The 56431-nt window shown below is 32.6% G+C and carries 69 protein-coding genes, 2 tRNA genes and 1 pseudogene (1 of these 72 cut by a window edge); 36 read left to right on the top strand and 36 right to left on the bottom strand.

From position 1 onward, the window contains the following. Nucleotides 1-771, bottom strand: the 5' portion of a protein-coding gene (locus tag BD31_RS03605; protein WP_008298639.1) for a metal ABC transporter substrate-binding protein. Its footprint begins 135 nt before the window's first position; 771 of the gene's 906 nt are visible here — the first part of the coding sequence; it begins with the start codon at nucleotides 769-771; its stop codon lies off the left edge, out of view. Nucleotides 772-861: 90 nt separating this feature from the next. Between BD31_RS03605 and BD31_RS03600 the strand changes: the two genes are divergently transcribed. After that, nucleotides 862-1245: a CopG family ribbon-helix-helix protein gene (locus tag BD31_RS03600; protein WP_008298576.1), complete on the top strand. Its 384-nt coding sequence runs from the start codon at nucleotides 862-864 to the stop codon at nucleotides 1243-1245. Here the strand turns inward: BD31_RS03600 and BD31_RS03595 are convergent. The 3 genes from BD31_RS03595 to pyrB are packed head-to-tail and all read right to left on the bottom strand — an operon-like array spanning nucleotide 1242 to nucleotide 4311. After that, nucleotides 1242-2597 (bottom strand): PEFG-CTERM sorting domain-containing protein, encoded by a 1356-nt coding sequence (locus BD31_RS03595; protein WP_008298707.1) that lies wholly within the window; start codon nucleotides 2595-2597, stop codon nucleotides 1242-1244. The genes BD31_RS03600 and BD31_RS03595 overlap by 4 nt on opposite strands. 22 nt (nucleotides 2598-2619) lie before the next feature. Next, nucleotides 2620-3330, bottom strand: coding sequence for an LON peptidase substrate-binding domain-containing protein (locus BD31_RS03590; protein WP_048097408.1), 711 nt, complete (start codon nucleotides 3328-3330; stop codon nucleotides 2620-2622). Between the two features lie 51 nt (nucleotides 3331-3381). After that, nucleotides 3382-4311, bottom strand: coding sequence for an aspartate carbamoyltransferase (gene pyrB, locus BD31_RS03585; RefSeq protein ID WP_008298682.1), 930 nt, complete (start codon nucleotides 4309-4311; stop codon nucleotides 3382-3384). A 41-nt stretch (nucleotides 4312-4352) separates the two neighbouring features. Between pyrB and pyrI the strand changes: the two genes are divergently transcribed. Continuing rightward, the gene (pyrI, locus tag BD31_RS03580) at nucleotides 4353-4814 is read left to right on the top strand and encodes an aspartate carbamoyltransferase regulatory subunit (RefSeq protein WP_008298645.1); all 462 of its coding nucleotides are present in this window, start codon (nucleotides 4353-4355) and stop codon (nucleotides 4812-4814) included. Between the two features lie 35 nt (nucleotides 4815-4849). Here pyrI and BD31_RS03575 read toward each other — a convergent pair whose 3' ends face one another. The 6 genes from BD31_RS03575 to BD31_RS03555 all read right to left on the bottom strand — a co-directional run bounded on the left by BD31_RS03575 (nucleotide 4850) and on the right by BD31_RS03555 (nucleotide 9757). Beyond that, complete coding sequence (locus BD31_RS03575; protein ID WP_008298545.1) at nucleotides 4850-5140, bottom strand: ATP synthase subunit C; 291 nt, start codon at nucleotides 5138-5140, stop codon at nucleotides 4850-4852. Between the two features lie 67 nt (nucleotides 5141-5207). Beyond that, nucleotides 5208-5339: a hypothetical protein gene (locus BD31_RS11005; protein WP_008298615.1), complete on the bottom strand. Its 132-nt coding sequence runs from the start codon at nucleotides 5337-5339 to the stop codon at nucleotides 5208-5210. Next, complete coding sequence (locus BD31_RS03570; RefSeq protein WP_008298540.1) at nucleotides 5339-5971, bottom strand: V-type ATP synthase subunit D; 633 nt, start codon at nucleotides 5969-5971, stop codon at nucleotides 5339-5341. The genes BD31_RS11005 and BD31_RS03570 overlap by 1 nt, the downstream gene beginning before the upstream one ends. Before the next feature lie 4 nt (nucleotides 5972-5975). After that, entirely contained in the window at nucleotides 5976-7361 is a 1386-nt protein-coding gene (locus BD31_RS03565) for a V-type ATP synthase subunit B (RefSeq protein ID WP_008298623.1), read from the bottom strand. Next, complete coding sequence (locus BD31_RS03560; RefSeq protein WP_008298571.1) at nucleotides 7358-9136, bottom strand: V-type ATP synthase subunit A; 1779 nt, start codon at nucleotides 9134-9136, stop codon at nucleotides 7358-7360. The genes BD31_RS03565 and BD31_RS03560 overlap by 4 nt, the downstream gene beginning before the upstream one ends. A gap of 3 nt (nucleotides 9137-9139) precedes the next feature. Further along, nucleotides 9140-9757, bottom strand: a complete 618-nt coding sequence (locus tag BD31_RS03555) for a V-type ATP synthase subunit E (protein ID WP_008298592.1) — start codon at nucleotides 9755-9757, stop codon at nucleotides 9140-9142. A 69-nt stretch (nucleotides 9758-9826) separates the two neighbouring features. Here BD31_RS03555 and BD31_RS03550 point away from each other — a divergent pair, with 69 nt between their 5' ends. After that, on the top strand, nucleotides 9827-11926 hold the full coding sequence (locus BD31_RS03550; protein ID WP_008298559.1) for a V-type ATP synthase subunit I: 2100 nt from the start codon (nucleotides 9827-9829) through the stop codon (nucleotides 11924-11926). 9 nt (nucleotides 11927-11935) lie between these two features. On the opposite strand, the gene BD31_RS03545 is transcribed toward BD31_RS03550, so the two are convergent. Together BD31_RS03545 and BD31_RS03540 are read right to left on the bottom strand one after the other, a co-directional pair. After that, nucleotides 11936-12712: a sulfurtransferase gene (locus BD31_RS03545; RefSeq protein ID WP_008298550.1), complete on the bottom strand. Its 777-nt coding sequence runs from the start codon at nucleotides 12710-12712 to the stop codon at nucleotides 11936-11938. A gap of 70 nt (nucleotides 12713-12782) precedes the next feature. After that, nucleotides 12783-14345 carry an ammonium transporter gene (locus BD31_RS03540; RefSeq protein ID WP_048097407.1) on the bottom strand — a complete coding sequence of 521 codons (1563 nt, stop codon included), beginning with the start codon at nucleotides 14343-14345 and terminating at the stop codon, nucleotides 12783-12785. Nucleotides 14346-14472: 127 nt separating this feature from the next. On the opposite strand from BD31_RS03540, the gene BD31_RS03535 reads away from it, so the two are divergent. The 4 genes from BD31_RS03535 (at nucleotide 14473) to BD31_RS03520 (ending at nucleotide 17169) form a co-directional block, all read left to right on the top strand. Next, nucleotides 14473-15141 carry a hypothetical protein gene (locus BD31_RS03535; protein WP_008298597.1) on the top strand — a complete coding sequence of 223 codons (669 nt, stop codon included), beginning with the start codon at nucleotides 14473-14475 and terminating at the stop codon, nucleotides 15139-15141. 62 nt (nucleotides 15142-15203) lie between these two features. Next, nucleotides 15204-16241 carry a V0D/AC39 family V-type ATPase subunit gene (locus tag BD31_RS03530; RefSeq protein ID WP_008298698.1) on the top strand — a complete coding sequence of 346 codons (1038 nt, stop codon included), beginning with the start codon at nucleotides 15204-15206 and terminating at the stop codon, nucleotides 16239-16241. Nucleotides 16242-16251: 10 nt separating this feature from the next. Continuing rightward, nucleotides 16252-16488, top strand: a complete 237-nt coding sequence (locus BD31_RS03525; protein ID WP_008298553.1) for a hypothetical protein — start codon at nucleotides 16252-16254, stop codon at nucleotides 16486-16488. Between the two features lie 33 nt (nucleotides 16489-16521). Beyond that, nucleotides 16522-17169 carry a Dna2/Cas4 domain-containing protein gene (locus tag BD31_RS03520; RefSeq protein ID WP_008298719.1) on the top strand — a complete coding sequence of 216 codons (648 nt, stop codon included), beginning with the start codon at nucleotides 16522-16524 and terminating at the stop codon, nucleotides 17167-17169. Nucleotides 17170-17421: 252 nt separating this feature from the next. Here the strand turns inward: BD31_RS03520 and BD31_RS03515 are convergent, their stop codons facing one another. After that, nucleotides 17422-17976: a hypothetical protein gene (locus BD31_RS03515; RefSeq protein WP_008298611.1), complete on the bottom strand. Its 555-nt coding sequence runs from the start codon at nucleotides 17974-17976 to the stop codon at nucleotides 17422-17424. 69 nt (nucleotides 17977-18045) lie between these two features. Here BD31_RS03515 and BD31_RS03510 point away from each other — a divergent pair, with 69 nt between their 5' ends. Then, nucleotides 18046-18396, top strand: a complete 351-nt coding sequence (locus BD31_RS03510; RefSeq protein WP_048097415.1) for a hypothetical protein — start codon at nucleotides 18046-18048, stop codon at nucleotides 18394-18396. Nucleotides 18397-18402: 6 nt separating this feature from the next. Here the strand turns inward: BD31_RS03510 and pyrH are convergent, their stop codons facing one another. Genes pyrH through tmk form a run of 3 tightly spaced genes read right to left on the bottom strand, consistent with a single transcriptional unit; the run spans nucleotide 18403 to nucleotide 20896 of the window. Beyond that, entirely contained in the window at nucleotides 18403-19086 is a 684-nt protein-coding gene (pyrH, locus tag BD31_RS03505) for a UMP kinase (protein ID WP_008298625.1), read from the bottom strand. Beyond that, nucleotides 19083-20318, bottom strand: a complete 1236-nt coding sequence (locus BD31_RS03500) for an HD domain-containing protein (RefSeq protein WP_008298641.1) — start codon at nucleotides 20316-20318, stop codon at nucleotides 19083-19085. Before BD31_RS03500 ends, pyrH begins: the two co-directional genes overlap by 4 nt. Beyond that, nucleotides 20315-20896, bottom strand: a complete 582-nt coding sequence (gene tmk / locus BD31_RS03495; protein ID WP_008298650.1) for a dTMP kinase — start codon at nucleotides 20894-20896, stop codon at nucleotides 20315-20317. The genes BD31_RS03500 and tmk overlap by 4 nt, the downstream gene beginning before the upstream one ends. 225 nt (nucleotides 20897-21121) lie before the next feature. Here tmk and BD31_RS03490 point away from each other — a divergent pair, with 225 nt between their 5' ends. The 5 genes from BD31_RS03490 (at nucleotide 21122) to hsp14 (ending at nucleotide 25051) form a co-directional block, all read left to right on the top strand. Next, nucleotides 21122-22714 (top strand): hypothetical protein, encoded by a 1593-nt coding sequence (locus BD31_RS03490; RefSeq protein WP_008298622.1) that lies wholly within the window; start codon nucleotides 21122-21124, stop codon nucleotides 22712-22714. 195 nt (nucleotides 22715-22909) lie between these two features. Beyond that, the gene (locus tag BD31_RS03485; protein WP_008298555.1) at nucleotides 22910-23584 is read left to right on the top strand and encodes a hypothetical protein; all 675 of its coding nucleotides are present in this window, start codon (nucleotides 22910-22912) and stop codon (nucleotides 23582-23584) included. 7 nt (nucleotides 23585-23591) lie between these two features. After that, the gene (locus BD31_RS03480; protein ID WP_008298708.1) at nucleotides 23592-24287 is read left to right on the top strand and encodes a hypothetical protein; all 696 of its coding nucleotides are present in this window, start codon (nucleotides 23592-23594) and stop codon (nucleotides 24285-24287) included. Further along, nucleotides 24284-24409, top strand: a complete 126-nt coding sequence (locus tag BD31_RS11000) for a hypothetical protein (protein ID WP_008298691.1) — start codon at nucleotides 24284-24286, stop codon at nucleotides 24407-24409. Before BD31_RS03480 ends, BD31_RS11000 begins: the two co-directional genes overlap by 4 nt. A 252-nt stretch (nucleotides 24410-24661) precedes the next feature. Further along, the gene (gene hsp14, locus BD31_RS03475; RefSeq protein WP_008298667.1) at nucleotides 24662-25051 is read left to right on the top strand and encodes an archaeal heat shock protein Hsp14; all 390 of its coding nucleotides are present in this window, start codon (nucleotides 24662-24664) and stop codon (nucleotides 25049-25051) included. Here the strand turns inward: hsp14 and BD31_RS03470 are convergent. From BD31_RS03470 to BD31_RS03440, 7 genes and pseudogenes are all read right to left on the bottom strand, one after another. Then, nucleotides 25052-26604: pseudogene (locus BD31_RS03470) on the bottom strand (ABC1 kinase family protein). Nucleotides 26605-26607: 3 nt separating this feature from the next. Beyond that, nucleotides 26608-26991 (bottom strand): hypothetical protein, encoded by a 384-nt coding sequence (locus BD31_RS03465; RefSeq protein WP_008298665.1) that lies wholly within the window; start codon nucleotides 26989-26991, stop codon nucleotides 26608-26610. 240 nt (nucleotides 26992-27231) lie between these two features. Next, entirely contained in the window at nucleotides 27232-27414 is a 183-nt protein-coding gene (locus tag BD31_RS03460) for a hypothetical protein (protein ID WP_008298725.1), read from the bottom strand. 190 nt (nucleotides 27415-27604) lie between these two features. Continuing rightward, nucleotides 27605-27937, bottom strand: coding sequence for a hypothetical protein (locus tag BD31_RS03455; protein WP_008298542.1), 333 nt, complete (start codon nucleotides 27935-27937; stop codon nucleotides 27605-27607). A gap of 41 nt (nucleotides 27938-27978) precedes the next feature. Further along, entirely contained in the window at nucleotides 27979-29283 is a 1305-nt protein-coding gene (locus BD31_RS03450; RefSeq protein ID WP_008298560.1) for a COG1361 S-layer family protein, read from the bottom strand. Then, nucleotides 29283-29951 (bottom strand): ABC transporter ATP-binding protein, encoded by a 669-nt coding sequence (locus tag BD31_RS03445; RefSeq protein WP_256359032.1) that lies wholly within the window; start codon nucleotides 29949-29951, stop codon nucleotides 29283-29285. The genes BD31_RS03450 and BD31_RS03445 overlap by 1 nt, the downstream gene beginning before the upstream one ends. 28 nt (nucleotides 29952-29979) lie before the next feature. Next, the gene (locus tag BD31_RS03440; protein WP_048097414.1) at nucleotides 29980-31137 is read right to left on the bottom strand and encodes an ABC transporter permease; all 1158 of its coding nucleotides are present in this window, start codon (nucleotides 31135-31137) and stop codon (nucleotides 29980-29982) included. A 145-nt stretch (nucleotides 31138-31282) separates the two neighbouring features. On the opposite strand from BD31_RS03440, the gene BD31_RS03435 reads away from it, so the two are divergent. Beyond that, nucleotides 31283-32185, top strand: a complete 903-nt coding sequence (locus tag BD31_RS03435) for an AsnC family transcriptional regulator (RefSeq protein ID WP_008298643.1) — start codon at nucleotides 31283-31285, stop codon at nucleotides 32183-32185. A gap of 25 nt (nucleotides 32186-32210) precedes the next feature. Continuing rightward, on the top strand, nucleotides 32211-32726 hold the full coding sequence (locus BD31_RS03430; protein WP_008298660.1) for an NUDIX hydrolase: 516 nt from the start codon (nucleotides 32211-32213) through the stop codon (nucleotides 32724-32726). Here BD31_RS03430 and BD31_RS03425 read toward each other — a convergent pair whose 3' ends face one another. Beyond that, nucleotides 32727-33707, bottom strand: a complete 981-nt coding sequence (locus tag BD31_RS03425; protein ID WP_008298565.1) for a phosphate signaling complex PhoU family protein — start codon at nucleotides 33705-33707, stop codon at nucleotides 32727-32729. Between the two features lie 65 nt (nucleotides 33708-33772). On the opposite strand from BD31_RS03425, the gene BD31_RS03420 reads away from it, so the two are divergent. From BD31_RS03420 to BD31_RS03395, 7 genes are all read left to right on the top strand, one after another. Beyond that, nucleotides 33773-34684 (top strand): pantoate kinase, encoded by a 912-nt coding sequence (locus BD31_RS03420; protein WP_008298600.1) that lies wholly within the window; start codon nucleotides 33773-33775, stop codon nucleotides 34682-34684. Between the two features lie 10 nt (nucleotides 34685-34694). Next, on the top strand, nucleotides 34695-35351 hold the full coding sequence (locus BD31_RS03415; RefSeq protein ID WP_008298714.1) for a 4-phosphopantoate--beta-alanine ligase: 657 nt from the start codon (nucleotides 34695-34697) through the stop codon (nucleotides 35349-35351). Between the two features lie 98 nt (nucleotides 35352-35449). After that, nucleotides 35450-36289, top strand: coding sequence for a 3-methyl-2-oxobutanoate hydroxymethyltransferase (gene panB, locus BD31_RS03410; protein WP_008298588.1), 840 nt, complete (start codon nucleotides 35450-35452; stop codon nucleotides 36287-36289). Between the two features lie 54 nt (nucleotides 36290-36343). Further along, on the top strand, nucleotides 36344-37531 hold the full coding sequence (coaBC, locus tag BD31_RS03405; protein WP_008298602.1) for a bifunctional phosphopantothenoylcysteine decarboxylase/phosphopantothenate--cysteine ligase CoaBC: 1188 nt from the start codon (nucleotides 36344-36346) through the stop codon (nucleotides 37529-37531). Beyond that, a complete protein-coding gene (locus tag BD31_RS10265) occupies nucleotides 37528-37695 on the top strand; it encodes a hypothetical protein (RefSeq protein WP_008298594.1) in 168 nt (55 codons plus the stop codon). Before coaBC ends, BD31_RS10265 begins: the two co-directional genes overlap by 4 nt. Nucleotides 37696-37722: 27 nt before the next feature. After that, complete coding sequence (locus tag BD31_RS03400) at nucleotides 37723-38559, top strand: class I SAM-dependent methyltransferase (protein ID WP_008298701.1); 837 nt, start codon at nucleotides 37723-37725, stop codon at nucleotides 38557-38559. A 19-nt stretch (nucleotides 38560-38578) separates the two neighbouring features. Continuing rightward, nucleotides 38579-39058 (top strand): hypothetical protein, encoded by a 480-nt coding sequence (locus BD31_RS03395; RefSeq protein WP_008298652.1) that lies wholly within the window; start codon nucleotides 38579-38581, stop codon nucleotides 39056-39058. 2 nt (nucleotides 39059-39060) lie between these two features. Here BD31_RS03395 and BD31_RS03390 read toward each other — a convergent pair whose 3' ends face one another. Next, nucleotides 39061-40125, bottom strand: a complete 1065-nt coding sequence (locus BD31_RS03390) for a M24 family metallopeptidase (protein WP_008298675.1) — start codon at nucleotides 40123-40125, stop codon at nucleotides 39061-39063. Between the two features lie 71 nt (nucleotides 40126-40196). On the opposite strand from BD31_RS03390, the gene BD31_RS03385 reads away from it, so the two are divergent. Both BD31_RS03385 and sepF read left to right on the top strand, forming a co-directional pair. Beyond that, entirely contained in the window at nucleotides 40197-41210 is a 1014-nt protein-coding gene (locus tag BD31_RS03385) for a DUF814 domain-containing protein (protein WP_008298661.1), read from the top strand. A gap of 73 nt (nucleotides 41211-41283) precedes the next feature. Further along, complete coding sequence (sepF, locus tag BD31_RS03380; protein ID WP_008298573.1) at nucleotides 41284-41562, top strand: cell division protein SepF; 279 nt, start codon at nucleotides 41284-41286, stop codon at nucleotides 41560-41562. On the opposite strand, the gene BD31_RS03375 is transcribed toward sepF, so the two are convergent. Together BD31_RS03375 and psmB are read right to left on the bottom strand one after the other, a co-directional pair. After that, complete coding sequence (locus tag BD31_RS03375; protein ID WP_008298637.1) at nucleotides 41554-43494, bottom strand: beta-CASP ribonuclease aCPSF1; 1941 nt, start codon at nucleotides 43492-43494, stop codon at nucleotides 41554-41556. The two genes, sepF and BD31_RS03375, sit on opposite strands and share 9 nt — an antisense overlap. Before the next feature lie 7 nt (nucleotides 43495-43501). Continuing rightward, nucleotides 43502-44134, bottom strand: coding sequence for an archaeal proteasome endopeptidase complex subunit beta (gene psmB, locus BD31_RS03370; RefSeq protein WP_008298567.1), 633 nt, complete (start codon nucleotides 44132-44134; stop codon nucleotides 43502-43504). 75 nt (nucleotides 44135-44209) lie between these two features. Between psmB and BD31_RS03365 the strand changes: the two genes are divergently transcribed. Next, nucleotides 44210-45274 (top strand): sn-glycerol-1-phosphate dehydrogenase, encoded by a 1065-nt coding sequence (locus tag BD31_RS03365; RefSeq protein ID WP_008298618.1) that lies wholly within the window; start codon nucleotides 44210-44212, stop codon nucleotides 45272-45274. Between the two features lies 1 nt (nucleotide 45275). Here the strand turns inward: BD31_RS03365 and BD31_RS03360 are convergent, their stop codons facing one another. Genes BD31_RS03360 through BD31_RS03350 form a run of 3 tightly spaced genes read right to left on the bottom strand, consistent with a single transcriptional unit; the run spans nucleotide 45276 to nucleotide 47746 of the window. Next, complete coding sequence (locus BD31_RS03360) at nucleotides 45276-46022, bottom strand: peptidylprolyl isomerase (protein WP_008298582.1); 747 nt, start codon at nucleotides 46020-46022, stop codon at nucleotides 45276-45278. Nucleotides 46023-46064: 42 nt separating this feature from the next. After that, nucleotides 46065-47210 (bottom strand): pyridoxal-phosphate-dependent aminotransferase family protein, encoded by a 1146-nt coding sequence (locus BD31_RS03355; RefSeq protein WP_008298563.1) that lies wholly within the window; start codon nucleotides 47208-47210, stop codon nucleotides 46065-46067. A 41-nt stretch (nucleotides 47211-47251) separates the two neighbouring features. Beyond that, nucleotides 47252-47746 (bottom strand): nicotinamide-nucleotide adenylyltransferase, encoded by a 495-nt coding sequence (locus BD31_RS03350; RefSeq protein ID WP_008298686.1) that lies wholly within the window; start codon nucleotides 47744-47746, stop codon nucleotides 47252-47254. A 62-nt stretch (nucleotides 47747-47808) separates the two neighbouring features. Here BD31_RS03350 and rtcA point away from each other — a divergent pair, with 62 nt between their 5' ends. Beyond that, nucleotides 47809-48834 carry an RNA 3'-terminal phosphate cyclase gene (gene rtcA, locus BD31_RS03345; protein ID WP_008298654.1) on the top strand — a complete coding sequence of 342 codons (1026 nt, stop codon included), beginning with the start codon at nucleotides 47809-47811 and terminating at the stop codon, nucleotides 48832-48834. On the opposite strand, the gene BD31_RS03340 is transcribed toward rtcA, so the two are convergent. After that, complete coding sequence (locus BD31_RS03340) at nucleotides 48811-49308, bottom strand: CopD family protein (RefSeq protein ID WP_008298658.1); 498 nt, start codon at nucleotides 49306-49308, stop codon at nucleotides 48811-48813. The genes rtcA and BD31_RS03340 overlap by 24 nt on opposite strands. Before the next feature lie 81 nt (nucleotides 49309-49389). Between BD31_RS03340 and BD31_RS03335 the strand changes: the two genes are divergently transcribed. Continuing rightward, nucleotides 49390-49884: a hypothetical protein gene (locus tag BD31_RS03335; protein WP_238536053.1), complete on the top strand. Its 495-nt coding sequence runs from the start codon at nucleotides 49390-49392 to the stop codon at nucleotides 49882-49884. Between the two features lie 8 nt (nucleotides 49885-49892). Here BD31_RS03335 and BD31_RS03330 read toward each other — a convergent pair. Further along, nucleotides 49893-49966: transfer RNA gene (locus tag BD31_RS03330), tRNA-Val, on the bottom strand. A gap of 77 nt (nucleotides 49967-50043) precedes the next feature. Between BD31_RS03330 and bluB the strand changes: the two genes are divergently transcribed. The 3 genes from bluB to BD31_RS03320 all read left to right on the top strand — a co-directional run bounded on the left by bluB (nucleotide 50044) and on the right by BD31_RS03320 (nucleotide 51449). Beyond that, entirely contained in the window at nucleotides 50044-50754 is a 711-nt protein-coding gene (gene bluB, locus BD31_RS03325; protein WP_008298607.1) for a 5,6-dimethylbenzimidazole synthase, read from the top strand. A gap of 24 nt (nucleotides 50755-50778) precedes the next feature. After that, nucleotides 50779-50871, top strand: a tRNA-Arg gene (locus BD31_RS10030). A gap of 53 nt (nucleotides 50872-50924) precedes the next feature. After that, entirely contained in the window at nucleotides 50925-51449 is a 525-nt protein-coding gene (locus tag BD31_RS03320; protein WP_008298577.1) for an NADPH-dependent FMN reductase, read from the top strand. A gap of 624 nt (nucleotides 51450-52073) precedes the next feature. Here BD31_RS03320 and BD31_RS03315 read toward each other — a convergent pair. Further along, entirely contained in the window at nucleotides 52074-52553 is a 480-nt protein-coding gene (locus BD31_RS03315; protein ID WP_008298671.1) for a hypothetical protein, read from the bottom strand. Nucleotides 52554-52635: 82 nt separating this feature from the next. Continuing rightward, nucleotides 52636-52863, bottom strand: a complete 228-nt coding sequence (locus tag BD31_RS03310) for a hypothetical protein (RefSeq protein ID WP_008298605.1) — start codon at nucleotides 52861-52863, stop codon at nucleotides 52636-52638. A 243-nt stretch (nucleotides 52864-53106) separates the two neighbouring features. Here BD31_RS03310 and BD31_RS03305 point away from each other — a divergent pair, with 243 nt between their 5' ends. From BD31_RS03305 to BD31_RS10705, 3 genes are all read left to right on the top strand, one after another. Then, nucleotides 53107-53583 (top strand): peptidylprolyl isomerase, encoded by a 477-nt coding sequence (locus tag BD31_RS03305; RefSeq protein ID WP_008298657.1) that lies wholly within the window; start codon nucleotides 53107-53109, stop codon nucleotides 53581-53583. Continuing rightward, the gene (locus BD31_RS10710; RefSeq protein ID WP_008298613.1) at nucleotides 53584-54111 is read left to right on the top strand and encodes a hypothetical protein; all 528 of its coding nucleotides are present in this window, start codon (nucleotides 53584-53586) and stop codon (nucleotides 54109-54111) included. It begins immediately after the preceding gene. Between the two features lie 140 nt (nucleotides 54112-54251). Beyond that, nucleotides 54252-54476 (top strand): hypothetical protein, encoded by a 225-nt coding sequence (locus tag BD31_RS10705; RefSeq protein ID WP_238536052.1) that lies wholly within the window; start codon nucleotides 54252-54254, stop codon nucleotides 54474-54476. Here BD31_RS10705 and BD31_RS10700 read toward each other — a convergent pair. Continuing rightward, complete coding sequence (locus BD31_RS10700) at nucleotides 54463-54618, bottom strand: hypothetical protein (RefSeq protein ID WP_008298557.1); 156 nt, start codon at nucleotides 54616-54618, stop codon at nucleotides 54463-54465. The two genes, BD31_RS10705 and BD31_RS10700, sit on opposite strands and share 14 nt — an antisense overlap. A 47-nt stretch (nucleotides 54619-54665) precedes the next feature. Between BD31_RS10700 and BD31_RS03295 the strand changes: the two genes are divergently transcribed. Then, on the top strand, nucleotides 54666-54857 hold the full coding sequence (locus BD31_RS03295; protein ID WP_048097406.1) for a hypothetical protein: 192 nt from the start codon (nucleotides 54666-54668) through the stop codon (nucleotides 54855-54857). Here BD31_RS03295 and BD31_RS03290 read toward each other — a convergent pair. After that, nucleotides 54850-55335, bottom strand: a complete 486-nt coding sequence (locus BD31_RS03290) for a hypothetical protein (RefSeq protein WP_008298629.1) — start codon at nucleotides 55333-55335, stop codon at nucleotides 54850-54852. The genes BD31_RS03295 and BD31_RS03290 overlap by 8 nt on opposite strands. Before the next feature lie 131 nt (nucleotides 55336-55466). Here BD31_RS03290 and BD31_RS03285 point away from each other — a divergent pair, with 131 nt between their 5' ends. After that, nucleotides 55467-55919 carry an ATP-binding protein gene (locus BD31_RS03285; RefSeq protein ID WP_008298669.1) on the top strand — a complete coding sequence of 151 codons (453 nt, stop codon included), beginning with the start codon at nucleotides 55467-55469 and terminating at the stop codon, nucleotides 55917-55919. Nucleotides 55920-55930: 11 nt separating this feature from the next. Further along, nucleotides 55931-56431: carbohydrate kinase family protein (locus BD31_RS03280; RefSeq protein WP_008298696.1), on the top strand; the 501-nt coding region annotated here is incomplete at its 3' end.

The following is a 56431-nucleotide window of genomic DNA, read 5'->3' as shown; positions in this document are numbered from 1 at the left end:
TGTATCAATATTTTCTTCACTGAAAATTACTTTAAGATCTAACTCTCTAGATGTTGAAATAATATTCTCAAGAGTTTTTGCAGTCACTTCTCCGTGTGAATCATTTGATGAGATAATTGTGTGTTGATTAAGATTATACTCATCTGCAAAATAAGAAAATGCATTATGAAAAGATACAAAATCATGATTACAACCAGATAATTCATCTCGAATTTTTGAATCAAGCGAATTTAATTTTTCTAGATATTTTGCTGCGTTAGATTGATAATATTGTTCATTTTTAGGATCTGATTGAGAAAACGCATCTGCAATGTTTTGTACTTGAATTTTTGCATAAACCGGGTTTAACCAAATATGTGGATCTGTAGATTTTTGAAAATGTTCATCATTAGAATTCATAGTTGGAATTCCAAGACTTGTATCAATTATTTTACCAGAGTAATTAGTTTCTTGTAAATTATTAACCCAATTTTCAAAACCAATTCCATTAATGATTATGAGATCAGACTTTTGCATTCTTTGTACATCTTTAATTGTTGGTTCCCAATCATGTGGTTCAACTCCAACTGGCAAAAGTAAAACAACATCGACTTTTTCTTGTCCAATATTTTTTGAGAATTCATACAGAGGATTAAATGAAGAAATGACTTGTAGTTTTGAGTTATCAATTGTTGTAAATCGTTGATCAGAATTAGTTCCATAAACTACAATCGAGCTTAACGGAATCACAGTAATTATAGCAATTATTGCAAGCTTTATCTGAAGATTCACGCTGCAATTCATGTCAGATTATTAATAAATTTATAAAATCTTAATAAGATTAGTTGCTAAACTTATAAGATAATTAATAACATTAGGCATATGCCAATAGTTTCTATTTCATTAAATGATGAAATTCTCTCAGAATTAGACAGGCTACAATCCTCAATGGGATTTTCTGGCAGGTCGGAGGCTATCAGGGCAGGAATAAGGGCATTTGTTTCTGAAGAAAAACAAAAGGCGGATTTATCTGGAAATATTCATGCAATTCTTTTGGTAGTACATAATGATGAGTTTGATCATGTTGTTTCTGGAATAACTCATAATTTCGAAGATTTGATTACGACACATTTGCACAGTAAAATTGAGAAAGAAAAATGTATGGAATTATTTCTAATTGATGGAGATGCTGAGAAGGTTTCTACAATGACAAAAGATTTTCAAACAAACAAAAACATGGATACTGTCAAACTAGTTACACTCTAGATATTTAACGAATTTTTTCTTGTTACAAAAATTATACTTGTTATTGAAATTACTAGTATCAGTAATGTAATAGCTCCAAATTCGGGTGCAACGACTAGTGCAAATTCAGTTTCTTGACCTGTATTTCGAATATTTTCAAATTTAATAATTGTAGGACCAGTTTGATCTTCTGCAAAAGTAAATTTCTCAAATTCTCCACCTACTTGTGCAGTTCCAGACACACGATGAATCTCTTTGCCATTTTGAATAATTACAATTGTATAATCAGAATTTCTTAGAGGCTCATTTGTTTTTCCATCTCTAATTGTAAAAATAAAATTTGTTGGAATTCCAGGTTCAACATTCAAAGGATCCCATGAAAGATTCACTTTAAAGTCCTCACTTTTGGTATATGCTTCTAGTGGAAAAGATGTATCCTCACTAGCTGATATTATAAATTTAATATTTTCAGGAAGTGGTTCATCAGATTTTTTCATTTGATTTTTTATAAATCGTAAATGATCTTGTAACAAGACAAGATGGATGATTCTTTCATCATCTTCTGTATAATCATCAACTGATACTGAGGATTTGAATAGTTCAACGCCATTTGCATATCCAGAATAACTAGGCGACAAAAATTCAATGAAATTTTTTGGGAAATGAGTTTCAATATGCACTACAGATACATGAGACATTTGTTTTTCACTCCAGTCAAAGGGCATTTCAAATGTAACTTGTTTAGCCTCAGAATCATATTTGAAATTAGAAATTGTGTCAAAATATGATTTTGAACGGAATTTCACATCATTGTTTTCAGAATCTTTTTGGATGAAAGAAACTGTCTCAATTATGCTCAAATCAGCATTATAGATGCCAGAATTTTCTATGATGTTTGTAGGTTCATCTATAGTTCTAATTTCAATCTCAAAATTGTACAAGCCACCTGAATTAAACAAAGGTCCAGTAATTTCAATTGGATTAGATTCAGTTCCATGCCAAGCTCCAAGTAGAGAGTCCTGCTCACCATTAATTGTAATGTCACTATCTTGGGTTGGCCTTATTGTAATTGGTAAAACACCATTTTCTGCAAAAAAGTAATTCCTGAAGATCATTTTATCATCATGAAACAAACCAATTAGAAATGTAACATTTTTTGCATTTTCTTTTGTTTTCTTTTCAGTTGCAGTTATTGTGATTTGTTCTTGATCATTTTCAAAAACCATTGGCATTTCTACTGAAACAGATAATTCTTTTCCTTGTACATCTATTGACGAAATTGTATCAATTCCTAGTCCATGACCAAAAACATTACTTGCTGGAAACAACAAGCATGATACCATAATTAAAATTCCAAATTCTGTAAATCTCATCAGTGTTTCTTTTCCATAAGGCCTATTTTACTGTCAGCAATTCCTCAACTTTTTTGATTAATTCATCCATTGTTCTTGCCTCAAGTATTGGTTGAAGTTCATTTGGATCCTTTGCACCAAGGGCAGATAATGAATAAACGTAATCTATGGTAGGTGTTTCTGTATTAAGATAGTATTGTTCTAAAACATGATCTAATGCATGTGGTTCAACAATTTGAGGTAATGCTTGTGAGATAATTTTCTTTTTCCATAGCTGAACCAATTTTTCCCATTTTTCATATGAAATGTTCTCATCTATTTCTGGAAGCATTTCAACTTCAGCTTGAATGTACATTTTCTCTCCAGTACCAATTTTCTCATGCATTTCGGATATTTCTTGATGTCCTTCTACTGAAAGAGGATCATAATTTGTAGGTTGAGGAATTGACGATGGGATTATTCTTTTAATTTTAAACGAGTTTCTTCCTATTGTTTCAATGTGAAGTTGTAATCCATCTAGACTAACATCCTCACATTTAGAAATTTTAGCGATAGTTCCTACCATTTTAGGCGAATTCCACCCATTAACAGAATTTGTTTCATCAATCAAACATACTCCAAATTGTCCATCTCCAAGCATACAATCATCAACTAGCTGTTTGTAACGAGGCTCAAATATTCGAAGAGGGAGCTCCTGTCTAGGAAACAATACCAAATCTAATGGAAAGATGGGAATAATTTTTGTTTCCGACATATAGTCATAGTTAATTCTCTCTAGATATATGGAATACGGATTTTTTAAAAATTAGAAATCATTCTCGTTTAGTGTCAAGCCTAACAAGGCAGCACGAGTATGTTTTCCATATTCAGCCTGTTCAAAATACTTTGCATTTTTTGTTTGATCAACTTCAGCTGAAATCTCATCAATTCTTGGAAGTGGATGTAAAATTATTGAATCATCTTTCATTTGTTTCAACAAATCTAATCCTACAACATAACTTCCTTTGACTTTGAGATATTCTTCTTCATCAGGAAATCTCTCTTTTTGTATTCTTGTAACATAAAGAACATCAAGTTCATCAATGTGATCTTCTATGTTTGTAGATTCAGTAAATTCCAATCGCTTTTTGATTTCATAAGTTGAATCTGATCTAATTCTAAGTGATTCTGGAGAAATTAAATGAACATCAACATCATAGTTTCCAAGTCCATACAGCAAAGAATAAACAGTTCGTCCATACTTTAAGTCACCTACAATACCAATCTTTAGACCATCAATCTTTTTCTTTTCTTTTTTAATTGTAAATAGATCCTGAATTGCCTGCGTAGGGTGTTCTTCTGTACCACTACCTGCATTGATTACAGGTTTTTCAGAAATTTCAGATGCAAATCTACTTGAACCATCTAAAGGATGACGTAAAACTAGAACATCAGAATAAATTGACATTATTCGTACAGTGTCAGCAAGACTTTCGCCTTTTTGAGTTGATGATGATGAGATATCAGAAATTCCTAATGAATTTCCACCAATTGATGCCATGGCAGATTCAAAACTTAGTCTAGTTCGCGTACTTGGTTCATAAAACAAATAACCTAACGTCTTGCCTTTACAAATTTCACGTCTTTCGGTTGGATTTAATTGAATAATTCTATCTGTTGAGGCAAAGATTTTTTCGAGTTTTTCTTTGTTAAAATCCTTAATTGAAATAACGTCTTTTTGATAGAACTCGTTCATTCTTTCAATAATATATACAGGTGACTATACAAAGTATTCTGATGGAACAGTCCGACCTGATGGTTCGACGAATTAAGGAAGGAACTGTAATTGACCATATTGATGAAGGTAAGGGTCTTCAGGTACTTAATGCACTAAGAATAGATGGCAAAGATGGTAGTCTAATTACTATTGCCTTGAATGTTCCCAGCGGGAAATTTAAGAAAAAAGACATTATCAAGGTAGAAAACAAGTTTCTAAAAGATGACGATACAAACAAGCTTGCAGTCATTGCTCCCAAAGCAACAATCAACATGATAAAAGAATACAAACTTGTGGAAAAGCGGAGGGTTTCATTACCAAATGAGATAGATAGAATATTTCGATGTTCTAATCCAGATTGCATCACAAACAGTACAGAATACATTGAATCAGTTATGGATGTGATCGATAAGGAAGGCAGAGTACTCAAGTGCAGATATTGTGCCAGAGTTTTAGATGTAAACAAGCTAAAATACAATTAAAAAAATCTAAAAATTTGAAAAAGATGATGTAAGGACTATTGTCCTAAGATGATAAACATCATAACTATACCGTAGATTGCGATTGATTCGACCATACCTACGAAGATGAACACCTTAGACTGTAAAGCTGGGTTCTCACTAATGACTGCAAGACCTGCTGCACCTACTTGACCAAGACCTATTCCTGCTCCTCCGGCTGCAATACCAAATGCTAAACCAGCACCGAGAAGTTTCATAGAGTCACCACTAGATGCAGAATCTTCTTGTGCAAATGCAATTCCAGTTGAACCTAGAATTGAAATTGCTGATGCTGCCAAAAGTAACATGACGATAGTTTTCATTTACGTTCAGACTCCATTGGGTCCATATTTAAATCATGATGAGATATGAGACTCAAATTCGATCTAGTGTTTTCTTTTTGAATGATTTCAGATCGTCTTTAATGGAATTTAGAAAATTATCATAATTTCCATCTAGTTCTTTCTTAGAGTTTTCAAGTAATTTTTTAATTTCTTCTTTTGCCATTATCCTCTATTTTCCATCTTTGCCTTGACTTTTTTTAACTTTGCGAATTCTTCTCTTTCTCTCTCTTCAAGTGTAGAAAGAATGAATCGAATATTATCTTTGTACTGAGGAATAATGACATTTTCAAGTGCGTTTAACAATTTTTGTGTCTTTTCTAATGCTTTTGCAAGACTAAAAATAGAATTTTCATATTCTGCTGCTTTACAAATTTTTGGCATTAATTCTTTGATTTGTTTTGCAGCTCTATCAATTGAAGAGTTTGTATCTGCAAATCCATATGGCATGGATTTTGTGTCCTTTTCTGTAACTGTGAGTGCGGGAATTTTCACATCAACAACCCTTCTAACATGAACTTCTACTTCCATAACTGGTGGAGTGGATTCTGCAACAGAATCAACAGTATTGGTTCCTAGCGCCAAATATGCTTCGTTAACTGATTTGTAAATGTCTTGTAAAGGATCCCAAATTCCACCTCTAGCTTTTGATGCTTCTTGAATCATCTCTTCAATATTTTTTAAGAGTACCTTACGTTTATCATCTAAAATTTGCTGAACCATTACGGCTATTTGACTGGATTTTTTATATTTGAAAAGTTCGATTTTTGTTGCTGCAACGTTTTGTCCAAATGACATTTAGTTACTCTTCCTTGTAATATTGTTCAACGTACTTGTCTTTGATTTTAGTAATCTCATTCTTTGGTAATTTTGAGACAATCTTCCACATAAGAGTAAGTGTTTCTTCAATAGTTCTGTTCTCATCAGTTGCTTGTGTAAGGAATTCTTTTTCAAATGTATCACCTACTTCCAAGTATTTGAGGTCAATTTCAGTTAATCCTGCTTTACCTACAATACCTGCTAGTGCTCTTACTTCTTGTGCTCTAGAATAAGCATCATAAACCTGATTAGAAACTTCACTATGATCTGCTCTAGTACTTCCTTCACCAATTCCATCTTTCATCAGTCTACTAAGACTCATCAAAATATTGATTGGCGGATAAACCCCTTGTCTGAATAAATCTCTACCAACTACAATTTGTCCCTCTGTAATGTAACCAGTAAGGTCAGGTATTGGGTGAGTAATATCATCAGATGGCATTGATAAAATTGGAACTTGTGTAACACTTCCTTTTCTTCCATTGAGTTTTCCTGCTCTTTCATAAAGTGTTGAAAGGTCAGTGTAAAGATAACCAGGATATCCTTTTCTTCCAGGAACTTCTTCTCTTGCTGCACTAATCTCTCTTAGTGCTTCAGCATAGTTTGTCATATCAGTAATTACAACTAGAACGTGCATTCCTAAATCAAATGCCAAATATTCTGCTACAGTTAAAGCTACACGAGGAGTAATGATTCTTTCAATTGCAGGATCATCTGCAGTATTTAGAAATAGAACACTTCTTTTTAGTGCGCCAGACTCTTCAAGACTTCGTCTGAAATATTCTGCTTCACTGTATTGCACACCAATTGCGGCAAAGACTACAGCAAAGTCATCAGATGTTCCAACAACACTTGCTTGTCTTGCAATTTGGGCTGCTAATAGATTGTGAGACATACCAGAACCAGAAAAGATTGGAAGTTTTTGTCCTCTAACTAGAGTCATCAACCCATCAATTACAGATACACCAGTTTGAATGAAATCTTTTGGATATTCACGTTGTTCTGGATTCATTGGTTCTCCATTAATGTCTACAAATTTATCAGCAATTGGATCTGGGAGTCCATCTTTTGGTTTTCCTAATCCATCAAATACTCTACCAAGTACTTCTTTTGATACTGGCATTTCCATTACTTTACCTACAAATTTTGCTTTAGTTCCAGAGATTGATAATCCAGTTGTTCCCTCAAAGACTTGAACAATTGCTTTGCCGTTTCCTACTTCGAGAACTTTACCTAATCTTCTTTCGCCTTCAGTAGTTTCAATTTCAACGAGTTCATCAAATGCTGCGTTTTCAACATCATCTACAACAACTAGAGGGCCTTTAATTTCTGCAATCTTACTATATTGAACTCCGCCTTCTGTTGTCAATTTGATACTTTCACTCCTGAAATTGATTTGAATTGTTCTTGCATATCTTTATCTAATTGATCAAGTTTTGGCATCTCATCATCTTTGACATCCATTCTTGCTTTAAGCAAACTGCTCACTACACCTAGTTCACGGATATCAGATAATGATGCACCTTCTTTGAGTGCTTGTTGTCCCTTATTGTAAAAGTCAACACATAATTTCATTAATTTGAATTGTTTTTCTGGACTACAATAAGTATCAACATCATCAAAGGAGTTTTGTTGTAACAAAGCAATTTTTACCATTCTTGCAACTTCAAGAATTAATTTTTCTTCATCAGGTAATGCTTCAGGACCTAAGAGTCTGACAATTTCTTTTAGTGTATCTTCTCTTTGTAAAATACCATAAGTTTCACTTCTAATTTTAAACCAATCCTCACTAATGTTTTCACTCCACCATTTTGCAATATCTGCAAGATAACCAGAATAGCTGTTCATCCAGTTAATTGATGGGTAATGTCTAGAGTATGCAAGTTTTGCATCCAAAGCCCAGAAAGTTTTGATAAATCTCATTGTGTGAGTTGTAACTGGTTCGGTAAAGTCACCACCTGATGGAGATACAGCACCAATCAAAGTAACTGAACCGTCACGGTCTGGGCTACCGGTTGCTTTAACACGACCTGCTCTTTCATAAAATTCTGCTAATCTAGATGCAAGATATGATGGATAACCTTCTTCTGCAGGCATTTCTTCTAATCTACCACTCATTTCTCTAAGTGATTCAGCCCATCTACTTGTAGAATCTGCTACAAGGACAACGTCTTTACCCATATCTCTGTAATATTCTGCAATTGTAACACCAGTGTAGATACTTGCTTCTCTTGCTGCTACTGGCATGTTACTAGTATTTGCTACAAGAACAGTTCTATCCATTAATGGTTTTCCACTACGTGGATCTTTAAGATGTGGGAATTCAACTAATACTTCAGTCATTTCATTTCCTCTTTCACCACAACCAATGTAAACAACAACTTGAGAATCAGCCCATTTTGCAATTTGATGTAATGTTACAGTTTTTCCTGTTCCAAATGCTCCAGGGATTGAACCAGTTCCTCCTTTTGCAATTGGGAAGAATGTGTCAATAACACGTTGTCCTGTTAAGAGTGGAACAGTTGGATCGTATCTCTTATTGTAAGGACGTGGTTTTCGTACAGGCCATTTGTGATACATTTTGAGTGGAAGAGATTGTCCATCTTTCTCAACAGTAGCTAGTACAGTTTCTAAATCATAATCTCCTTCAGATACAAGGTTTGAGATAACTCCACCAGGATGATCTGGTGGAACCATAATAGAGTGTTCAATAAGATCAGTTTCTTGGACAGTTCCAAGAACGAATCCAGGATGAACTACATCACCATTACTTATTGTTGGAACAAAGTGATATTTTTTTGTCATATCAACAGCAGTAGTTGTGATACCTCTTCCAATGAAAGAACCAGATGCTTTTGATAATTCTCTTAGTGGTCTTTGAATTCCATCATAAAGTTGTCCAATAATTCCAGGACCTAACAATACACTAAGGGGGTTTCCAGTACCAATTACAGGCTCACCTGGTTTAAGACCACTTGTTGATTCGTATACTTGAATAAATGCTACATCTCCGGTAAGTCGAATTACCTCACCTACTAATTTTGAATTTCCTACAGTTACAGTTTCATACATTTTGGCATCAGACATGCCATCTGCTTTTACAGCTGGACCGCTTACCCAAACAATTCTACCTTGAGCTGCCATCTTCTAATTTCCTACTCCGAATTTTGCTGCAATTTCTTTCCTTATTAAAGGCTTCAGACGTTCAATTCTTGCATCGATCGTATTATCAAATGTCATTGCACCGTCTTTGGATTTTACTTTAATTCCTCCAAGGCAATTGATTGTCTCAGATGATAGTTCAGCTCCTGAAAATTGAGATAAAGCAGATTGGACAATATCTTTGTCTTTTGTATTTGTAGAAATTGAAATTTCTGAAGTACCTAAAATTTGAATAGCCTCTTCAATCAAAGTCTTAATGAGATTTGAATAATCACCACTACGATCAGCATTTGCAATTTGGTCTAATGCTGTAGAAAATACTCTGTCAACAGCCTCTTCTAATGCTAAAAGTTGTTTATTTCTGGCTTCAATGTCTGAACTTCCTGTGATCTGTTTTTCAATCTTATCTGCCTCTTTTTTGGCATCAGAAATAATTTTATCATATTCACTGTCTAATTTTGGAATAGCATCATCCAGGTTTTGTTGTGAATCATCAAGTGCTGATTTTATGTTGGAAACAATATTTTTTTCAGTATTTGTTAGAATTTTGTCAATTGTACTTTCTAATGCAGAATTAGATGTCAATGGGTGCAGTTGACCCATAATGGATTTTAATGTTTGGGATGAGAATCAGAAAGATATTAAACTCAATAAAAATACCCAAAATTTGTCTTGGGAACAGCCGATCTAAAATTAGGAACCGTAATTTTACCAAGAAGTGACTCTCCAAAAGCAATTTCGAGATTAACCGAGTTTGAGTGGTATCACAAAATTGATTCTGCTAGTGATCTGGTAACTCCTGAAATTGATGATCTTCTACTAAAAGCACAACAAACTTTTCAGTCAATAGATGATGTGGTCAAAGGAATGGGGATTCCTTTAGAGGTAGGAATTATGGAGATATTATTCAAAGGAACTGTTATCAAGAAAAAAGATTTTGAAATTAATGAAATTGAAGAGATGGTAGAGCAATTAAGAAAAGAAGCTCCTTCCATTATTGATGAGCCAGCAAAATTATTACAAGATGATGCTGATACTAGACTTTCAATTGAAGATTACAAGGCACTCAAAGATACCTTAGAAGTAATTAGAAAAATGAAGATAGATCTTTCTGGATTTGGGTTAATGAGATATTTTTTCACAAATCTCTTTGTAATTGATTCTGCAGACTTTGATGAGATTAGTCGTTCACTTGAGAAGGTTACAATTTACAAATATGATTTAGAAAGCAAAGAAAAATCAGCAATTTTGGTTATTTCAGATACTGAAGATTCTGAGAAAGTTCTAAAAATATTAAGGAGTTTTAATTCAACCACTTTTAAAATTCCAGAAGGATTTCCACAAATCCCAAGTGAAGCTTATGCACTTGCAGAAACAAAGATCAAAGAATTAACTGAAAAACAAGCAGCAATCAAAAAACAATTATCCGGATTAACAAAGAAGATCAGACGAGATATTCTCTCCATTCATGAAAAAGCTCAAGTTGCAAAAGATGTACTTGAGACTTTAAGAAAACCTGGAGGAACAAAGAATTTTGCAGTCATTCAGGGATTTATTCCAGAAAAAATGGAATCTAAATTTACTGACGTAACAAAACAATGGATGTCAATTGTAGAAGACATAACGGATCCTAAATTAAAAGATGAGATTCCAACATTATTTGACAATAAAAAATTCGTTAAAACTTTTGAAGTAATTACAAAAAGTCAGGGAATTCCAAAATCTGGAGAACCAGATCCAACACCTATGATTGCTTTGATGTGGCCAATCTTTTATGGATTGATGTTTGCAGACATGGGTCACGGACTATTACTAATGGCATTAGGTTTACTATTCAAATTCAAAGGACAGGGAGAACTTTCCAGATGGGGAATGCTCATTGCAATTTCTGGAGCCTCAGCAGCTATAGCTGGTGTAGGTGCAGGAGAAGCGTTTGGATATCATCTTGAACATATGGGTCCATTTGAAGGGTTGTTGGAAGAAGGCGGAGCACTTTATTCAGTAAGTTGGATAGTAGGTATTCTTAGTGTTGCAGAATTAACATTTGAACAAGTAATTAACATTCTCAAAGTTTCATTATTCATTGGAATTGTGCATCTAGTTTGGGCAATGACTTTACGTGTTATCAGACTATTAAAAGAAGGTCATAAGCTAGTAGTGTTTACCGAAGCAATTCCAAACATCGCACTTTATGGTGGCATTGTAGTTGTAATGATGTGCGCTATTGGTTCTCAATATGATGTAATGAACATGTATTCCAAAGTTCACACCGAAGCAGTTCCTTGGGTTACTATGTTCCTTGGAGATTGGGCACAAGTTTGGATCATCACAAGGATTGCAGTTGTAATTGTAATTGCATCAATGGTCATAATGATGGTGGGTGGTGTAATGCATGCAAAGAAACATCCAGAAGATGGAGCAGATCCTGCAAGTGTAATCATGGAGGTTTTGTTAGGAAAGACAGTTGAAAGTTTAGCACATACAATTAGTTATGCTCGACTTGGAATTATGTTGTTGGTACATGCGGCTTTGTTGTTGACAGTAAATAATGCATTTATTTCATTAGGAGGTTCTGAATCAGGTGGAGCAATGGCAATGATCATTGGAGGTAACTTGGGAATTATGATGATTGAAGGATTAATTGTGTATATCCAGTCTCTCAGATTGCATTTGTATGAATTCTTTACAAAATGGTATGTAGGTGGTGCACAACCATTTAGACAAATTAGACCAGAATTGATTTACAATCAATTCATTTGGAAGAAGAAATAAAAAAGAAAACTATTTTTCAACAGGAAGTTCCAGTCTATTACCCCATTCTCCCCAAGATCCTAGATAAACTCGAACATTTTTGAATCCAAGTTTTTTTAAAGCCAAAAATGTGTTTGCAGCTCTATATGCTCCCTGACAATAAGTCACAATTTCAGAATCTTTTGGAAGATTATACATTTGGGATAATTCATCGTCATTTTTCAAAGTCCCATCTTCATTGAGATTCTTGTTCCAATCAATATTGATTGCATTTGGTATATGACCAGACTGAGCAGCTCGAATTATACTTCCATCATACTCTCCGGGGGAGCGTGCATCAAGAATTGTTATTTTATCAATATTATCATTTATGTACTCAAATCCGGAAATAATTTTTGGGTTAATTTTTCCTGAAAACTTTGATGGTTTGAAACCATTAGGTTTTGTTTCAAGTGGGCGATTTTCTTTTTTCCATTTGGTAATTCCACCATCTAACATAGAGGTATTTTGATGTGAAAAATACATCAATATCCAAACTCCCCTAGCTGAAAGCATTCCAGAAACAGAATCATAAAAAACAACTTTCTTTTCTGGTGTTACTCCAAGAAATGAAAGTAAATGTTGTGTTTGATTATTGAAATTTTCAATTCCTTGTTTTGTTGTATCAATCCAATGAAAGGAAAATAGATCCAAATGTACTGCTCCTGGAATATGACCATCAGAATATTCTTTGAAGGAGCGAGTATCAGCTATAATGAGATTAGGATTGTTAAGAATTGAATCAAGTTCAGTTGTAGTGATTATCATGATTTAGATAAAATGATCAAATCTAAATTGATTTGGATTAAATAAAAAGAAGAAAAGAAAAGGGTATTTTCTATTCGTTTACGTATGCTCTTTCTCCGTGCTGTGCTAAATCGAGACCAATCTCCTCTTCTTTAGGAGTGACTCTGATTCCGCCAGGCCATACGGCATCCATTATTTTGAGGATTACAATTGTAACACCAAAGGCATAGCCTATTGATATTGCAGCACCAATGATGCTGATTGCTTGCTGTTCCATTCCTTCTGCAGTTCCAGTCCATGCACCGATACCGTCTCCAGTATCCCAAATGTGTGGACTAGCTAATGTACCAGTCAAAACTGCACCAGTAAGACCACCCATTCCGTGTACTCCCCATACATCTAATGCGTCATCCCATTTGCGTGCACTCTTGAATGCTATACATGCATAACAAATTGTACCAGCTGCAATACCGATTATAATCGAAGCCATTGGACCTACCCAACCTGAAGCTGGAGTGATTGCTACCAATCCTGCTACTGCACCTGATGCAGCTCCTACAACACTTGGTTTTCCTGTATGTGCCCATGACATCAAGACCCAAGTGACTGCAGCCATACCAGTTGCGGTATTTGTAACAGTCCATGCACTTACGGTAATGCCGTCTACCATTACTTCACTTCCTGCGTTGAAACCAAACCATCCAAACCAGAGTATTCCTGCTCCGAGGACTACCATTGGGATGTTATGTGGCTCCATTGGCACTTTACCATATCCAAGTCTTCTACCAAGGACTAAGGCTCCTGCCAATGCAGAGAATCCTGAAGTAATGTGTACTACAGTACCACCAGCAAAGTCTAATGCAAACGATGGAGACAAGTCAGGATCAATGTCGATTGCTCCTCCTCCTATGTAACCGCCGCCCCAGACCCAGTGTGCTACTGGATCGTAAACGAAGGTTGCCCATAAAAGAACAAACACAATCAAAGCACTGAATTTGATTCTGTCAATCAAACCACCAATAATTAGAAGTGGTGTGATTATTGCGAATGTTGCTTGGAACATTGCAAATAGTTGGTGAGGTACAGTTCCAGGCCAACCTTGACTACAAACATCTCCTTCAACCATTGCATTCATCTGGTAAGCTCCAGACCAAGTGTCTCCACAAGGACCTGCTTCACCTAATGGTGCATAGTGAGACACTTCATTAAATCCTGCATATTGAAGTGAACCCATGAACATGTTTGCATCAGAATCAATCGGACCAAATGCTAGTGAGTAACCCCATAGAACCCATTGTACTGACATTAGACCCATAATGATAAGGGTCATACCAAGTACGTTGACGATGTTCTTTGATCTGGCTAAGCCACCATAAAAGAAACCGACACCTGGGGACATGAAAAGTACTAATGATGTTGCAGTTAGCATCCATGCTGTATCACCTGTATCAATTTTACAAGGTAACATGTTGCCTTCGCCATCATCAAACCAACATTCGTTAGGATTTCCAGTGTATATTCCACTAGTTCCTTTAACGTATCCGTCCATTCCATCATCAATACTTTGTGCAAATGCCTGAGACATTGCACTTATTGACGTGATGGATACTGCGGCTACAAGTAATAGAGCATACTTGTAGTTCCTAGAATTCATTAAATTTATCGAAATTGGAAATTATTTAAGCATTGAAGACTATAAAGTCGGTAAAAAAGTAAATTATTATATTTTAGTATATTCTGATAGTAACATAATATATGAAAATCATGTTACAGGTGAACAAATGAAAATAAAATCAGAATCAAAATTAGCCATTTTTGATACATTCAAGACTAAAGGTGATGATTTAACTGGAGAAGCAAACAGACAACGGTCGATCATCACAATATTGGGTAGTAATGCAAATCCTGCAGAAAGAACAAGAACTGGAATTTCTCAAAAAATAGCAAAAAAACAAGGTATTGCTTGGAAGAATCTCTATTCGGGCATATTTCGTGATCTTGATGAGATTTTACTTCCCATGGAGATTGCAGAGGAGGATGGCAGATTGCCTCTAAAAAGAGGTCCAAAAGCCCTTCAAGAGAAAGGTATTCCATATTACCATTTGACAAAAAAAGGAATTTTGGTAGCTCTCTCAATTAATGATGATAAAAATAGAGAAAACTTGCTGAAAGAATTTTTTTCAAAGGCTGAGTCTGATGAAAAAGAATTCGAAGTAATTCTAACTAATCTGGCAAAAACTAGCCCTGTTTTCACGTACTCAATTTTCCAAAAGTATGTCAAGGCTTTCTGTGATAATAAAATCAAAGAATTACTTCCTTTCGATCTTTCAAAAATGAGGGATATTGCAGATGAATCACTAATAATTCAGAAAGAAATTCTTTCAGCCTTTGTAAAACTGCCAAAGCAAGAAAAAGAAGACGCCATTAAATTTTTAGATAAAATTACTTAAAATTCGTTCCCAAGAACAGATCGCCAAACATTAAAATCAGTTGGCTAATGAGATTGATCGAAATGGGCGGTTCTAAGAATGTCTATGCCTCAGTAAAAGCATATAGTAAAAGAGGTAAATTATTGACAAAGTCTGATTTTCAAACACTTGCTGAATCAAGAGATTTGGAAGAATTAATGACTAGAATCAAAAATACAGTTTATGCAGATGCCGTAGCAGATGTGCAAAAACCTTACACATCATTAAATATCGAATCAGCCCTAAGAAGTAAACTAGCAGACATTCATTACTCCATTGCAAAAACATCAGGAAATTCTGGTGTATTAGATGCATATTATATGAAATTTATTGTTTCAAATTTAAAACAGATTTTGAAAGGCAAGATATTAGGAAAAACACAAGAAGAGATTGAAGCTCATGTGAATCTTCATGCGGAGGAATTAATCAAACAAAGAGACATTGTAATCAAAGCACTAGTAGCTAAGGACTTTGAAGAAGCAGTTGCAAGTTTGAATTCGGTGGAATTTGGAGAAGAAATTGCAAAGGCTGCAACACTATACAATGAAAAAAAGAATATTCAAATTTTTGACACATACTTTGATAAAATTTTATATCAACATCTAGCTGGTGCGATGAAAAATTATTCAGACAAAGAGGCAACAAAAATAGTTTCAATGGATATTGACTTTTACAATATTTTAAGCGTAATTAGAGGAAAATTTTGGGGATTACAAGACGAGCAAATTCAGGATTTGATCATAGTAACAAGTCCACCTGCAAAAGAATTGCTTGGAAGAATGATGTCAGCTGCAACAGTTCGAGATGCATTTAACGAGCTATCCAGCACAAAATACAAAGATCTAGTACCACAAGTTGAAAATGAATTAGATGCTATTGCTGAATTTGAAAGAGCATTTGAGATGTCAATATACAACACATCACTTAGATCATTTACAAAGATGTTTAGCTTTGCAACAATTGTTGGAATCACTAAATTGACTTCATTTGAAATTAGAAATCTAGCAGCTATTGCTTTTGCAGTTGAGCAAAAGATACCAACTGAAACTACAATGTCAAAGTTAATCCTACCAGAAGAATAGGAATTTTATAATGTTTAATTTTCCAAAGAAAAAAACCCAAGTTTCCACCGAAGTCTTAATCAGATTTATCTGGGTCAGCTCATTTTTAGCCATGATTTTTGCCCTTCCTCCTTTAGGGATTTTCTTGGGAATTTATCTTTTAACTGGAGAGTTGATCCTTGGGGCAATAATTGGTTTTGGAGTTCATTTTGTTATTCTAGCTTTTTCAGGAAGGATTTCAAAAATAATAACTCAATTTATGAGCTAAGATATAAGACGTAATGCATAGAACTGATTTATCATGATGGGGGATAGAGACTTTCGAAGTATTATTCAAAATGCTATTGGCTCCATAGGGAAAGAACTAGAAATTGATATAGATTCAAAAGATATTCAAACTATTCATCTTCAAGAAGTTGTTCAATGCCTAAGACGTTCATACTATGACAGAATCGAGCCTCAAGAGATTGAAAGGAGGGGATTCAATGAACTTCTCTCAGGATTACTAAGGAAATTACAATATGGTAGCGAACCAAAAGAATTCCCTATAGATGGCATTAATCTAAAGGGCCAGGCAGATATGATAGTAGATGATTCTATTCTTCTATTTAGAGCAGCTGTAAATGAATTAGAAAGTCCTCAAGCAAATGACGTTTTGTATCTTAATGCATGTATGTGGATTTATGACAAATCAGATGGAGTTATTATTTACATTACAGGTGATAGGAAAGAAACCACATTTTCAATTACACGTAATAAGAAAATGTTTGAGGAGATAATTAGAAGAGTCAAAGTTCTAAATGATCTTCTCAAAGAACAAAAGACTCCCATCTTAGAACCATCAGTTGATTGCTCTGATTGTCAGTATTATGAAAGATGTTTTATGAAAAAGGTAAATACTAAACAAATGTCCCTTGCAGAAATGTTAGGATTAGGCAAGAAAGATTAGTTTAGATAAATGAAAAATATTGTAAAGGAAAAATTCCTTTGTTTAATCTAGTGGTTCCGGATGTCCTTTACCACGAAGAGCGAAACACACTACTGCTAGTGCAATTGCTACTCCTACTGTTGCGCCAAATGCGGCCATACCTGCTTCTGCCATTTGATAAAAAACAATCTTTCGACCTTTTATAACTTTGTCAATATTCTTCATCTAAAAACAAATTATCATAATTTTAGAATTTTATGATACACTACTAATTCATTTGGTGAATTCAAAATGAAGAACGTTTTCTTGTCCACTGGTCATAGAACTTAAGTTATAAAATACATCACCAGAAACTCTCCAAGATTGATTATCATCTTTAAGAATGGTCCATAATTCAGGAGTATTTTCAGAACCTTTCAATGTAATAGTGTCTTTTAGAATTATTGAGTTTTCACCAAGAAGAGTATAGTAATTTGATCCAAATTCAACCATTCCCTCCGGTCTACTACCTATTGATCCTCCTGAAATTTGTTCAGAATCCGAATAATCTGTTTCAAATAATTGATAATCCATTGTTTGAACAATAACAGCACGAGGATTTGGATTTGAAATTTTAAATGAAATATCGATTTTTGCTGTTCTTTCTGAAATGCTTTCAACAGAGAGATTCTCTAATTCAATTTGAAGAGGTTTAGCTTCTGGACTGCCTTCAATTTGAGTAGAATCTTCTTGTGAAGGAATAACTACTGTAGGTCCTACCAAAAGAATTCCTCCTAATATCATAGATAGTACTGCAACAGCAATACCAACAAAGATTTTAGGATTCATAATTTTGCATATTTTTTAGGCATCTTAAATGTTGAGATAGTTATTATATTATTGAGGGAAGAAAAAATTATGCAGTATTTTCAAGCAGTTCAACAAGGAAAGCAAAGAGCAAGTAAATCACAGATGAAGATGTTCGAAGTTGCTGGATTTGGAATGCTAACGTTGACAACTAAAAAAATCAATGGCGTATTCTATCCGGTAGGAGAAGAGGAATTCACCGCAGTGATTAGTTCTGCTGATGGACATGTAGCAGTAATTGTAGATAAAGATGGTTTTACAAAGGCTCAATCAAAAGCAATGGAAAAAGAAGAAGCCATATCAATTTTCAAAAAACTCCGAGAATCAGGAATTAACGAATATCCAGAAAAAGAGATTCAGATTTGGTCTGAGACAAGACCCACAATACAAAACGAAGTTTAAAAGAAGTTATTTTGAAGGAAGAATAATTTCGGTGCCCACATCTGCACCTTTAATGGCTTTTTCAATAATTTTGGGTTCTGCTTTTAGTATTCTCGTTTTGATTCTGGAACGTTCTATGATTTTTAGAGCAACAATATCCATCAAGTCATATCCTCCTGCCACAGAATCTTCGTGAACTAACATATTTTTCAAATTTTTAAGGTCAATTCTTTTGAATTTTTTGGCTTTTTTGAATTTGTTTGGATCCATATCGTAAACCCCATCTACATCTGTTGCATTAAGAAATTGCTCGGCATGTATTTTCTCAGCAATCAAAGCTGCTGTACCATTAGTACTTTGACCAGGATGTAAACCACCAGCTACTACAATTAATCCATCATCTACTGCATGTCTGACTTCTTGCAGAGTAGTCGGTGGGTGTGAATATGCCTTGGTTTTTAGTGCATAAATCAATAGTTTTGCATTTAACCTGGATATCTCAATTCCCAATTCATCTAGGGTAGATTCATCTGCTCCAGAAGATCTAGCATGTGAAATATAATGTCGTGCAATGTTTCCGCCACCTGCAATAACAATTGGTTGACAAATTTTACTAATTCTTACTAAAAATTCTGCATAGTCTTTTAGTACTTTGACATTATCCATAGCAAAAATTTTACCAGATAGTTTGATTACAATTCGTTTTTTCATTTTAGTTCACCTAGGATTGATTTTGCGGCAATTTCAACTTTTTTTCTGTTATTTTGATGAGTATAGATTCTAAGAATATTCATGAATCCAGAAATGGCTGAAACCACTGGAATTTCTGAAATAGGCATCTCTTTTGCAGAAGATTTTCCATTCTCGCTAGTAATCAAAATTATAGATTTAGACTCATTTTTAGATGGTGCAAGAGGAATAGACGGGGTAACAGAACTATCTACAAAAATTTCATTTTCAGCAATTTTTGATTTTTTAGAGATTTCATTTCTTAATTCATCAGTGCGTGTTTTTTTTAAGTTAGTTTGACTAGTCAATATTCGTTCATAAACACATTTTAGCAATTTTCTATCTTGATAGTCTTGTGCAAGTTGTCTTGCACGTTTTAATTTTGAAGATTCAGATGAGATCAAAGTTGATAAAACATATTCATCTGTAAGTTTAACAAATTCATTTAGATTAAAAGTTGTGAATCCAAATTCATCATCAGCTAATCTTAATGCTTCAATAAGCATTACTTCAGCTGCACGAACAGTTTTGTGAAAATATACTGCTTTGAACATTTGATATCTAGAATGCATCATAGATTCAAATGAATACAGTGCAGAACGTTCCAAGGCTAATTTCTTTTTATGGACATCAAGTGACTGTGTAATTCTTTTATGATCAATTTTAGCATGTTCAGCACCCGTAAAATAACCATCTCTAAGTAAATAATCCATCATGTCTGCACTAAGTGCACCTGAAACAATCTCATTCATATATTGAAATTTAGAATTCCCAAAAGCGATTCTTGTGATTAATTTTTTGTCAAAACTATTCTTTGATAAATTATCACCGATTTCAGAATTTAAAATTATTTCTTTACCAAAATCTTCATGTGATATTTTTTTTTCTTGGATTATTTCTTCAAATAAATGAGAAAATGGTCCATGACCTATATCATGCAAAAGACCAGCAAGTCGAAGTACTTCAATATCATCAGATTGTAAAATTCCTTTTTCATGTAATGCATGTCCTGCTTGACTTGCAATATGCATGACTCCTAGCGAATGTTCGAATCTTGTATGTTGAGCAGCAGGATATGTTAAATGAGCACCAGAAAGTTGTCTAATTCGTCTTAATCTCTGAAAAATTGGATTGTCAATTATTGATAACTCATGATCATAAACACGAATAAAATCATGTATTGGATCAATAATATCTAGATAAATTTTTTTCATAATCCTATTTTCTTTGAGAATATTTTCATGATCTCTTCGTGTACTTCTTCTTTAGATTTTGACGCATCGATTATTTTCCAATGTTTCTTTTTAGCAGTTGCACGATAAATTTTAGATATTTTTCTTAAAAATTCTTCATTTTTTTCAAACTTGTCTCGATTAGTTTTTTGTCTTTGAAATGATTCTTTTTGTGTGACATCAAGTAAAATTACAAGATCAGCCTTTGGGAGTCCAGCATCAAGATTCTCAAGCCAACTTTGTTTCATACCATTTGCAATTCCATAAATCAGATTGGAATGATAGTAACGATTCATTATCAATACAGAATTTTTATCTTGGGCTGCCAAAATTTCGTCAAGTTTTTCCCATCTATTCGCAGACAATAAACAATGAATTACTTGTGGGGGAAATTTTCTGTTTCCATCTAAATATTGCCTAATTTCTTTTCCTATTGGGGTTTTGTAGTCAGGAAAATGAAAGAGTTTGGTTTTGATCTTTCGTTTTTTAAGGGATTTTTCCAACATGGTTGATTGAGTTAGTTTCCCTGCTTGGTCACCACCTTCAATTACAATTATCATAAGTTATCAAAACAGAGAAATTAATTGATTAAAAATCTATCAAGATACTGACAAGTCTCTTATTAACACACACGCACAGACACCAGAGCACTGTCAGTAATTACAGAAACAGAAAAATCAATCAAGCCGATCTGAATATTTCACGCTTGAATATGTTAAAGAAACTTAGCTGAATGTCTAAATGATTTATAATCTGATACAGATTTATTCAAAATATCCAAAATAATGATTTCAAAATTAATTTTGTTACTGTTTTTGGGATTATTTGCTATTTCTATTACTCCTGCATATGCCCAACATCATTCTGGATCTCTTGCACCACCAATAGATTTTGATGGATTAAAAGTAGCACTGACCACAATTCTATCTCCAGAGGATTTCACATTTGGTGATTCTAAAAGTGCTAATTTATCAATTAGATTTTTTGATAGCAATACTAACGATAACATTTCAAGTGTGACATATAGAGTTCAGATATTTCATGAGAATTCTCTTGTTGCAAATGAGTATTTTTATGATGATGATGGAAACCTGGAATTGGAGATTAAACCTACATCGGGATGTCAAGATCAAAATCTTTGGAAATGTACTACCTATAATGGTGAAAAGCATGCAATTGCAGGAGCCTATTATGCAAGAGGTGAGTCATTACCAACAATTAAAGGTCCTGTTTTTGATAAAAGTGGACAATATAATATTCAAGTTTCCATTGTCGGTGCAACAAATCCAAAAACTATGACCACAAAAGATTTGCTCTTTGAAACCGTTTTGCATCTACCTGATAAACAAACATTTCCAGTTAAAATTGCAAATGCTCAAGAATTTCCAGTACATGTAAAATCTTACAATGATGAAATTTTAGATTTCAATTATGATGAATCATTAAAAAAAATTTCATATAAAATACCCTATAATTGGAATGAACATAAGCATGAATCAGGAATTAGCCAACTAGTATTTTTGGAAAAGGATTTCCAAGATTTCAAACAAGGGTATGACATTGATATTTTTGTAGAAGGGACTAAAATTCACGATGATTATTTCAATTTTGATGTTCTAAATCCTAATGAAAATATTATTCAGATTAATATTCCACATGAAGAACTAACATCAATCAAGAATGATAACGATCTAATAAATTTAGAAATTATATCTGGTGAACAAATTGATTATGAAAATCTTGATTTAATGTTTGAAAATGGTTTTTCAGCAAGAGTTTTCTGGGATTCCAAATTAACAACTGGCAAAGAAATTCCTCTTACGTTTTCTTTCTTTGATACTAATAACGACCCTGCAAAAGACCTTTTGTTTGCATATAGTATTTCTGATAAATATGGAAACGAAATTTCCGCAAATATTGGAACTTCTGAGAAGTATCTTGGTATATTAACTCCGTATGGAATTTATCAAGAATCTGTTTTTGTTCCAAATGATGGACAATATCTACTAAAAATTATTTTAACTGGTGATAACTCTAAAAACTTTGAAAAGTTTTTTACATCACAATCTAACCTTAGTTTCACTTCACAATCCCTAAAAATGGAAGAGGAAACTCCATTTGTTCCTTCTTGGATTAAAAACAATGCAGGGTGGTGGGCTGATGGAGTTGTGGGAGATGGAGAATTTGTTCAATCAATTCAATTTTTAATTAAAGAAAATATTATCCAAATTCCAATTACTGAAACACAATCGACAGCTTCTCAAGAAATTCCTTCTTGGATTAAAAACAATGCAGGGTGGTGGGCTGATGGATTAATTTCTGAAGGAGATTTTGTTAAAGGGATAGAATTTCTAGTTAGTCAAGGAATTATTAGATAATTTAATTAGAAATAATCTACGATCTGAATATTTTGTGCTGAATTATGTTGAATAAACTTGACACAATATCTCAATGATTATTTTTGAATTCAAGTATGTTAAACAAACTTCTGAATCCAGTAAAGTTGAGCCTCAAAACCACTGATTAAAAGATACGAAGTACTTATGAATCTCATACAGTCAGTTTGAGTGATTATGAATGCGGTAAACACATTATTTGTGATCAGCACAATAATGGTGCCTCTGTTGTTACTTTCGTTAAACTATGAATCTATTTCAGATTTTTACAATTATTCTGTCCCGTTAAACAAAGCCAAAATCATTCCAAACTTTCCTCTCACACCAAATGAATTTCAAGATGTACACGATGAAAAAGATTCCACTTGTTATACTACGTCAATGAATCATTACTGCTATGAAAGACCAAAGATACATGACAACCAAGATAGAGACCATCTTACTTCATTTATCACAGGAAATAACGGAATTAACGGCGAACTACACTTTGATAGAGTTGGTCTTGAAGGGGGAATCTTTACAATAAAGAACATGAATCTGGTTGATGAAAACACTGCACTGTTTACGTTTGCAGACAAGGATTACCGAGTTGGAAACAAAGACAGGACAGACTATGAAATAACTGACAAGTTTGAGTTTCATTCAATTATAGAAAAATATGATACGTTTATTGCCAAATGTAATAATTATGATGGAACCTCAGTAACCATAGTGCAATATCTGGGAGTTGACACAATAGATGGAATTGATTATTTTTTAACGTGGCACACACTTGCAAATTTTGAGCAGGGGGTAACTTGTGACTATCCTCAAATCATTCAGCATAGTCTTGGACATAACTTTGGAATTTGATTAAAAAATGAAAACTAGACTTTTGATAATTTTTGGAGTTTTAATAATTGCAATCACCTGCACATTTGTCTTAAATTATTATGTTGATGAAGAAATTAAAGCCCAAAAGTTTAGCGCCGAACAAATTGACAGAATTTTCAAGCGTTGTGATTATCAGAAAATGATGGATGATAGAAACTGGATTGGTCTTGATGGAAACAAGATAACTGATCATCAACCGTTAATGATATGGAACAATTCCACTCACCACCTTGATAATAATTCATGTGCGTATCAAACCATTGAAAAATATGAATCGGATTCTATTCTAAGGGATGCCTTGGATAGGTGCTGGACTGGAAACGGCAAATTTGTTGATGATAATTTTACGTTATGGCACAATGACACTCATTACATAGACAAGGACACTTGTTTGATTACTGAGGCAACTCATTCTGGAATTAGTTTAGACCGTGATGTGTATTCACATCCTTTTGGCTTTTCTGAAGATGCCGAAGATTACAAAATAGATCCGATATACATAGAGAATCCCAATACCGGTGGACTGGTTTTAGATGTAGATTCGATGCAACAAGTTTTAAAAATTTTAGATTGGTGTCATCGAGACTCATTAGGACTTGGAGTTCTAGATATTGGTCTTTCTTTTAATAATGAAACTCATTATATTGATAATAATATTTGTGAGTGGCAGGAAATAAAATGAGAACTAGACTATGTGAAAAATGTGGAGCAGTTATGGAAAGACTCGATGTAGATTCACCAACAAATATGATTGGTTTTAGATGTCCAAATAGGAAAGATCATCCTTCAACGGAGTTAGAATAATCTCAATTTCACATCTATCTACGTCTCATTTTATCTCCAAAAAGGTAGGTGAATCTATGTAGGCTTGAATCTATAGTCACTCATTAAAAGAACTAGTCAATATTTCCTATGTTAAATTATAGTTCAAAAATGAAACTCTCAAATCTCATATTTAGCATAAAAAATAATTTTAAACTTGAATTCAAGTATGTTAAACAAACTTAGCTAAATCCTATCAAGGTTTATAACCAAAAATTGAGCACATATCTCAAAATGGGATTAGTAAAATCTATGGCAAAAGAAATGATAAAAGAGATTGGAAATAAATCACGAGAATTTTATGAATTTGTTTTACCACCTATAGATATGCATCTAGATGATGACAAACTGACGTTATTGGTAGATATTCCTGGATTTATGAAAAAAGACATTAAATTATCCCTAAATGGAAATATTCTTTCAATTCAAGCTTGTAAAGAAATTTCTGAAGATAAACACAATATGATTTGTAATCAAAGACCAAATATCATAGATAAAAAAATTAGATTACCGATTGAATTGAAGGATGGAGAAGAATCAGTTTCTTCAGCAAAATATGAAAATGGGGTTTTGAAAATTATAATTCCTGTCCAAAAACAAGGAAAGGATATCACAATAGAATAATTATCTTTTTCTATATAGTGTAAAAATACTCATTATTATAAATGAACCAATCATTCCAATTATCCCTAAAGATTCATTGGTTGTATACAAAACTGTAGAACCAATAAAAATTGCTGCTGAAAGAATACTACCAGATAGTAAAATATTTGATTTTGGTTTTCTATTCAAAAGTTGAAGTGATCTATTATCATCTAGGAATTTTTTTAGTTCTGGTGCAATAGAAATTGTAGCATCAATTGATTTTGCAAATCTAACGAAGGAATGTTTAATTTCTTCTATGTATGCATCTTTAATTAGATTCTCTTCTTCTAAAATTTCTTTAACAACTTTGACAAATTTGAAATTAATCTTGTGTGTTTTATAAATTCCTTCAATGATTGAAGCCATTCTCATATACAACGCTAAATTCTTTGGAAGTACAAAAGGAAATTTACTCATTGTTTTATTTGCAAGTTCCATCAAGCTTTCTACTTCCATTTCATCAGGTTTTTTTCCATGCATGGCTTGGACGGTAAGTTCAATGCCTTTCTCAATTATTGAGCGATTAAAGTCAGGAGTTAACATGCCAAGATCATTCATTGCATTAACAGTTCTAGGAGGATCTTTTTCTACCAAGGCCAAGTATAGACGAATTAATCTTAAGCGGGTTTCATTGTCTAATCTTCCTACCATTCCATAATCATAGAGAATTAATTTTCCATTGTCAGTTACTGAAATATTGCCTGGATGAGGGTCTGCGTGAAACATGGAATGCCTAAGAAGCATAGTAAAGAAGACCTTATGAACATCGATGACAAGTTTTTGCCTGTCAATTCCCATTTTGTCTAGAGCCTCAATATTTGTCACTTTGATACCTGGAAGATATTCCATTGTCAGGACATTTTTTGATGAGTAGTCATCATATACAGATGGAACAATTACTTTGTTGGAATTTGCCATGTCTTTTTTATTTTTTTGAGGTTTTCAGATTCATTGGTATAATCCATTTCTTCATGAATCGTTTCAATAAATTGAGAGAGCATTGCTTTTGCAGAGTAACGTAAGTTTGGATCCACAAATCTTAATGCAAGTGGAAGAATTTTTTTTAAGACTTTGATATCTTCCTCTACAACTTTTTCAATTCCTGGTCTTTTTACTTTGATAACAATTTGCTGACCAGATATAGAACCTCTATAAACTTGTCCTAATGATGCACCAGAGATAGAATCAGGATCAATTTTATCAAATTTTTCATTTATTGGTCCAAGATCTTTTTCGATTATTGGTTTAACTTGATCAAAAGGTGCAGAAGGTACACTATCTTGTAGTTTTGAAAGTTCTTCCAAATATGGCTGAGGTAAAATATCAGCTCTTGACGATAACCATTGTCCTAATTTTATGTAGACAGGTCCCAATGAAATGAATGAATTAAGTACTTTACGAGCATTTTTTCTAAATTGTTCTAAATCCAATTCACGATTGTCTTGATGAATCCATTTTTTTCTATCTTTACGTAGTGCAAAAATTAATGGTAAAAGTTTCACAAGTACTTGGATAGTTCTAGTAGTAGACATAAATTATTCCAAATAAGTTTTAATTCTTTTTGATGTTGTGTATCCAATATATCCAGAAATGATTGATGACATCAAACCGTAAGAAAGTGATGGTTTTTTAGATTTGTTATTGTAAATCTTTTTTGCAATTTGTGACCCTCCAAAAATTGCACATGCCAAACCAATCAAAACCTCTGGTGCATCATAAACTAGATGTCCAATAGGATCTTTCCTTGGATCAATTTTATCTGTATGAACTAGAAATTTATCATTATATTCTCTAATGTGTAAGTTACCATAACGATATTGTTTATCTGCTCCATTTTTTTGTCCGAGGAATGTTTCTTCTGCTTTTTCTAGCATGAATTCTCGTAATTCCTTTGGGACTTCTATCTCATCCCTTGGCATAATCGCAAGATCTAGTAATTGCTTATAATCTTACGGTCTATAATTGACAGCCTAAGACCAAAAACAAATTGTATTTTGATGACGGCTAAACTGAATATTGTAAATTAGTATTTAGATCTCACTGAGAATTTCTACGAGTATCTTTTATCCAAAGAAAATTTATGAGAATCAATAGATAGGATGGAGGCTTTTTCCCTAAAAAGACCTCACACCATCTATTGAATATGAGAAATAAAATGTCTATAGTCGATCTTTTGTAAACAAGATGAAACTAATCGAAAATGCTGCTAACATTAAAACACCTGGAACATATGCATAGTTAAATCCAATTCCAGGATGAACTTCTTGATGATAATAATTTATCAAGAATGTTATCACTAGTAATATCACTCCTGCAATCGTTAGTTTTTGATGTATCTCCACCAAACATGAATTTACCAGTAACTATATGAATTTAGAAAAATTTTTGGGTAGTTTACAAAAGTGGTGTTGTAATAAAACCCACAATACTACCAGCTAGAAATAGAAATATTGCCTTTGCCATACCAAATATTATCTCCTTAAGATATGATATAATTATGACGCCAATTTCCCAAAATTGGAAATAGGTAGATCAGGGATCAGATTTCATTTGGGACAATTTGGTAATTACCTGTTCAAGTTCTGCCTTGTTTTCATCAATTACTTTTTTTAATACTTTAATTTCCTCATTGAGTTTATTGATGTTGACATCATCAGAATTTCTGATTTTTTCTTCAAGATTTTTTAATACTTCTTGATTGTATTGGTTAATTTTCTCTAATTCAGTTTTGTAATTTTCTAATTTTTCATATTGATTTGAAATTTCAGGAACATCAAGATATTGTTGGTTTGTCAGAAAACCTAAAGAAATTACGGTACTCCCTACAACGAAAACTGCAATAAGAGCAATAATACTTGATCTCAATTTTAACTATCCCTATTTTTTCAAGATTTAAAATTTAATGTCTAATTTGCCTCAATTGTAGTTTTTTTACGTCTACGAATAATGTAAACTGCAAATCCTATTACTAAAATAATTGGAATAATTATCATTACAGGGTCAAATGCATTTTCATCATTTTTTGATGGTTCCTTCACAAAGATTGTTGCATTTTGTGTTAAAAAGATCTCATCTCTAATACTGTCTTTGTATCTTACTGTAATTGTGATGTCATGCTCTCCATATTTTGGTTGACCATCAAATTCAATTGGAATATTGAACGGTACTGGGGCATCAACTTCAATTTCATCAATGAATTGAGTGTTTGGTTTAATATTAGAGTCACCACGAGGTTCTAAACTTACAAAACCAAACAACCCATCTTCATTTCCTTCATTAATGATTTCACCTACTACCATTTGTGTACCAGATAGTTCAATAACTTCTACATTGAAAACAGAAAGATCAATTAATCCTTTGATGTAAAAATCAACTATTTTTGAAACTACTTCTTGATCACCATGTGCATTGTAGTATGAAATAGACAAAGGAATTCGTAAAGTATCACCTTTCAATGATTCTGGAACATACACAGTTGCAGTAAGTAATCTTGAGGATTTTGGAGCAATGTTTCCAACATTCCAGCTTGATTCTAAAATTACTACATTTTCAATATTTGTAGTAGATGAAGATGTTGATGCAAGTTCTGTTTGTGTATTACTTGCAGTGATATCTACTCCAGACATAGGAGCTGTTCCATCATTTATAATTTCAATTACAACATTATTTGATCGTAATGATGTAAGAAATGGTTGTTGTGCTCTTACATTGATTACACTGTCACCAGTAACTTTGAAATCAAAATCAGCAAAGGATGTTCTAACACCAGATTCTCTTAATCTAGAATAATCTACTTTTACAGAACCTGGATATTGTTGAATTTTTGTATTTTTATCAATATTTACATAAAAGGTAAGATGAAAATTCTCTCCTGCTAAAGAATTAGAATCACTATCAGCACGAATTATAGAACCTGGACCATCAGATGCCGAAAAACCAAATGGTAATGATAATTGGCCTCGGATTCCAGTAATATCTTGAGTTCCAACATTTGCAAATACAACTGTAAATGGTACATTGCTATCTCCGGCTTCAACTTCAATTTTATTATTTAATGTTCCAAAATATGCATTTAGGAATTTGATGTCACCATAATCTCTTTCAAAAGGAGATTGCCCAAATCCACCTGCAGTAATTTGAGCATAAGAAGTCTCAAAAATCAATGGCATCAATCCAATTACAAGCAATACTAGTAGAAATTTAGAATTCATTATGCAATCACCTCTATCTTTGATGGTTGATCACCTTCAAAGGCCTTACCATCTTTTATTGTAATTACTCTATCAACATCACCAAAATGTTCTCTATCGTGTGTTACTACAATGAATGTTTGATTAAGTTTTTTTGCCATTGATTTCATCAATTGAACTATAATTTCGGATGTTTTCGAATCAAGATTGCCTGTTGGTTCATCAGCTAAAACAATTGAAGGTTTATTGATCAATCCTCTTGCAATTGCAACTCTTTGAGCTTGCCCACCTGAAATTTTATTTGCACGTTTATGCATTTGAGATTCTAGTCCAACAGATTTTAGCAATTCTATAGCATCTTTTTCATAAAAATGATCAGTACCTGCAATTTGTCTTGGTAACAATACATTTTCTAAAACTGAAAGATCAGTTAATAAATTAGAAAACTGGAAGATAAATCCTAATTTTTTATTTCTAAATGATGAAATGTGATCATCATCAAGTGTTGTTGTATTTGTTCCATCAATGATCAGCTTTCCACTTGTTGGATGATCTAACAATCCAATCATGTTTAAGAGCGTAGATTTTCCAGAACCAGAACTTCCAATAATTAGAACAAATTCTCCTTGAGTAATTGAAAAAGATACATTATCAAGAGCTTTTACTTTGTTATCTCCTTGGCCATAAATTTTAGTTAGATTATTAATTTCCAGTACTCTAGACAGTTCTCATCGCCTCCACTGGTAATAGTTTTGTAGCTCTATACGAAGGGTACAATGATGCAATAATTGCTAAAGCAAATGAAGTTAAGGCTGTTTGAATGATTTTTTCCCAGTTATAGCTTACTTCAAGAGGGAGACTGTTATTAAATGACATTTTTGTTTCCTTTGCATACACGGTATAACCTAAACCTGCTGCTGTTCCTACACCAGCACCAATAGCTCCAATTATCATTCCTTGGAAAATAAAAATTAGCAAAATATCTTTTCTTTTAGCTCCAATTGCTCTCATTACACCAATTTCTTTGGTTTTTCCATTTACTAACATCATTTGAATTGTAACGATAGCAAATGCAGAAGACATCATTCCGAAATATCCTATCATGTTAATCATTGCAATTCCAGATCTAAAACCAGCAAGTTGCTGTTCTGCAGATTCTTCTATAGTTTCAGCAATAAAATCATCATTAGGAAATGAACGAAGGAAGAATTCTTTTACTTCAAATGCTTTAGATGGATCATTTAGTTTAACCATAAATGAACCTGTATCTCCAGGTCGATTCATCATGTCACGTAAAGTATCAATGTGAACTACTGCAGTGTAATCAAATCCCTGACCTCCAGGTGATTTTGCAATTCCAGAAACAGTAAATCTTCTAATTTGATCGTGACCCCATCTATCAACTACAAGAACTTTAACACTGTCTCCAACTTGTGCTCCCCCAAGGTCTTCTGCAACATTAGAACCCAATACAATTGAATTTCTTGAGAAAACATAGCTTCCATCAGTAACAGTTTCATGAACGGTAGATGCTAACACATCTCGGAAAGGATCAACGCCAACAATTGGTACCCTTGTTTCTTCAATCAGTTTACCATTTTTTGTCATATTCATTTCTGCCGTCGATGAAAGCCGCGGAGTAGCCGCTTTAACATATGGGATTCTTTCAAACCAATTTGAAAGTGATAAATCTGATTTATCAATAAAATCAGCTTCATCAGTTACAAGAATATCGCCATTTCTATAATTGCTAATATCTCTAACAATAGCATCAAACAATCCCTGAAAAATTACAAAGTTTACATGAATAACTAAAATTCCAATTGTTACAGCTAAAACGGCCCCAATCAAACTGCCTTTTTTATTGAATAGCATTCGTTTTGCAAGCTTTAATCTGTAATCCACAAAAAACATGAAATAGTCTAATATTTAATGTATATGATGCATAGTGCTAACAGTGTAGACAATTTTATATCAGATTAGGTTTTTCTATATTCTAAGGAGGAAAATAAGTGATAAAATGGACAGTTTAGATATGAAAATTCTAAGCAGGTTATTGAATAATTGTAGAGAATCAGACAGACAAATAGGCATTGAATTGGGAATTTCTGGTGGAGCAGTTCGAGCCCGAATCAAAAAGATGCAAGAACAAAAAATAATTGAAGAATTTTTCATCAAAGTAGAACCTCCAGTATTGGGTTATGGTGTTTTGTACTTTGTTGTAACAGGTGAAAATATGAATGAAATTTTAGAGCAGGCAAGTCTTGTAGGCGAACCATACTTTGTGGTTCCATGTATTGGCGGAATTACAGTTTGTGGTATATCAGTAAAGGATAACATGGAACAAAAAATTGAACTAGCGAAAAAATTGATGAAGGATGTTAGAGTATTATCCATTTTTGAAGCAGAGAATCCAGGATTCAATTCAAATCTTACAAAAACAGATTTAGAAATTCTAGAGGAATTAATCAAAGATCCGAGACAAAAAATTGAACAAATTGCAAAAAATGCTAACATGTCAACAAAAACAATTACAAGATGCATAGAAAAACTTCATGAGAATGAAGGTATTCAATTTACTTTAGTTTACGATCCTAGAAAAATAATAGATTTCATCCCTCATGCTGTATTAACTTGGATAGATGGTGATCTAAAAGAAACATTAGAAAGTTTGAATAACTCATTTTCTGAATCATATTTACAAATTCCATTTATAGCAAAAAATCAGATTGTTCTATTCATGTATAGTGACAATATTTTCAAAATGGATGAACTAACACAAAAAGTTAGAACCATAAAAAATGTGAAGTCAGCTGATTTATTTATTCCAAAAAAAATTTCATTTTATACTAAATGGATAGAAAAAGCTATCACTGACTTTAAGAAATCACCGAAATTACATCTTACATATCAAACAAATTAAATAAGAATAATTTTCTAGATCTTATATGAAGAAAACGAAGATCTATGATGGGAAAATTTTAGGTCTTAGTGTTTATCAAGGAAAAATTGAAGGAAGAGCAGTAAAAAGAGAAATGATTGAACATAGAGGTGCAGCAGCTATGCTTGCTTTTGATGAAGAAAATAAAGTAATTCTCGTAAAACAACATAGATTTCCACATGGATATGTACTAGAGATTCCTGCTGGAACATTAGAAAAAAAAGAAGAACCAATAAAATGCGCATTCAGAGAATTAGAAGAAGAAACTGGATATAGAGCAAAAAAGATGACTCCATTAATTACATACTACCCATCAATTGGCTACAACACTGAAGCAATTCACTGCTTTATAGCCTCAGGATTGAAGAAAATTGATGATTTGAAACTGGATGAGGATGAGATATTATCTGTAGTAAAAATGGATTTAAAAAAATTATTGACAATGATTAAGACTGGTAAAATTCAAGATTCAAAAACAATATGTGCAGTTTTAACATATGCAGCGAAAAAGAAGTTATTTTAATTATTCATTATAAATTGGTTGAACAAGATCAACTACATCTGCCCATGATTGTGCAATTTGTTCATACATATAGAGTAAATCAAAAAAATCTATCGGAATATCTTTTTTATTTCCAAACATAATTCGTAGTGAACTCAGTTTCTCTTCATATTGTTTATGTAATGATATGGCTTCTATAGCTAAAAGTCTATCTGGTTTTGTAAATGCAACAATTGATTTTTCAGCAAGTGTACTAAAATTTTTTACAACATCAAATATTTTTTTAGAAAGTTCACCAGATAATGATGAATTATAAATAAATGTAGCAAGTTCTACAATAGAATCACCAGCATTTTCAAGAACATTTGCTGCAACTCTATAATCAAGCACATCTATATTTTCCAAATTAAATGCATTAGCTAATCTTCTATCAACAAGTGTACTACGAATTAGTCTTACAAGCAAAAAATATTGCCTATTAACTTCGACATCACGTTTTGATAATGTTTGGAGATTGGATTTGTCAGCTGAGATCAATCCATTTGATGCATCATCATACATTCCAAGTGCAATTGAACTCATTCGCTTGAGAATTTTTTCTGGGTTTAGTGTTGTTGCATCTAACAAAAATTGCATGTTAATGTGAGATGCATCTTCTTCTATTATTTCCATTCCAACCAATCTTCTCATTGAATTACGAATTTCCTCTCGATCTTTTCCTGGAATAATTGATTTTGAATTAATTTGAATTACATCATATCCTAAAAGATAAGCTCCTGTAATGTTTGCTACAATATTTTCTTCTTTTGATAAGGGGTAAGAAATTACAAGTTCTTTTGTTGGACGAGTATCCTTATTTGCAGATATTGAAATTGTGTCATGTCCAGTTTCAATTTCTACCTGACTACTTTTGTCAAGATGATTAGCATCAACCCATTCTTTTGGAAGTGATACTAGGATACTACTTCCTATTCTTTGTAGGCGTCGAATGAATTTAGTCAATTTATACTAATTTAATTAATTTAAGCCATATTCTTATATTTTGTGTAAAATTTAAACTCAGATCAATGGAAGCAAGAGCGTTTTGTCCTGCACACATTACAGGTTTTTTTAAAGCCCATTTAGAGGATAAACATCACGCTTTAGAAAACTTAGGTTCCATGGGTGCAGGTTTCTCAATTAAAGAAGGTGTTACAACCAGAGTAAAAACAGATACAAAAAATAATCAGGAATCTAGTTTTAGAATTACAACCAACGGGTATCAATCAGATAAAACAGATGTTTCGGAATATGTTTTGAATGAATTTCTAAAGCTTGGGGAATTTTCAAACAAGTTTATTGATATTGAACACAATATATCAATTCCAGTTGGGTATGGTTTAGGTTCAAGTAGTGCTGTTGCCTTATCACTAGCATTTGCATTAGACAAAGTTCTTGAGACAAAGTTAGATAAAACAAGAATTGGGCAAATTGCACATAATGCAGAGGTAAATTGTAAAACAGGATTAGGAGATGTACTAGCATCATATCACGGAGGCTTTGAAATTCGTGTAAAACCAGGTGCACCTGGAATTGGAACTGTGGAAAAAATCGATACAGATAAAATATCTGTAATTATGATTTGCTTCTCACCTATATCTACAAACAAATTCATCAAAGAACGATTATCACAGATCAATGGTCTTGGTGGAAAAATGGTAGATAAATTACTAGAATCAAAAAATTATGAACATTTTCAAGACATGTCTTTAGAATTTGCAAAATACGTAGATGTTATGACTCCGAGAATGGAAAAATTAGTCAGAGATCTATCTGAAAATAAAATTAAATGTGGAATTGCACTCTTTGGTGAAACTGTTTTTTCTATGATTCCAGAAGAAAATGAAGATACTATTTTAAAAATTTTACAAAAATATGATGATGGAATTGTAATTAAATCAAAATTAGATAATGTTGGAGCAAGAGTGCTATATAATTAATTGAAATCACATGCAGTTAATTCCTAAATCACATCCAAGAGCAAAATCACTTTTAATTCGTGAAAAACTAGTGAATGGATTTGATAATGGGTTAGTTGCAAAAGAAGGACTTTTGGCACAAGGTAGAGGAGAAGCTTTTGATTATCTTTTAGGTGAAAAAACAGGAAAGGCTGCAATACGTGCAATCAAGGCAGCAGCTGCACAACTTCTATTGGCTGAAATGCCCATAATTTCTGTTAATGGGAATATTGCTGCATTATGTCCCAAACAAATTATAAAGTTATCAAAGCAAACTAAAGCAAAAATTGAGGTAAATCTCTTCTATGCTAATGCAAATAGAAAACAGGCAATCATCAATGCTCTTAAAAAAAATGGTGCCGTAGAAATTCTAGGTTCAAATATTAATTCATCAATAAAACTATCAGGTATTGATTCTGCAAGAAGAATTGTAGATAAGAATGGAATTTTTGTGGCTGATGTTGTAGTAGTACCATTAGAAGACGGAGATAGAACAATGGCATTAAGAAAAGCTGGAAAGTCTGTTATCACATTTGATCTAAATCCTCTTTCAAGAACTTCACAGACTGCAAACATTACAATTGTGGATAATGTAACTAGAGCTATTGATTTACTTATTGAAGAATGCAAAAAAATGTCAAAAAAATAAAAATAGTCTTCAAAAAATTGTTGATGGTTTTGACAATAAAAAAAATCTCAGAGAAAGCGTAAATCAAATAAAAAATAATTTAACTAGGAGAGCTAAAATTGCATAAAACAGTTCAAGACATTTTAACTATGAAAAAAGAGAAGAAAAAAATTTCAGTAATTACAAGTTATGATTACACATTAGCTTCTCTATGTGATAGGGCAGAAATTGATGTATTGTTAGTAGGAGATAGTGCGGGAATGGTTATGCTAGGATATGAAAATACAATTCCAGTAACAATGGATCAGATGTGTATGTTTACAGAAGCAGTAAGCAGAGCAAGAAAAAATTCTTTACTTGTTTCAGATTTACCATTCATGTCATATCAAGCAAGTATAGAAGATGCAATAAAAAATTCTGGTAGATTAATCAAATCTGGGGCTGATGCAGTAAAACTTGAAGGAGGTTCAATAATGGCTGAAACAATTAGCGAGATTGTTGATATCGGAATACCAGTAATGGGTCACATAGGATTGCAACCTCAAACAACAATGCTTTCAGAAGGATACAAAGTACAAGGAAAAACAAAAGATTCGGCAATAAAGTTAATCGATGATGCAAAAGAGCTTGAAGATGCAGGTGTGTTTAGTATTGCATTAGAGATGGTAAGTCATGAGGTAGCTGAAATTATCTCTGAAACAATCAGCATACCTACAATTGGGATTGGTTCTGGAGTAGGTTGTGATGGCCAAGTGTTAGTAGTCCAAGATTTGTTAGGAATGTATGATAAGATTAAACCAAAATTTGCAAAAAGATACATGAATTTGTCTGAAGACATAGTAAATTCGCTTGAAAATTATAAGAAAGATGTTGAATCTGGCATATTTCCAGCGGAAGGAAATTGGTTCTCAATGGATGGAGAAGAGTTAAAAAAATTACGTGAGCAAATTGGTAGATAAAAAGAAAATAAAGAAAAAGATCATCCATCTTTAGATATTGTTAGTTCACATGGTATGGAATTATCTGGGAAAAAAATCGTACTTTGTGTTGCAGGCAGTGTTGCGGCATACAAAGCAATTGAACTAGCAAGGTTACTTATGAGACATGGTGCACATGTAACATGTGTAACAAGTAATGCAGTTACAAAATTAGTACAACCGGAATATTTCAAATGGGCTACAGGTAATGAAGTAATAACTAAGCTTACAGGTGAATTAGAGCATATTAGATTAGCAGATTATAATCAATCAGATCTTGTGATCGTATATCCTGCTACAGCAAATACACTTGGAAAATTAGCAAATGGTATTGATGACACTCCAATTTCCACAGTACTTACTGTAGGGTTTGGATCAAAAATTCCAATTTTAATGTGTCTTGCTATGCACGCATCAATGTATGATAATGTAGCAGTCAAAAAAAATATTGATTATTTGAAAAATAAAATTGAATTTCTGTCTCCCAAGATGATTGAAGGTAAAGCAAAAGCTTCAGAACCTGAAGATGTTTTAGAATACGTTCTATCAAAATTTGGATTTTCTTCAGTACTAAAAAATAAAAAAATATTGATAACTGCAGGTCCAACAATTGAACATATTGATCCTGTGAGAGTAATAACAAATCTTAGTTCAGGAAAAACTGGAGTGCTTTTAGCATCTGAATTAATTTCTGCAGGAGCTAAAGTAACTTTTGTTTATGGACCTGGAAAAGAAAAACCTCCCAGAGGAGCAAAAATAATCAATGTTGAGTCTAGTGAAGATATGCATGATGCAGTTAAAACAGAATTAAAGAAAAAATTTGACATTGTTATCATGGCAGCAGCAATTGCTGACTACATTCCAGCACAAGCAAGTAAAAATAAGATTAAAAGTTCAAAAACACAGTTGAAAATTAGCCTCAAAAAAGCACCAAAAATCATAGATCAAATCAAAAAATATCAAAAGAACGTATTTCTAATTGGTTTTAAAGCAGAATCAAATATTTCAAAAAGTCAATTAATCAAATTAGCACAAAAAAAACTAATTGATTCGTCATCAGATATGATAATAGCTAATGATATTGGCTCTCTAAAATATAAAAAAAACCCTCAAAACAATCAAGTAACTATCATAAATTCTGAAAAAGTTGTTTCGTCAAATTGGATGAAAAAACAAAAAATTGCAAAATTTATTAGAAAACAAATAGAATTAAACATAAAGTGAAGAAAACAGAACTTCGAAAATTAATAGGGGATTACAAAGAAATTAAAAGAAAAATGGAAAAATCAAATAACAATAAGTTAAAAGAAAAATTAGAAGTAATTGAGCACAGATATTATCATGAAACAGGCAAGACGTTGAATGGTAATCTTCAAGAGATTACATAAAATACCTAACAGATCAAGGTTTTACAAATGAAATTGATTCATTCTGAATACAAGCAAAGAAATATAAAAATTTGGAATGAGGTTGCTCCTCGTTATCATAAAAGATGGGCAAGTGTTAGTAAGGGACCATTTCAAAGTTCTAAAAAACTAATCGAATTAGTTGGTATCAATAAAGGAGATTGGGTGTTAGATCTTGCATGTGGTACAGGTGCTGTAACAAAAGAAATTCAAAATAATATTCATAATTCAGGATATGTTATAGGTGCAGATACTTCTATGACGGCAATTAAAATTGCAAAAAAATGGAACGATAAAAAACCAAATTTGGATTTCATTAATATTGACGCAGAAAAATTTAGTTTTTCTAAAAAATTTGATGTTATAACCTGCCAATATGCATTATTCTTTTTTCCAAATGCTCAAAAAGCATTAAAAAATATGAGAAATAGCCTCAAAAAATCAGGTAAAATTGGAATATCCGTTCATGGAAACAATGTTCCATTTTTTGACAGTATTTTAGATTCAGTTACAAAATACATTCTAGATTATGTTCCTCCAAACTCACCAAATCTAGATAGATTTGGAACAAAGTCTGCATTAAGATCTGAAATATCTAAAGCAGGATTTTCAAATGTCGGAGTAAAAGAATTTCTTTTTCAATATAGTCCAGGGATGTTTGAGGATTATTGGAAAAATTATATCAAATACATTCCAAAGCCACTGAAAGAAAAACTAAATGCTTTAGAAAATTCAAAACGAAAAGAATTGAAATTATTAGTAAAAGAGAAGACAATTCAATATACAAAGAAAAATGGACAAATTCTCTTCCCGTGGCAAGTTTTAATTTCAACAGCTAAATACTAGATATTCAGAGAGATAGAAAATGGGTAAAGATAACAAGAAAGATGAAAAACCGAAAAAATCTGATTTTAAAGCATTTCTTAAAAAAAGAGCACCGTTTTACCTAGCTGCCATCACATTAATTGTACTTTCTGTATATGGAACACTGTCCGAAAAAAATCTAGAAAGTTTTTTTCCTGAATTTACAACTGAAGAAGAACAAATTTTAGATATTTTGATGAAATACAATGGTCCAAATGAAGCAGGGTTGACGGTTATGAAAGCTATTGAAAATAAAATTAAAGAAGAATATCCAGATGAGAAAATTTTTGAAAACAAAAAGACCAAAGTGGAATTAGATATATCAAAAATAGATTCAGATGAATACAGAATTATTTTGAATTTTCAATCACACAAAGGAGAAATAAATTATGATTGGAATGTTAACACAAGTTCTAAAAAAATTACTTCAAATAATCAAGAATCAAAACACATTATCGATTTAGTAGATTTTTATGATTAGCCTCAAATTGTCACTAAATTTTTAGTAAATTTGTGCATTATGATTGGTCGCTCTTTTACAATTAGAGAATCTTCTATCCTAATTCCAAACTTGTTTTCAATATAGATTCCCGGTTCTACTGTAATTGCCATATTTTCTTTTAATTTTGTTTCACTTCGGTAAGAAATAGTTGGAAGTTCATGTACTTCTAATCCAATTCCATGACCAGTTGAATGGATAAAATATTCGCCATAATTATTTTCTTCAATGTATTTTCTACATGCATGATCTATTGCTTTACAATCCACATTTGGTTTAACAGATTTTAGACCTAGACTTTGAGATTCTTTAACTACATCATATGCTTCTTTTGCTTGAGACGAAATTTTTCCAATTGCAAATGTTCTTGTTGCATCTGAAACATATCCTTTGTATCTTAATGTAAGATCAGTTACCACAAGATCACCTTTTTTGAATTTTCTTTGAGTGACTTGAGCATGAGGAAGAGCACCATTTGGACCTCCAGCTATTATCAAAGGGTTTAGTGTAGATTTGTATCCAGTGTCAAACATTTCTTGTTCCATTGCATATGTCATCAAAATTGTTTGTAATTCTGATTCTTTTTGACCTACTTTCATCTTTTTGGAGCAAATCTCAAACATTTCATCTATAATTTTTGATGCTTTTTTGAGAATATGGATTTCTTTTTCATCTTTAATGATTCGAGAATTGTAAAATGGTTCTGTATTAGATGTTAAGTTGGGAACATGTTTCTTTAGTGTCATCATAGTGGAATAGTTTTGGCAATCAGTACAAACTTGATTTTTCTTTATTTTTTCAATCAAAGAAGAAAGCAAGCCTGTTCCACGTTCTGCAGTAATTACATTACAGTCCTCAGATTCTTCTTTTGCTCTGCCTACTTCAAGTTCTGGTGCAATAATGGTTGTTTTCCCATTTTTTTCAAGTAATCCTATGGCTTCTCCCCAGAATCCAGTCATGTAAAACAAGTTTTCAGGCTCAAATGTGACCAGAGTATCACAATTAATTTTTTGAGCATACTTTAGAAGATTCTTCCTTCTCTGTCTCATACAAAAATATCATCCATTCTCAATTTATGTTTGATGTAAAGTTTGTATATGGAAAATTGAATTAATTTTCTGTGACAGAAGAAAAAGAGAAGAAGAAAGTAGTTGCCTTACTATCAGGCGGTTTAGATAGTCAACTTGCTGTAAGAATGATGCAAGAACAAGGGTTTGAAGTTTCAGCTGTTGCAATAAAAACTCCTTTTTGTGATTTTGATTGTGGAAGAGGATGTGGATTTGAAATTAGAGAAAGAGCTGATGATCTAAATGTTAATTTAAAGACAGTTTATCTTGGTGATGAATATATTGAAATGCTAAAACATCCAAAACACGGGATTGGTGCTGGTTTTAATCCATGTGTTGATTGCAGAACAATGATGTTTGATGCAGCAAAAAAACACATGGAAGAAATTGGTGCAGAGTTTATCATATCAGGTGAAGTATTAGGTCAACGTCCAATGAGTCAACATTTAGATTCATTGAGAATGATTGAAAAAGACTCAAACCTTGTTGGAAAAATTGTTAGACCACTATCGGCAGGATTACTACCAGAAACAGATCCTGAAAAAGAAGGGTTGATCAAAAGAGAAGATCTTGGAATGATTAAAGGTAGAACAAGAAGAAATCAATTGGATATGGCTAAAAAATATGGTATTGAAAACCCTCCTAATGCAGGTGGAGGTTGTTTGTTAACAGAACCACAGTTTGGAATAAAAGCTAAAGATTTGTTTGAACATATTGAAACTCCAACAATTAATGACATTGATTTATTAAAAATTGGTAGACATTTCAGATTAGATGAAGAAACAAAATTTGTTGTTGGAAGAAATAAAGATGAAAATGAAATGATCAAAGCATTGGCATTACCAGAAGATATTTTACTTGAAGCAAAAGATTACGTAGGACCAGTTTCAATATTACGTGGTAAGAATGCAAAATCTCATATTGAATTTGCATCATCTGTAACTTTAAGATATTCAGATACGCCAGAAAGTGAAGAGGGGATTATTGTTGTTAAAAGTGACAATTCATCTGAAGAAATTAGTTCAAAATGTGCAAAGGAAGAATCATACATTAAATTCAGAATGTAGGCGTGAATTTTTTAAAAAATTAGTTAAAACTAAGGAAGAGTTTTTGAGTGAGTAGATCTCATTTTCAGCAAGGATGCAAAAACAAGAAAATCCAACATATCTCAAGGCTATAACAATTAGAGACATCAGTGATGTTCATTCTATCAAAGAAGATATCAAAAAAGATATGATTTTGATTCTAAGAGTAACACCATTAGCACAAAAAGATGTCGAGCAACTTCGTAAAGTAGTTGAAGAATTGTACTCCATTGCAAAAGCTGCAGATGCAGAGATTGCTAGATTAGGAGAAGAGAGGATTATTGTTGCACCATCAAGTATAAAGATCTGGAAACCAGAATACGATCTAAAATAATTTTATTGCTTCTTGAATTTGCGGATAGTGTGCTGGTACCTTATACATTCGTCTAATATTCATAGCAAGGTTTTCTGATTTCTTGCGTTCTCCGTGATTAACTAACACACGACGAAGTTTTGGTCTTAGTCTTTGAACAAATGACATTAATTGATTATAATCACTGTGTCCACTAAAACCATCTAGTTTTTCTACACCACAATTAATTGAAACAACTTCAACTTTTCCTTCTTTTCCTAACATGGTTGCTTGTTTTGATCCATCAAGAACTCTTCTTCCTAAAGTTCCATTAACTTGATAAGAAACAAACAATACTTTGTTCTTCTTATCAGGTGCAATATTTTTGAAGTATTCTAAAACAGGTCCACCTTCCAACATTCCAGATGTTGCTAAGATGATACATGGCGAGTTATCTCTCATTGGTTCTTCTCTAGCATCTCCATGTTCAATATTTGTAAAGTATTCAGAATCAAACGGATTATCATCAGTTTCTAAGATCTTTTGTTTTAGTTCTCTTGCAAGATATTCAGGATATGATTCATGTATGGCTGATGCTTCAGAGATCATCCCCTCAGTAAATACTGGTGCTTCGATCATTTCACCTGATTTCATATAGTGATCGATTACCATCATGATTTCTTGTGCACGCCCTACTGCTGGAATAGGTATCAGAACTTTACCTCCATCTGCTAATGTGTTGTTTACGGCATTTATGAAGGCAGATTCTACTTCTTGTCTAGTTGGTTGAATATCTTCTTTAAGACCATATGTACTTTCAATCAGTAATGTTTCAACTCGTGGGAAATTCCAACTAGCAGCTTCAAACAAAATACTTTTTCCAAATTTAATATCACCTGAGTAAACAAAGTTATGATCACCATTTCCTATATGAAAATGACACAATGCAGAGCCAAGTATATGACCTGCGTTTGCAAAAACTAGTTTAATATCAGGTGAAATATCAGTAACTGTTCCATAAGGCAATGTAATTGCTTGTCTCATAATCTGTTTTACATCTCGTTCAGCATAAATTGGAGTTCTACCTTGAGCAGCTGCTACTTTTATTGCATCTAATTGAATTAGATTCATCATCGGAAGTGTTGGTTCAGTACAATAGATAGGACCTTTGTAACCATATTTGCACAAAGCCGGTAAAAATCCAGTGTGATCCAAATGTGCATGTCCAATAACGATAGCATCAAGTTCATCTAGTGTAATATTGAGAGAGTCTAATCTAGGAAATGCATCCATTGGCGAACGTGCTCCTGGATTTATTCCACAGTCAATTAGGATCTTACTTTCAGGCGTAGATAGTAATAGTGAAGAACGTCCTACTTGGCCAAATCCACCAAGAGTATATAGTGAAACTTCAGTTCTTTGAGATAATCGGGGTCTAAAAATTTCATCACCTACTTGTTTAAGCTGTTTACTTCTTTCAGAAGAAGATTGTTTTAGAGTTGCATTAATTGTTTGAATCGTACGTGATGGTATGGTTGTTGCCTTTCTAACACGCAATCTCCAGCCTATTTTCTCAGTTACTTCAGCATGATTGAATTCCTTTGCATTTCTTTGTAATAACCAAGGTCTTTTTGCTTCGATTGATACTTCACCTGTAGTAGTATCAAAAAGAGTTGCTTGCAGATTTGCTTCTTTTGGAACACATTCCGCAAGAATTTTTCTAGCTTCGTCTTCAGGTTTTCTTATTGATTCATCAGTTCGTACAACAATTCTTTTTTTAATTATATTTACAAGATTAGATATTGTTTCATTATTTTCCATTAGATAACGTGGAGCATTTGTGTATAGAGCAATTCTCGGTCCCTCGTATTCAATTTTTGTTACACTTGCTTCCTTAGGTATACTTTGCAGTATGGTTGCCATAATACTCTGGCTACTAGGATCTGAATCTCTCTGTAATTGTTTTCTTTGCATTAAATCACTAAAGTTCGATGACTGCTTTCTTTTGTTCATCGGTCAAAAGACGGAATCCATCTTTATCCATTACTGCGATGTTAATTCCATCACCAGTACCAATGTTTCTAACTATTGCAGCTTTAACAGCTCGTAAAGCTATTTTCTTGGCTTCCTCAACTGTTAAATCTTTTTTATATTCTTCTTCAAGCAAACCATAAGCTACTGGTGAACCACTACCGGTCGTAACATATGATTTCTCTTCAACTGAGCCAAACATGTCAATATTAAATAATGCAGGTCCATTTGCATCAAAACCACCAACTAAGATGTCAGCCATAAATGGGTAACCTCTATTCTGATGGAATATCAAAGAGCAAAGTCTTGCAAGTGAGTGAATTGAGATCGGTCCTTGTTTTTCCACTCTATGAAGATTAGAATGATAACGTAAAATATCAACAATGTTTTGTGCATCTGCAACTCCTCCAGCTAGGGTTAATCCTGCGTGTAAATCGATTTTCTGAATTTTCATTGTGTTATTATTTGCAATAAAATAGCCTGCACTGGCTCTCATATCAGCACACAATACGACACCGTCTTTAGCCTTGATACCTACAGTGGTAGTCCCGTGCAGAATTTTTTCTTCAACATTATTTGACAAAATACACCTATTAAGATAAAGTAAATGGCATCTGACCCTTTTAAATAACTTTTTGATCCCTTGAAATGATAAATAATGAGAAAAAATCATGATCGCATGGATTCACACACAATGGAATTACCTAGGCAAATTGTTGTAGGTGAAAAAAATATTGGTGAATTTGGAGAATTTCTGTATAATTTAACTAAACCAAAGAAAGTTTCTCTAATTTCAGGAATTCATGTTAAAAAAATCATCAAATTAAGAATTGAAAAATCATTAAAGCTAAAAAAAATCAAATTTGCTTGGCACACATCAAAAGACAATCAAATAGAAACTCTAAATGAAATTCAGAAAGAAGTGAAAAAAGATCACAGTGATATAATTGCAGGTATAGGTGGTGGTCGTTCTGTAGATACAGCAAAACTAGTAGCTTTTAATTTAGATATTCCATTTGTTAGTGTGCCCACAGCAGCATCACATGATGGAATGGCAAGTCCATTTGTTTCTATAAAAAGTGATAAACCTCATTCTATTGTTGCAACAGCACCTTTGGGTGTTTTTGTAGATATAGATATAATCAAAAAAGCACCATCTAGATTGCTTGCAAGTGGATGTGGAGATCTTGTAGCAAACATAAGTGCTGTAAGAGATTGGAAGTTAGGACGAGATAGAACTGGTGAGTATTATGGGAGATATTCATCAAATTTGGCAATAATGAGTGCAAAGATAGTAATGGAAAAATCAGGTCTATACGCAAAGAAAGGACTAGATGCAAGAGTGATTGTAGAAGCTCTCATTAGTGCCGGAGTTGCGTCATGTATTGCAGGAAGCAGTAGACCGTGTTCTGGTGCAGAACATCTTTTTTCTCATGCATTAGATAAAATTGCACCTGGAAAAGGACTTCACGGTGAAAAATGTGGATTGGGTGCAATAATGATTACAAAACTTCAAGGTCAAGACTGGAAAAAAATTGTAAAGACACTCAAAGACGTAGGAGCTCCAACAACTGCAAAACAAATTGGATTAAAAGAAGAGCAAATCATAGATGCTTTAATGATTGCACAAGACTTGAGACCTGAAAGATATACAATTCTAAAAGAGATAGAAATGACAGAAAGAAGAGCAAGAAATCTTGCAAAGACTTGTAAAATTATTTAATTTAAGCAGTTTTTTGTTCGGGTACTTTTTCCTTTGGTTCAGGTTTCTTTTCTTGAGTTTGTTTATTGACATGTGTCTCAACAAAGTTTACCTTTTCCAAGGTCGGAACAAATTTGAAAATATCTAGTTGGATAAAGTGTTTCATAATTTGCAAACCATCAGCACGTAAAATTTCTTCAGGAATGACAATACTTACTTCTTTATCCTTCAAATCAAATGAAATTTTTGCATCCTCAACTGGGAGTCTATTTTTAAGAATTGAATCAATTTTGTCACTAGGAGATTCAAGTGATTTAATGACATTCACATCAAAAAGAATTGTTTTTCCTGCATATCGATGGTTGTAATCTACTTGAACTCTACCAGAACCGATAAAACGAATAATTCCTCTTTTATTATCAACTTCAATAGTATCACCTACTGAAACTTTTTCTGCATCTTCTCCCAATTTCCTAACAGGTATCATTCTAACTTTGCCAGCATCTCTTTCACCAAAACCTTTGTCAGGAGTAACTTCGACAGTTAGTTTATCTCCAACCGAAGTTTTTGCAAGTGCTTCATCCAATCCTTTTAGAACAGGATAAGATACTTCTCCAATAGAAACTAGTTTTGGTTGATATTTGACATTTTGTTCGTGAATAGAATATTTTTTTGCATCTTCTTCAATGGTTGTATCAAATATCTCGTCACTGTCTTTTACTTTTGCAGTATAATCAATTAGGATCAGTGAGCCTTTATTGAAAGTCAATGTGATCGGTCTCGAATTTCCTTATATTAAGTTAACATGGGTTTAGAGAGCTTTTAGTTTTTCTTCTGCAGTCTTTAGTCCTGCTTGAGCATCTACATCATATCCCATCATTGCTAAGGTGGATGAAATTGCAGAGATTGTTCTCATTACATGATATGGGCTAACTTCTCCCATGCATCCAACTCTGAATACTTTGCCTTTAAGATCACCAAATCCACCTGCAACTAATACTTTGAATTTATCAGCTAGTGTATTTCTGAAAGTTTTGTCTTGAAGTCCTTCCAAGTAATTTAATGCAACTATTGAGATTGAACGATCTTCTTCTTTAGCAAATGGAGTAAGACCCATTGCACTTAATCCAGAATATAACGCATCTGAACAAACTTTATGGCGTTTAAAGACATTTTGTAATCCTTCTTCTAACATTATTGTTAATGCTTCTCTATACGCATAAAGTAACGGAAGTGCTGGTGTAAAAGGAGTATGTTTTTCCTCATCATAATATTTGAAGTATCTTGCTAAATTGAAATACATTGTTGGGGGTGGATTTGCTATCATGTATTTTTTGGCTTTTGCACTAACAGATATTGGTGAAATTCCTGGAGGAGCAGCAATTGCTTTTTGTGCGCCAGTCATACATACATCAATATTCCATTTATCGACTGGAAGTTGGGCACCGCCAAGTAATGAAACAGAATCTACAACATAGAATGCATCATTTCTTGATGTTAAATCAGATACTTTATCAAGATAATTTACCATTGTTCCTGTTGAAGTTTCATTGTGAACAACATAGAATGCTTTAACATCTTTATTATTATCAAATGCTTCCTTAATTTGTTCAAAAGTTGCATTTTGTCCAGGTGGGGTTTGAAGTTTTACAACATTCGCACCTTGACCTTCAATTAGTTGTGCTAATCTACCACTAAATTCTCCATTTACAGGAATGATAATTTTATCGCCTTTTTTAACTAAATTTACTACTCCTGCTTCTACTGCACCAGTTCCAGATGCAGATAAAGCAACAATATCATTTTGTGTTTCAAAAACTTGTTGAGTTTTTGCCACAACATCAGTGTATAATTCTACAAAATCATCACTCCTGTGATTAATGATAGGTGCAAGCATTGCTCTCATAACTCTATTAGGTACATTTGTTGGACCAGGAAGCATTGAAAGATATTCCATATGTTATCTATCTGTCAGTACAATATGGGGTTTATTTATAATTAGAGATTTTTTAGATGCTCTCTAGCACTAGTGTTTTTCAAAAAATTTTTTGTACCTTCAGGAACCAGATCTTCCCATTTTTGATCGCTAATTATGAGATCTCTAATGTGAGTTCCAGATAATTCATCTCTATTCAAAAATGGAATAGAAACAACTTGGGTTGTTCTTTTAGAATACAGATGTTTTGTTAATTCATCATTAGAGAAAATTATATCAAATTTGGGAACAATTGTATCTATTTTTTCAATCCACTTTACATGATTATCTACATCTGGAATAAAATAAATAGAAATTTTCTCTTTCATTGAATCATCAATTGAGGATAGAATCATTTCTTTTCGTTCCTCAGCAGTAAATGGATTGTTTTTTTCTACAGGTTTGTTAGAGCTGCCCAAACCTACCCACAATTTATCAACTTTTGATAATGCAAAACGTAATGCCTCAAGATGGCCTAAATGAAAAGGTTGGAATCTTCCTATTAACAAGCCATTCATACAGAAATATAGAAAAATTCTTTTTAAAAAACTATCATAAAGAGTGATTATCAGAAATAATTGTGGATTTTCTAAAAATTAATGGAGATTATGGTGAGGGTGGAGGACAAATAATACGCTCTGCCATTACACTTTCATGTATAACCAAACAACCAATTCATCTAGAAAACATTAGAAAAAATAGAAAAATTCCTGGATTAAGACCACAACATCTTACTGCAATAAACATTCTTCAAAAGATATCAAATGCTAAAGTTATTGGAGCAGAGATTGGATCTACGGAACTAAAATTTATTCCAAATAATATTGAAAGTTTACAATTAATTGAAGATGTAGGAACAGCTGGAAGTATTTCATTAATTGCACAAGTTTTGATTCCTGTTGTATCGATTTCTCAAAAAAAGCTCAATTTAAGAATTAAAGGTGGTACAGATGTTCCTTGGAGCCCTACATTTGATTATACTCAACATGTACTTAGAGAAGCATATTCAAGAATGGGAATAAAATTTTCAATTGAATTAACTAAACGTGGATATTATCCAAAAGGAGGTGGGGAAATTAGTTTACAAGTATATCCTTCACATTTAAAATCAACATCACTTACAAAAAGAAAAACTAATTATGTAAAATTAATTTCTACATTTTCAAAAATATCAGAAGAAAGAATTAGAAATCAAATTAAAGAAATTAAAAGGGAATTAACTGATAAAAATTTTCTTGTTGAGGAAGAAATTAAAAATCAAGATGCAGTTGATTCAGGAGCCTCATTATTGATTTACAGTATTGATGAAAATTCAATTATAGGAGTTGATGCATTATTTGATAAAAAAACACAAAGATTCGATATAGATGTTGATAAATTTACAAATTCCTTAGCAGTAGATGATAATTTAGCAGATATGCTAGTGGTTCCTGCAAGTTTAGGAAATGAAAAAACAAGATTTCAAGTTAAAGAAATTACAAAACATTTAGAGACAAATTTGTTTGTAACATCAAAAATTACAGGTTGTAAATATGGAATTGGGAAGATAAAAGAAGGGTTTGAGGTAATTATAGAAGGGATATCAGACTCCAGCATCAAGCAATGATGCAAAAAATAGAATTGCAACTGATAAAACTACGGTGATTTCTCCAAGAATTATAATTTTTTTTCTTAATTTTTGAATGTCAGGATTTAACATTTGATTTGACATAATTTTTACTTCCACATCTTTACGAATTACTCTTACATGAATTACATAAGTCACAATCAGTGCAATTACAAGTAATATTTTGATTATTAGAAAAGTTCCATAACTTGTTCCGACAAGTAAATCAGGTTTACTCAATAAAGCAAATGAACTATACAATCCAGTTGTCATGAGAATAATCAATGATGGAACTGCAATTTTGTTAAACCGTCTTCCAACACGAATCATTATTTGCATTCTTTCTTCAACAGAGTTACTCATTGTTTTTAGAAGTGGTGAAAATACAATTCCAATGAAAAGTGAACCTCCAACCCATATTGCAGCTGAAACAAGATGAATCCAAGTAAGAATTGCTTGTTCTATTGCACTCATAGATTATCATATTTTAAATCAAATATTATGTATTTGGATCTTGACAACCTTTTTTAGTTGTACAAATCTGTTAACATTGAAATGGCACTCCAAAGTAAAATGACAGTTTATGTAGCAATTGGCGGTGTCTTTGCGTTAATGGGCGGAATTGTTTTCTATGCAAGTTTAGATAATGTAGATCTTGACCAAATTGAAATTAATTTGGTTAGTGTAGAGTTAAGAGATTCAAATGCAGCAAATAATCAAGTAAAATTAGATGTCACATTTTTGATAAAAAATCCAAGTGATAAAACATTGACTGTTTCAACTATAGACTATCAGCTTTATGCCGATGATGTGTTATTGGGCTCTGGGTTATATTCAACGGCAGATATTGCCTTACCAGGTAGAGCATTATTCCACGAAGGGGCAGAAGTTCCTTTGAAAAACATATTCATTTTAAGCAAGTCTGATGAAAATTCAGAAATCTATGAAGATGTTGTAAATGGTAAGATTACTAGTTTTACTGCAGAAGGACGAATCATAACACAAACTTCTTGGAGTGAATCTGAAAAAGAATTCAAAAGTGGTTATTAATTAAAAAGTGGGCCGAGTGAGATTCGAACTCACGATCACTGCCGTGTCGAGGCAGTATCCTAACCAGCTAGACTACCGGCCCATTGAGGTACAAGGTATGAGGGGGAATTATTAACGTTTAACAAAAGAATGAATAAAAAGAAAAAAAGAGTGTAATAGATGACAAGTGATTTTACTGAAGCGGAGAAAAGAGGTTTCTATAAGGCAATTTATTCAAGAAGGGATGTAAGATCACATTTTACCTCAAAACCCATCGAAGATGACATTTTATCAAAAATTCTTCATGCTGCACATCATGCTCCATCAGTAGGATTTTCTCAACCATGGAATTTTATTTTAATAAAAAACATTGAAACAAAAAAGAAAATAAAAGAATCTTTTGACAAAGAGAAAAGTCGTTCATCTCAATTAATAGAAGATCCAAAAAAATCAAAGTATCTTTCATTCAAGTTAGAAGGAATCTTAGAATCTCCAGTAAATCTTTGTGTAACTTATGATCCTACAAAATTTGGTCCATTTGTAATTGGTAGATCAAGCATTCCAGAAGCAGGTTTGTATAGTGTATGTTGTGCAATTCAAAATTTGTGGTTATCAGCAAGAACAGAAGGTATAGGTCTTGGTTGGGTAAGCATATTGTCTAATCAAATACTAAAAGAATCTCTAGAATTACCAGATCATGTAATTCCTGTTGCATATTTGTGCTTGGGATATGTAGATGATTTTGCAGAAAAACCAGATCTTGAAAGTGCAGGTTGGTTACCAAGACTTGATTTGAAAGATGTAGTATACTTTGAAAAATGGAATGATAAAGAAAATAAAAATTGGAAAAGTATTCAAAATATGATCAAAGAAAATATGGATTACGCTTAAATAATTAAGAATGTTTTTTTTGCTGGGTTTGTGGCGCAGAGTCAATTTGACGCGAAACATGGATAGCGCAGTAGCCTCCTAAGTTACAGGTCGAGGGATCGAAGCCCTCCAAACCCGCTTTATTTCAAATAATTATTGGAATTTAAATACAAAGACAATTAGTTGTAACTATGAAAGTAGTTGTAATTTCTGGTAGTCCAAGAAAAAATTCCAATACACAAATAATTATGAAATATGTTTATGAATATACTAAATCAAAAAACCAAGATACAAAATTAATCAATCTTTCTGAAGATCAAATTGAGTATTATAGAGGACCAGATGAAGAATACAATACCGTTACAAAGATGGCAATTGAGGATATTACAAATGCCGATGTGTGGTTGATTGGTACTCCAATTTATAATTCATTTTTTAGTTCAGCATTAAAAAATCTGTTTGAATATATCAATTATAAAAAAACTTCTGGAAAGGTTGCAGGAATCACAATTTTGGGCTCTGGAACTATAGGTTTTATCAATGTTCAAACATTGGTTACGCAATTATTATCATATTTTAGAGTAGTAACAAATCCAAAACCAGTTTTCCTTACTACAGAATCTATTACTGAAAATTCTCTTTCAAATATAGATGGACAAAATAAACTAAAAGAAATGGTAGATGATACTTTACAGATTGCTTCCAAATTACATTGAGATTAATGTACAGATAGATTATGAAAATTTCACAGTAAATATACTCAAAAATAGCCTCAATTTGACCTTCATCAAAATTCAGTATTCCAAGCTTGATTGAAAATTATTCATTTGTATTAGTTTAAGCATAGTAAAATTCCATAATTATTTGCTAAAATAAAATTATTATTTAAAATCTGAATACTCACATAATCTGAAATATAATTTTGAATAAGTAACTCCGTAAATTCCCAAGCAGGTTTATTATTTATCAAAAAATTGATTAGAACTTTTTTCAATTCAAATGGAATTGTTTATTAAATTAATTCAGTTTAAAGAAAAATTTGTTTTGTAAATGAGTTTGTGAGAAAAACCATAGAACAATAAACAGCTATATTCAGACTAGTAGAAATTATAGATTTAAACATCTTAAAACAACTCTAAAAAATATAAGATTTAATCCAATTTATTCACGTTTAAAATGCAAAAGTCAAATATTGACATTATGTAGTAATAATACTAATGAGTTTGAAAAAGGATCCAACAGAACTGTGTTCATGTAAATGTCATTTTGGAGGTGCAGTTAGTTGTCCTGGGTGTAAGAGCAATCATGGAATAGAGTGCTCTCATTGTAAAAGTTAAGATCTATTTCTTGGAATTGTGTTTAGAAGCTAGCATTTTTAGATTAGCCAATTCAGTTTTTAATGATTCAATCTGTACTAGAGTTTGCAAATTAGATATCTCTTGATTTAATCTTTCAATTTCACTGTCTTTTAGTTTTACAGATTCTTTTAGACTACTTAGTTCTGCAGATAATTCGCCTTGAACTTGTTTAATTTCTGAAAGACTGACTTGGTTACCCGTAGTTGTGGTTTGAATAGTTTGTAAATTACTCAAGCTTTTTTTTTCATTGTGAGCATGTGCTGGTGCATGTTTATGCATATAATCAGTACTTTTTTGGGATATCCAACATGTAAATGTCAGAAACCAAGTAATTGGAACGCATATAATAAATACAAAATTCAGTATTGGTGCAAAATCAACAAAGATTGGCCAAAGTCCAGTTAGTACTGCTGCGAAGACTCCAGTCACTACTGTAGCCAAATGATTGCCCAAATATCCCATAATTGTTTAAAAAATTCATTATTTATAACGGTAATGCTAAAAATCACAAAAAGATATAATTAAAAAGAAAAAAGAGCCGAATTTATTCGTCTTCTTCAGAGGTAGTTGTTTTAGGCATATCAGATTGTAAGATTTGGATCTTTTGCAATAGCTCAGTTCTCAGATCTCTTGCAACTCTTCTTACAGTTGGTCTTGGAACACCAAGTTCATCAACAACTTTGGTGTAGATATCCTGTTTGTCGGTTACCCCCTTGTCAAGATAAGAATTAATCGCTTCTTTAATTATCGTGCTTTGGTTTGTACGATTCAACGAATTCTAAATTTTAATTGTTCTATATAAGACTATAACTTCTGGATTTTTGAATTGTCATATTTAATAAATTCATATTTTGATTTAGAACAAATTAAAAAAATCTTAAAAAAAGTTTTAGTTAGAGATCAACGAATAACGTACTGATATGTATAGATTTTTCAAAGTACATTAAACATCTATAAGAATTTTTGAAGAGTTTTTCGCAAAAGACTCTTATGATATAATTGCAGATTATTTTTTATGACTACAGCAAATATAGAAACTAATTTTGGAAAGATATCATTTAAACTTCTGCCTGAATTGGCTCCTGAAACTGTAAGAAATTTTGAAAAATTAGCTAGAGATGGATTCTATGATGGAACTCTTTTTCATAGAGTGATTCCTGGATTTATGATTCAAGGTGGCGATCCTAACACAAAGACCGATAACAAAGGTTCATGGGGAATGGGAGGGCCAGGATACAGCATAAAAGCTGAATTCAATTCAAGATCCCATTTACGAGGTATTGTTTCCATGGCTAGATCACAAGATCCAGATAGTGCTGGTTCACAGTTTTTCATAGTAACATCTGATAGTACATTCCTTGACAGACAATACACTGTATTTGGGGAGGTAATTGATGGAATGGATGTTGCAGATAAAATTGTAAATCTTCAAAGAGATGGTAATGACTGTCCTTTAGAAAAAGCATCAATGAATCATGTGACAGTGGAATAAATGAAAACAAAGTTTTTTGGGCTTTTAGTTATTTTATTGACAATATCAGTTATTCCTGTAGCTGAGGCACAAATTTCGTTTGGAGAAAAAGCGGTACAGAAATCTGTCGAAGTGACCATAAATTCAGCAGGGGATGTTCATGTCAGGCATGTTATACAATCGTCAAACATACCAAAGCAAGTTGAATTGGTTTATGGAACAGTTTCGGATATCATAGTAACAAATGAACAAGGAGAAGAGCAGCAATTTACGGTCATTGGAGACAATAACGGAGTACTGATAATGCCATCTAATGAAAAGTCTGTTTTAGAATACAATATTGAAGATGTGCTTGTTCAAAAAGACAATGTTTGGACATGGAATTTTAGATATCTTGAAACAACTTCATTTATTTTTCCTGAAGAAGTAGATGTGGTTTATGCAAATGATCGTACTGTTTTTTTAGATGATAAAAAAGGAATTACGTGTCATGGATGTCAGATGCTATTAGAGTATACGATTGATGAGCCAAAAAAATTTAAAATATAAAATGGGAAGACAAAGAATTTGTTGTAGAAATTAGAGGTTACACAAATATCGATAATTTTATTTTTGATCAACCAACAAAGAGTATTACATTTGATATTTCAGATGGAGATAGATATGTAAATACAATAATTCCATTAGAGTTGTTATGGGAACCATATACAGTATTACAAAATGATGAACCTATATTCTTCCGTGATTTTAACAATGGAACACATGTATGGCTTAACTATAAACCAGATGCAGCAAGTAAAATAATGATTGTAGGAACAACTGTTGTTCCCGAGTTTCCGATTTTTGCACCTTTAGCAGTTGGATTTTTAATGATATTATCTATTCCGTTAATTAGGAAATTTAATCTCCGCTAGAACCACAGCTACAAAAACCATATTCATCAATTCGGACGTCACAAATGGGGCATTTTTCACCATAGTCTACTTCCCATGGTTCTTTCCCAAAAAGTTTGAAATGATCATCAATTTCTAAGGGAATCTCCCTTTTCTTTTCCAATGATTTGTATAGGTATCGCAACTATACATACATTATCGGAGAATAATATGGAGATTGAATGTGGCTGTCATTGTATAAAATGCAAGAGTACAGAACTTGAATCAAGTAGAGTTGGACAAGTTGAAAATGATGGATATTTTGACATGCATCATACTTGTAAACAATGTAATACTCATTTTGATCACTTAGATGGTGAAGTTTTTTCTAATTGTGAAAAGTGTAATTATTCTTTTAATTAACCACTAGTGATTCTTGAACAAAATAATGGGTTCTATTTTCACTAGAGTCCTTCATAATTTCTTTGTTTGATGCCATTTTTGCTAAAGCCTTTGACACATCTAATGGACCTGCAGCCCAACCATATTCTCTAAGCTGTTGTACAATTTCAGTAACTGTTCTGGGAGAATCAAAGAATTTACTTGTCTCTAAAATTCTTAATTTTGATTTAATTTCATGAGGTGTGATGTATTTCGGTTCGTTAAATTCTGGCTCATATGCTTCAGCATCATCTAGATATTCTAAACCAAACTGAGCTGGATGCTCAAATTCGGTTGGTTTTTGGCTAGATTCAGTTTCATAAACGATTTTTGCTTGATTGTCTGGTAAATGCTGTGAAATGTTGTCAATTATTTCCCCCAAGGTTTGATTATCAACATAAAAATCTCTAGAGTCAACCTCAATTTCATTTTCCCCTAGCTTAAGTTTGATTCTTGCCACTGATAAATAATCAGATAATTTTGATTTATTCTGTTAGCTCTAATGAGCTTAAAGATTAGATCAAAACTTTTACACAATTTATTGGAATTTTTTCCCTTTTGAGTTAAAATGTAATTTTTAGAGAATTAGTCATGAAATCATCCAAAAAGGCAGGCATAGTAGTTCTATTTCTATTGGGTATGAGTATTTTTGGATATTCACAATATGCCTCTGCATCACAAATAGGTGTCAGTATTTCACAGAGTGAATTGCTTGATGAAACTGAAAGTGGTTCAAACTATAATATTGAATTACGTTTTGAAAATCCTTCATTATTAATAATGACTGCAGGTGAAACTGAATTCTTTGTTATAGATAATGATGAGATTATTGGAAAGGGTCAGCTAGAATCATTCACATTATATCCATTAGATAGTAGTTTTGTTAAAGGAACTTTTCATACAGACTCCAATACAAATGAAGAATCACAATCTGTAAGGATTACAGGAGTAACAAAATATGATGTAATAGTTACATCCATTGATGTACCTTTTGTATATTATCCAACAGAGGAACAGGCAAGAGAATTTATACATCAAAATTAATTTCTTACCAAATGCTTACTGTTTTTGGATCAACAGCGTTAGACACTATTAGAACTCCAAAAAAAACATTAAAGAATGTTCTAGGTGGCGCAGCAACATTTGCAGCAATTTCAGCAAGTAATTTTGTAGATACAGGGTTAATTGCAGTTGTTGGTAAAGACTTTCCAAAACAGCATCATAGAATCTTGTCAAAGTATCTTGATTTACAAGGATTGACTATCAAAGAAGGTAAAACATTTCGTTATGATGGTAAGTATGATGATACGTTGAGTACTAGATCAACTTTAAAAACAGAATTAAATGTACTTGGAAATTTCAAAGCAACTGTACCTGAAGCTTATAGAAAATCTCAATTTGTATATCTTGCAAACAATGATCCTGAACAAAATACTTCATTGATCAAAGAATTTGATAAAGTAAAATTTTCAATGTGTGATACAATAGATTTTTGGATTTCAACCAAACGAGAGGCCGTAATTAAAATGATTAAAGCTGTTGATGCAGTTGTAATT

The sequence above is a fragment of the Candidatus Nitrosopumilus salarius BD31 genome (genome assembly GCF_000242875.2).
Taxonomy (GTDB): Archaea; Thermoproteota; Nitrososphaeria; order Nitrososphaerales; family Nitrosopumilaceae; genus Nitrosopumilus; species Nitrosopumilus salarius.
The sequence above is the reverse complement of the archived record's forward strand: the minus strand, read 5'-3'. Positions and strand labels throughout refer to the sequence as shown.

Bases quoted from the DNA above. Each gene is read 5' to 3' on its own strand.
- BD31_RS03600 (WP_008298576.1), top strand. From the start codon at position 862: ATGCCAATAGTTTCTATTTCATTAAATGATGAAATTCTCTCAGAATTA.
- BD31_RS03595 (WP_008298707.1), bottom strand. From the start codon at position 2,597: ATGAGATTTACAGAATTTGGAATTTTAATTATGGTATCATGCTTGTTG.
- BD31_RS03590 (WP_048097408.1), bottom strand. From the start codon at position 3,330: ATGTCGGAAACAAAAATTATTCCCATCTTTCCATTAGATTTGGTATTG.
- pyrB (WP_008298682.1), bottom strand. From the start codon at position 4,311: ATGAACGAGTTCTATCAAAAAGACGTTATTTCAATTAAGGATTTTAAC.
- pyrI (WP_008298645.1), top strand. From the start codon at position 4,353: ATGGAACAGTCCGACCTGATGGTTCGACGAATTAAGGAAGGAACTGTA.
- BD31_RS03575 (WP_008298545.1), bottom strand. From the start codon at position 5,140: ATGTTACTTTTGGCAGCATCAGCAATTTCAATTCTAGGTTCAACTGGA.
- BD31_RS11005 (WP_008298615.1), bottom strand. From the start codon at position 5,339: ATGGCAAAAGAAGAAATTAAAAAATTACTTGAAAACTCTAAGAAAGAA.
- BD31_RS03570 (WP_008298540.1), bottom strand. From the start codon at position 5,971: ATGTCATTTGGACAAAACGTTGCAGCAACAAAAATCGAACTTTTCAAA.
- BD31_RS03560 (WP_008298571.1), bottom strand. From the start codon at position 9,136: ATGGCAGCTCAAGGTAGAATTGTTTGGGTAAGCGGTCCAGCTGTAAAA.
- BD31_RS03555 (WP_008298592.1), bottom strand. From the start codon at position 9,757: ATGGGTCAACTGCACCCATTGACATCTAATTCTGCATTAGAAAGTACA.
- BD31_RS03545 (WP_008298550.1), bottom strand. From the start codon at position 12,712: ATGATAATCACTACAACTGAACTTGATTCAATTCTTAACAATCCTAAT.
- BD31_RS03540 (WP_048097407.1), bottom strand. From the start codon at position 14,345: ATGAATTCTAGGAACTACAAGTATGCTCTATTACTTGTAGCCGCAGTA.
- BD31_RS03535 (WP_008298597.1), top strand. From the start codon at position 14,473: ATGAAAATAAAATCAGAATCAAAATTAGCCATTTTTGATACATTCAAG.
- BD31_RS03530 (WP_008298698.1), top strand. From the start codon at position 15,204: ATGGGCGGTTCTAAGAATGTCTATGCCTCAGTAAAAGCATATAGTAAA.
- BD31_RS03525 (WP_008298553.1), top strand. From the start codon at position 16,252: ATGTTTAATTTTCCAAAGAAAAAAACCCAAGTTTCCACCGAAGTCTTA.
- BD31_RS03520 (WP_008298719.1), top strand. From the start codon at position 16,522: ATGATGGGGGATAGAGACTTTCGAAGTATTATTCAAAATGCTATTGGC.
- BD31_RS03515 (WP_008298611.1), bottom strand. From the start codon at position 17,976: ATGAATCCTAAAATCTTTGTTGGTATTGCTGTTGCAGTACTATCTATG.
- BD31_RS03510 (WP_048097415.1), top strand. From the start codon at position 18,046: ATGCAGTATTTTCAAGCAGTTCAACAAGGAAAGCAAAGAGCAAGTAAA.
- pyrH (WP_008298625.1), bottom strand. From the start codon at position 19,086: ATGAAAAAACGAATTGTAATCAAACTATCTGGTAAAATTTTTGCTATG.
- BD31_RS03500 (WP_008298641.1), bottom strand. From the start codon at position 20,318: ATGAAAAAAATTTATCTAGATATTATTGATCCAATACATGATTTTATT.
- tmk (WP_008298650.1), bottom strand. From the start codon at position 20,896: ATGATAATTGTAATTGAAGGTGGTGACCAAGCAGGGAAACTAACTCAA.
- BD31_RS03490 (WP_008298622.1), top strand. From the start codon at position 21,122: ATGATTTCAAAATTAATTTTGTTACTGTTTTTGGGATTATTTGCTATT.
- BD31_RS03485 (WP_008298555.1), top strand. From the start codon at position 22,910: ATGAATGCGGTAAACACATTATTTGTGATCAGCACAATAATGGTGCCT.
- BD31_RS03480 (WP_008298708.1), top strand. From the start codon at position 23,592: ATGAAAACTAGACTTTTGATAATTTTTGGAGTTTTAATAATTGCAATC.
- BD31_RS11000 (WP_008298691.1), top strand. From the start codon at position 24,284: ATGAGAACTAGACTATGTGAAAAATGTGGAGCAGTTATGGAAAGACTC.
- hsp14 (WP_008298667.1), top strand. From the start codon at position 24,662: ATGGGATTAGTAAAATCTATGGCAAAAGAAATGATAAAAGAGATTGGA.
- BD31_RS03465 (WP_008298665.1), bottom strand. From the start codon at position 26,991: ATGCCAAGGGATGAGATAGAAGTCCCAAAGGAATTACGAGAATTCATG.
- BD31_RS03450 (WP_008298560.1), bottom strand. From the start codon at position 29,283: ATGAATTCTAAATTTCTACTAGTATTGCTTGTAATTGGATTGATGCCA.
- BD31_RS03440 (WP_048097414.1), bottom strand. From the start codon at position 31,137: ATGCTATTCAATAAAAAAGGCAGTTTGATTGGGGCCGTTTTAGCTGTA.
- BD31_RS03435 (WP_008298643.1), top strand. From the start codon at position 31,283: ATGGACAGTTTAGATATGAAAATTCTAAGCAGGTTATTGAATAATTGT.
- BD31_RS03430 (WP_008298660.1), top strand. From the start codon at position 32,211: ATGAAGAAAACGAAGATCTATGATGGGAAAATTTTAGGTCTTAGTGTT.
- BD31_RS03420 (WP_008298600.1), top strand. From the start codon at position 33,773: ATGGAAGCAAGAGCGTTTTGTCCTGCACACATTACAGGTTTTTTTAAA.
- BD31_RS03415 (WP_008298714.1), top strand. From the start codon at position 34,695: ATGCAGTTAATTCCTAAATCACATCCAAGAGCAAAATCACTTTTAATT.
- coaBC (WP_008298602.1), top strand. From the start codon at position 36,344: ATGGAATTATCTGGGAAAAAAATCGTACTTTGTGTTGCAGGCAGTGTT.
- BD31_RS03400 (WP_008298701.1), top strand. From the start codon at position 37,723: ATGAAATTGATTCATTCTGAATACAAGCAAAGAAATATAAAAATTTGG.
- BD31_RS03395 (WP_008298652.1), top strand. From the start codon at position 38,579: ATGGGTAAAGATAACAAGAAAGATGAAAAACCGAAAAAATCTGATTTT.
- BD31_RS03390 (WP_008298675.1), bottom strand. From the start codon at position 40,125: ATGAGACAGAGAAGGAAGAATCTTCTAAAGTATGCTCAAAAAATTAAT.
- sepF (WP_008298573.1), top strand. From the start codon at position 41,284: ATGCAAAAACAAGAAAATCCAACATATCTCAAGGCTATAACAATTAGA.
- BD31_RS03375 (WP_008298637.1), bottom strand. From the start codon at position 43,494: ATGCAAAGAAAACAATTACAGAGAGATTCAGATCCTAGTAGCCAGAGT.
- BD31_RS03365 (WP_008298618.1), top strand. From the start codon at position 44,210: ATGAGAAAAAATCATGATCGCATGGATTCACACACAATGGAATTACCT.
- BD31_RS03355 (WP_008298563.1), bottom strand. From the start codon at position 47,210: ATGGAATATCTTTCAATGCTTCCTGGTCCAACAAATGTACCTAATAGA.
- BD31_RS03350 (WP_008298686.1), bottom strand. From the start codon at position 47,746: ATGAATGGCTTGTTAATAGGAAGATTCCAACCTTTTCATTTAGGCCAT.
- BD31_RS03340 (WP_008298658.1), bottom strand. From the start codon at position 49,308: ATGAGTGCAATAGAACAAGCAATTCTTACTTGGATTCATCTTGTTTCA.
- BD31_RS03335 (WP_238536053.1), top strand. From the start codon at position 49,390: ATGGCACTCCAAAGTAAAATGACAGTTTATGTAGCAATTGGCGGTGTC.
- bluB (WP_008298607.1), top strand. From the start codon at position 50,044: ATGACAAGTGATTTTACTGAAGCGGAGAAAAGAGGTTTCTATAAGGCA.
- BD31_RS03320 (WP_008298577.1), top strand. From the start codon at position 50,925: ATGAAAGTAGTTGTAATTTCTGGTAGTCCAAGAAAAAATTCCAATACA.
- BD31_RS03315 (WP_008298671.1), bottom strand. From the start codon at position 52,553: ATGGGATATTTGGGCAATCATTTGGCTACAGTAGTGACTGGAGTCTTC.
- BD31_RS03305 (WP_008298657.1), top strand. From the start codon at position 53,107: ATGACTACAGCAAATATAGAAACTAATTTTGGAAAGATATCATTTAAA.
- BD31_RS10710 (WP_008298613.1), top strand. From the start codon at position 53,584: ATGAAAACAAAGTTTTTTGGGCTTTTAGTTATTTTATTGACAATATCA.
- BD31_RS03295 (WP_048097406.1), top strand. From the start codon at position 54,666: ATGGAGATTGAATGTGGCTGTCATTGTATAAAATGCAAGAGTACAGAA.
- BD31_RS03285 (WP_008298669.1), top strand. From the start codon at position 55,467: ATGAAATCATCCAAAAAGGCAGGCATAGTAGTTCTATTTCTATTGGGT.